This is a genomic window from Coleofasciculus sp. H7-2, assembly GCF_042747725.1.
Classification (GTDB): Bacteria; Cyanobacteriota; Cyanobacteriia; order Cyanobacteriales; family FACHB-T130; genus FACHB-T130.
Genome location: NZ_JBHZGO010000016.1, coordinates 1 through 43,632 on the forward strand (window position 1 = coordinate 1; position 43,632 = coordinate 43,632).

Below are 43,632 nucleotides of genomic sequence, written 5' to 3' on the forward strand. Positions count from 1 at the left end.
TCCAATGGCAACCGCAAATCAACCTATAGACCAATGGCGTGAGACTTTGGAGAAAATTCTCCAATATTATGCGGATCTGCCTTACCGTTATGGGGATGTGATCGCTTATGTGGTGGTTAGCCGCGATTCCTTCGGAAAGCTTCGCTAACGCAATCATTTTATGCTGATGCACGAAGGTTGGGAGAATGACCGCCGAGTGCATGGCTGTATGGTTCATGCCCAAATCCGCAATGACAAAATCTGGATTCACTATGATGGCATTGAGGATGGCATCACGGGTGAACTGGTGGCGGCTGGAGTGCCTAAAGGTCATATTGTGCTGGCGTTCCATCCGCCCCAAGTGCGAGAGCATACAGGATACGCGATCGCGTAGCATCTGCAAAGCAAACTGCGAACTGACTTTTTCCGCGCAACGCTTTCGCATAGCCCAGTTGGGCGATCGCCTATTTCTATAACAGGAAAAAAGGCGATTGCGCGTTCTTTCGGAAGGGGAAAAGGAGGAGCGATCACATTTGGGGAAATAGAGAGTGCAATCGCTTCTGTGACATCTACATCAATTTATTAAAGGTTGAACCTGTGTTTTTGCCAGCGATAAACCCCATTCAATTTCCTCAATACTGTTCAGGCATGGAGAAGGATAAAAGACATTCTCTGGGGGAGGAAAAGGGATTGCTGGAAATACAAGAAATCGCCTTCTGATATAAGCACAATTAACCCCAGTTGATACTAGAACTACGATTAACGCTGTAGCCCAACCATTCTAGCCGTTTATACATACCTTCAGTGATGTTTGGATCTAGACCTTTTAAATCCATGACACTGTTCATTCCCAAAGTTGCGTCAAATTGAGCTTCATCTAAACCTAGTGCATGACCAATTTCGTGCATAGTCAGACGAACTAATGAATTGCTGGACAATGTATTTATTATCTGGCTATTGAAATGAATACGCCCCTCTCCTAAGTAGTCACGAGTTAAGTCTAACCGAGATTTTTGCTGATTTTCCATAAAAGTGGTTTCAGCCCAGTGACCCCAAGTACCACCATTCATAGTTTTTGAACCTTGAGTTATTGCAATTCTGAGAACTCCACTAGATACCTTATCTCTCGTGATGATGTTTTCCCAATTTATGACGGCTTGTTGAATTAAGTTTCTTTGCAATAAAGTAAAATTTCCATAGAAATCAACTTGGATATCAATATCGGGATTACCAACTGGACGTCTCCAAGAAGGTTGTTCACCCCAATGAATCGCTTCAGTACGTCCATCATTGCGGTTGTAAGCAATGCGACCTCCTTGGAAGTCAGCGAAAATCGTGTCACCGTCAATGTACTCTCGACGAGTTGGCATTCCCAACCAGTGATAGGTTCCGCCCAAATTGGTGTAGAGAGAACCAATGCTTCCCCAAGTAGCGACTGAGCCAATCCCATCTAGGTAATGAATACGAGCTTTACCGTCGTTACCAGAAAAAGCTTGCCAGACCGCCCATTTGCCATCAGAACGAGAAATTTGATTTTCGTTAGAGCGAGGGTAGCCCAATTGTACCCACCGACCCTCTAAGTTCCGACCAACTGGACCACCCACAAATTCATATTCAGCTAGATTGCCGCCCTGCATCCAGTAAGCTGTATTGGCACCATCCTCCAACATCAGCTTTGTGCGGTTACCACTGCCGTCCCTGAACTCTTGTGTCCAGCCATTGCCCCAACGCTGTAAGGAACCAACAATCTGCGTACCTACATTGCGACGATCCCAGTAAGCATTTTTGAGCGCAATGATTTGATTTCTGGTAAGCCCTGCATGCACTGCATTCCAGAACAAGTCCCAACTCTTCGTGTTATTGTACTCTTCCCAAGAAAAGGCAAAGGCTCCTAGTCCAGGTGTGCGTATTATATAGCCGTTTGTAGTATTAATGATTTCCCAGTTACGGCCTTGTCCATCCCTCCAGAAGAACCGGGGCTGCAAGCTTGTAATACTCCCTATCCAGTTCTGGGTGCGGTCATACTCTGTCCTCCAGTCTGAGCCCATAGCGCTGGCTTTGCTTTGAGATGCTGCATCGGTTTCGCGTTCCACATTTACTGGTAGACGGTTGGGGTCAACTTGACCCTCCGGCAGAACTGTAGGTAATTCACCCGTTACAATCCCGGCACTGCTAGGATTATCAGCTGCACCCCAAATCTGACCTTGGCTGGAAACCGTACCCTGAAGAGTTGCCACACCCGTGCGTGGATTAATCGCTAGTTTCTGACCCTCGGCGGTCAAGGCTGTCAGCGCTCCATTCAGAAGTGCTAAACCATAAATATTAGAGAAGCCTAAATCACCAATCATCTTGGCATTGCCAGTGGTCACGTCTACAGCAACCAGGCGATCGCTCGTAGAACCCTTGACCGTTGCCAAAATCTGATTACGACCATTGAAAATGATATCTCCGCTACTTGGCCCACCTAAAGAACCCATTTCAACAGCTTGGGCAGTTTGAGGAGAAATTAGGAATAGCTTACCTGTCTCGCTGTCTGCTCCATAAAGCTTGCCATCAGGAGAGAATGTCAGGGCATTGATGCTTAGCCTTGAAGCAAATTGCCCAATGAAAGTCTCTTCTCCAGTAGCTGAGTTAATTTCAAACAAACCATTGAAAGTGGAGCCATAAAGCTTGCCGCTTGGAGCAACCGCAAGATCCGTAAATGCTCGACCTTGGAATACCTGACTTTGCTCACCCGTTTCTGTGTTGATCCGCAGAATTTGACCAAAACTGGTAGACACGTAGACAACGCCATTCTCTGCTTGAGTTGACCCCAGAACGGGTGTTTTGAGATCGGGCAGATTTATGGTTGAAGACTGTGTTAGTTTGGGTTTTGGTGTTGTGGATGCTGCCAGTTGAACCGCCAGATTCATATTTAGCAATCCAGCTCCTGTTCCTGCATCCCATCCAATTTGAGCAAGATCCGTTGCTGTTGCCTTGAGGATGTCTTTGATCTGGTGATAGCTGAGATCCGGGTTGGCAGCCCAGACTTGAGACGCAGCCCCAGTCACTCTTGCAGTAGCCACAGAAGTACCAAATCCCGTTCCAATGCCATCAGCCTTTGTTGAGACAATAGGATTGTCAGCATCACCGCCAAGAGCCATAACGTCTAGCCCAGCCCCAAAGCTGGAATAATCAGCATGGGCAGAAGAGTCTGAACCTACAGCACCAACTGCGATCACATTGTCGAATTCCAAAGAAGCTGTCCCTAAAGCCGACATCTCGCCGCCCTGGTTCCCAGCTGAGACAACGACTAAAACATTGTTATGACGAGCATATTCCAAGGCCCCACGTTCTGCTGCTGTCAGTTCTGTCCGAGTGGTGATACTGCCATCAGGATTAATTTGAGTCAGGTCAAAGCTGAGATTAACAACTGCATTTGGTTGCTGTGACTCCTTGGCAGCATCTACAAATTCAATTAGAGATTGTGACCATTGCCCAGAACCAGTTGCACGGCCTACCCAAATTGGTGCCTCATCATTGACGCCATTAATGCCAATACCATTGTCTTGAGTTGCCCCAATAATACCTAAAACGTGGGTTCCATGTTCGTTGCCTTCACCTGCTGACAGCAACGGGTTAGCATCCCCAGCCACTCTGTCTTGCCCCAAAATAATCCGGCTATAGTCAATATCGGGATTATTGGCACTGAAACCTGTATCAATCACGCCCACCAAAGGCTGATTCGCTTTGGCAAACTCAAACCGCTGCGGCTGAACCATGTTGGTTACGGGTACTTCTCCGACATGGGTATGTTCTTCTACAACTTCTGTATCATTAGCTGGATTTTCAGCAATGTCTTCAAAATCAGGAATTGTGTCAACAGCGATCGCTCCCCCATCATCCCCTGTGTCTTCTAAGTCGAGAATAGGATCGACAGCGATCGCTCCCCCATCATCCCCTGAGTCTTCTAAATCGGGAATTGTGTCAACAGCGATCGCTCCCCCATCATCAGCATCGGGTGTAACGTAGGGTTCGGCATAAGCGATTAATGCCTGACCCATATCTGTACTGCGCCAATCTTTACCGGAGTCAATTACATCATCCAGATGCACTGCTTCGGCTGTTGCACCCCGCACTTGGAAAACAACGTCGTTATAGTCTTTGTCTGTCCAGCCATCAACCCGCATATCTTCCATCACGAAAGTATTGCCATCGCCGGTGACATCGGCAATCTGTCCCATGTGGAAGGCATCATTCGGGTTGCTTGTCGTCATTGAGAACAGCGGACGCGCATAACCCTCAGCCGCGGGGTTGTCAAATAGCTGCTGTACAGTACCATGAGGCACTAGCATGACGCCAAAGGTGTCGCCGGGACGCATTGAGAAGGTTTTGACGCCTTGGTATTCGCCAGTGTTAAAGTTGCTTTCGTGGGGCAGTGCGCCATTAAATTTGGCTCCTTCAGCGGTGTCAGAAAGCGCTACATGACCTAACTCAGAATTACTCAAAGCGCGAGAAGCCGCTTCTTGGATAAACTCTTGCGAACCAGGCTCAAATTCATCCATTCCATCCAGGCTAAAAACGGCTAGTTCTCCCTGATACTGACCGCCGTCAAATAGGAAATCAATGCTAACTTCGCCGGTTTCGCCTACAGTGAAGACGCCAGATTCAAAGATGGGGCTGGGGTCTGAAATAGCCCCCAGTGGGTCATCTGCATCGCCGTAGAAGAAGTCAACGGGTTCGATGTCGTCATCTGGAATGTCAATGTCAGCGATCGCATCCATCCCATCCGTGTCCGGGATATCTGCATCAGCGATCGCATCCATCCCATCTGTGTCCGGGATATCTGCATCAGCGATCGCATCCGTACCCCAATCCATCACCATTGGATCGGGCGCACTATCTCCGCCGTCTAACAAACCACTCGGCGTCAGAATCGGTTCTAAAATGAACGTCTGCAACGGTGGCAACTGAGGGGATTCCTGAGGCTGGAATCTTTGAGCCGCAGCCTTTTTCGAGAAAAACTTGAACCGATTCATTCCCTGTACCCTGGTAGTTTAAAATACTTGGCGCAGCACCAGCTATCTTCAGTGATATTTCTCTGGCTTGAGTAAAATTTACACGACTTTTTTTCCAGATAAGGGGAGAGATATTACTGAACTTTTTAGTTTAGTTTGTGAATTTATGGTGAATTTTATCTAGATTTTTCGCGTCTTTTTATAGAGTTGTGATGAAGAAGTGGCGTAAACCTTTACAGAAAAACAATATTTAATATCCGTAGATATACATATATTTTTATAGTTTTAATTCATAATCAAATGGTTTTTAGATATTCGTCTAAATTTCTTTGTTTTTGTTCCTAAAACTGAAAATTTAAGATTATGCTGTTAGGGATGAATCTACTGTAAGTAGGACTTTCGCTAATGAATCTTGAGGGTGGATTCGCTGAGAACGAAAGTAGTAACTGGATCTGTCCCGACCTAACTGCTTATTGGAAACTGGGCAAGGTGCGGAATTCATCTGAATTCCTCTTGCAAGCGCTACAAGACAATCGACGCATCCGGTTTTCTGCCATAGAAGGCTATGCTCTAACATTTTTTACCGGGCGTTTTACCATCAGACAAGTCCAAAAGCGCTGTCAGCAAAAGTTGGGTGAAGCGATTTATTCCGATTTTGTATCTCAGCTACTACAGAAATTAATTGAATTAGAAATTCTGGCACTACCGGAAGACAGCAATATAGGGGAAGTATCGAGTGATAAAGCCCCGGAAAAATCGACAAATTTAGAACCAAATACTTCGTCTCTTCTGAAGTCTTGCGTACAGTGGATTCAGCACCCAGATGGATACTGGATATTACGAAATCCAGAGGATGTAACGTTTCTTCAGGTGGATGAGCGCAGTAAAGCAGCGATCGCGGATTTAGGACGGATGACACTAGGGGCGATCGCTCAAAAACACCACCTCACCCCCGACGAACTGCGGCAACTTCTGCAACTACTGGCGGCGACTGCCATGCTGGAAGGCACTAAACCGTCAAAACCACCTAAAGGCAAATTCACCCCCCTACAACTACTGTTTTTCAAAATTTCCCTGTTCAATCCCGATAAGTGGTTGACGCGGAATATTAACCCGTTGCGCTGGATTTGGACGCAGCAATTCGGTTTTTTTGTGTGTTTCCTTCTCGCTTGGTCTGGCGCTTTTGCTCTTTCCCAACAAGCTAAAATTTTCTTCACCGGACACCAACTGGTAGCCACTCAGGGAGCCGCCTTAGTGCTACCATTTGCCCTGCTATCCATGCTGGTTGTCACCCTCCACGAACTCGGTCATGCCTTCACGCTGAAATACTACGGCGGCATTGTCCCGGACGTGGGGCTAATGTTCATGTTTTTTATCCCCGCTGCCTATACCAACACCACTGATGCTTATTGCTTAGTGAAGCGTCGGCAAAGAGTCTTAGTTGTGGCAGCGGGAGTGGTTTGTCAACTGATAATTGCCGCAGGTGCTTTCTGGTTATGGCAGTCATCCGCCTCGTGGCTGCACACCACCAGCTACTTACTAATGGCAGCAGCTTTATTTACTGTCGCCTTGAATCTTAATCCCTTAAGCAAGTTTGATGGCTATTACCTGGCAGTCGCCCTGAGTGGCATCAACAACCTGCGTAGCCGCTCCTTCGGATTTTATGCCAACTTGCTGCAAGGACGCGCCAGCCGAGAAGAACCAAGCGACCAGAGGATTTTAGCTGCCTATGCCCCCTGTAGTCTTGCCTACACTCTACTTGTCTTTGGCAGCCTCTTGGGTTTTGTCACCAGTTGGACGCTCACCCATATCCCCATTACTGCCCTCACCCTGCTAGCACTTTGGGCGATTTATTTCTACTTTCCCGCCGATACCAGTAGTTCTACCCCCAAACCGCAACGTCCCCACCCCACTCCTGCATCTGCCACCATGCTTACCCCTAATTCTGCAAATCCTGCCAATAATTCCAGCCCCTCTCCCCAGCTAAAAGTGGTGCCACCCCCTACAACAGGGAAAAATGTGACACCGCAACCAACAGCGCCACACGCCGACGTACCCAATAAGACCCCCACTTCAGCCAAATCAACCAGCAAATGGCTAATACTCAGTGGTATTACCGTTGGTTTAGTCGGTATTGGATTCATCCCGATTGCAAACTCCGTCACGGGTAAAGCCACCATCGAACCAACCCCAGGCTCCAGAAAAGTTGTTACTATGACCGAGCCAGCCGTAGTGGAAAAAATCTACGTGCGTCCCAATAGTAAGATAGTTGCCGGACAACGCATTGCCCAACTTTCGAGTAATGAACTCGATGACAAGCTTGCCGACATCGATCAAAAATTCCAGGAAGCTTCATCAGCCCAGAAGTCAGCATCAGAACAGCAATCAACCGCCTCATCCAGACTGCAACACGTCCGTTTTTTAGCACAAACAGCGGCTCAAAGAGCTAACGAACTCCAGCAAGAGTTTGACCAAATGCTTAAAGGAAATCCGCCACCTCACGTCCTTGTTTTAGAAAGAACTAAGGAAGAACGTCACAAAGAACTGGATGGTTTGCAAAAGAGTTTAAGTTTGCTTCAGACTGAAATTCTCAGGGATGAGAAATTAGTTCAACAGGGCGTCTTGCCTAGCGTCAAGCTGGATGAACCCAAAAGAGCAAGAGCCGTTTTAGAGGGAGAAATCGCCGCCAAAACCCAGCAAATTACTACCACAGAAGCTCAAATTGATGCCGCTAAGAAGGAAATACGTCTAGAGTTGAACCGGCGCAAAGATGAAGCTGGGGAAAAGAATATGGCAGTGCAGTCTGCCGAACAAGAAGTGAAAGTTGCCGCCGCCGAAGTGCAAAAGTGGGAGAAACAAATTCTCCTGTTGCAAGCAGAACAAGAAAAATTGCAGGACAGAAGCAACCAGCTAACTGTATTAGCAACGATGTCAGGAACGGTAATTACTCAGGATATAGACCAATGGGAAGGTCAAAAACTCCCAGAAGGCAAAGAACTTTTACAAATCGTTGACTTGAGTCAGCTCACGGCTGTTGTGGAGATTCAGCAAGAAGATGCTGAGTTAATTAAACAGGGAATGTCTGTGAGATTTCGCCCACCGGGAATCGATTTCCGCGCTTACGACGCGAAGGTAGAAGAAATTTTACCAGTAGCGCCATCCGAGCCATCTCAACAAAAGCCAATAGTAAAGGTGCGGATCTCGTTTGAAAATCCAGATGTTCCCTTATTTTTAGGCACAACTGGGTATGCTCACATCCAACCGGGAAAGATTCCAATTTATCAAAAGATCAAGCAAGAATTTCTCAAGCTAGTGCCGCTGGGAGGATGGTTCTAGGCAGTAGAGCCATGAAAATTTAAACGCAAAGGAAGCGCAGAGTAACGCAGAGAATTTATCATCCCTTGGCGTAACTTGGCGAAATCCTTTGCGAGCTTTGCGTTAAAAACCTTTAATTTTCTATCGCGGCTTTGTTTTCACACTTGTCGGGCCATTTACAAGAGTTTGACAAGCTAAGCGATAGGTTTCTGGCTTTTTCTTCAGTTTGCGATTTTCCACCTCAGTGCGAGGCGAAAGATTTTCCATACCTTCGACAATTTCCACAATGCAGGTGCCGCATTGACCATATCCCCCGCAGTTCATCATCTTTCCCCTAAAGGTATAGATATCAATGCCATTCTGTAGGGCTTTTTCTCTTAAGTTAGCCCCATCTGCTGCGATCGCTTCTTGATTTTCGTTGACAAATGTAATATTAGCCATCCGCCTTTTTAACTCACCTCGCTTCTATTAAGAAATCTTAAAAAATTATCCAAATTTAGCAAAGCCGATCTTTACTGAAACGCCAGTGGTGTTTTGAGACACCGTAGGATCGATTCGCTTCCATCGCCCTATTGGGGTTGATCGGAAAGTTGACTATCCGGGAGATTGCTAATCGCCCGTTCGAGAGCTGCCAGGGAGCGATTGTAGTCGAGAACAGCTGTAAGACGGTTGACTCTAGCACGAGTTAGCTCGGTTTGAGCGCTAATTACATCTGTCTGAGTGCCGACGCCGGATCTAAATCGTAACTCTGCCAGACGCAAGCTTTCTTCTGCCTGGGTGACGGCAAAAAAGGCAGTTTGAATGTTCTCGGCATTCGACCTTAAGTTGTAATAAGCTTGTTCCACCTCCAAGCGGATTTGGTTGCGCTGATCGGCAAATTGAGTTTCAGCGATCGCTATATTGGTTTTCTCCTGATTTGCTCTGGCTCTGGCGGCTCCCCCATCGTAAAAATCCCATCGGAATTGCGCCCCCAAGGTTAAACCATCGGCTGGCCCCACATCATCATTTAATACCCCTAAAACGCTGTAGTTGGCAACTAGGTTGATTTGCGGTCTGGTTGCCGCCAGGGCAATACGCCTTTGCTGTTCGCTGATGTTCCGTCGAGCCAAAAGCTGTTCTAGCTCGGCTCGGTTCTTCACGGCGAGAATAATACTCTGTTCTAGTGTTAGATTCCAGTCACCGGCAACCTCAATTTCGTCTGCTGCCGCCACTTCAACGGTTTGCCCTAGACTTAACAGCCGCGTTAATTGCCTGCGGGCAATGCTCTGCTGACTTCGGCTGCGAGTTAGATCCTGAACGGCATTTGCCAGCTGTACCTGCGCCCGGAGTACGTCAAATCGCGTCCCAAGTCCAGCCTGTTCTAGCAACTGAGCATCCCGGAGACTCCTCGCGGCATCTGTCACTGCTGCTTGGGAAATCTCAGTTTGGGAATCGGCTTCTTGCAGATCGTAGTAGGCATTGCTGACATCCAGGCGGAGTTGCTCGGACTGGCGTTCTACCTCTAACTGATCGAATCGCAACTGTTCTTCTGCCGCCCGGATACGTGCCCCGCGCCGCCCGGAGGTGTAGAGTTCGTAACTCACTTGCAGGCTGGTGTCAAAGGATGTCGAGACGGTATTATCGTCGTCATTCCCGAATAATGAGTTTAAGGAGGATGACTGTTGCTGATTTAGCTCAGCATTCGGAGAATCTGACCTGGAAAAATTTGATTCTACGCCGATTGATGGAAACTCAGCCGCCTGAAATTCTCGCACGGATGCCCGCGATCGCTCCAGGGTGAGAATTGCCACTTGTAAATCCCGATTGTTGCGCCGTGCCAGCTCCAGAGCTTGTTGTAGGGTAATCCGTTGGAAGGTTTGAATCTGCACTTCCTCAGATTTGGTGGGAAATTGGAGGGGATTGGCGCTGGGGTTGAGGTATTCAAGGGGTAGGCTTTCCAGAGAGGCGGGTGCCTGTGGCGGTTGTGGTGGAGCCGACTGGGAAACACCTGTCTTTCCTCCCGTTGAGTCGGGAGGGCTAGCTCCATCTCGGCTGACGGCTTCCTTTAGCGTCTGGGAAGATATTGCGGGAAGCGCTGGCGTAGGGGCAACCGACTGGGTTCCCTGACTTTCAAAAGCACTATTTGGCTGAGTAAGAGGAGGCGTTTCTTGTGCAACACTCAGTTTTGCACAGCTCATGGCGATCGCTGCACTCGCACCCACAGCCATGAGACCAGTTCTTACCCAGTGAAACGGATGACTAGAATTTGGCATAAGTTTTTGAATTTGGTCTGCGCTGTTAGAAAAACTTCTTTTCTTTAGCTCAAGCACCTTAAGAAGGATACTGGGTTGCTAATGTGCTTGGCAAACGAATTTTTGTGAATTGCGCCAAGAACCTGAAAATGCAGACCCCTAAGCTTGATATTGGTGCATTCTGCTAGAAATAATTGACTACTTTAGCCCTACAGATAGTCCTTGTATTTCTCTTGACATGGCGTTGCCATTGTTCGGTTGCAGGATTCGATGTCTCTCAAGTGGCGACGATTCTCGTCTCTACCTCGCTTTGCCCCGAACTTCCCAAAGAGGGTTCTGTTCGCTCAGATGCCAGTTGTTCGGTCAACCATTCGATTTCGCTTCGAATCACTACCATACATCTGCGCCAAACTTCTGCCTGGTAGGGATCTGCTGGCAGCGGTTCCCTTTCTTGGAGATCCTGGCGCAGCCGACAAACCATCAGGCGATGCTCCAGTAACTTAATCCGTTTTGCGGGTTCTAAGTTACCAAAAAAGAAAAACTTGATCGTGAAGCGAGAGCGAGCATTCACCCAGCTTTCATGGGGATATTCCATCATCTTGTGCATCCATCGCTCGCGCCCTCGATCCGTAATGCTGTAACTCTTGCGGAGCGAACCCGCTTCGCCTTCCTCCTCTACCAACACTGATATTGCACCCCGTTCTTCCAGGCGCTTCAAGAGCGGATAAATAGCTCCATAGTTGACGCTGATACAACCACTCATGAACAGCTCTAGTTGCTGTTTTAAGCGGTAGCCATGTAGCGGTTCGCGTTGTAGTAGACCTAAAGTAGCTAATTCCAGCATTTATATCAATCTGATACAATTAATTGTTGCATTTGATTTTAATATATGTAGATGTTATCTGCTGTCTCTCTGGCTCAATCATCGGACTGAGGTGGGGTGGCAATGACCGCAAGCCCATTAAGAAAACTATATAAGCCAATAGCGACGCTGTTGAAAGTCGTTTAATAAGTACCGCTGTTTAAGACTAAAGCGTGCTATCAAGCTAAGTAAAAGGAGAGGAAACGACAATGCCCGATCCTGAGTCCCCATCCCCAGTTTCAGTTGACAAAGAACAGATGGCGATCGCAGACGATCGTCAGGCTCTAGAATACGATGAGTATGAGGCAAATGAGCGGTATCAACCCCGGAAAAGACAGCGTTGGTCTGTGGCGCTGGGAATTATCCTTTTAATCGTCGGTGCAGGTTTTGGTTGGCGGTGGTGGCATAGCCGTGCCAGTGAAGCACCGAATGCGACTGCGGCGGCGGTGGGTAAACCTCAAGGAATTCCCGTCAAGCTAGCAACGATAGAGATAGGGACGATTCTGGAAAGTTCCGAGTTTGTCGGCGCTTTAGAAGCGCAACGTTCGGTGGTACTCAAGCCTGAAATTGACGGGCGAGTCAGTCAGATTTTTGTTGCTGAAGGCGATCGCGTTCCCGCTGGTAAGCCCTTAGCCCAGCTCAGCCGCGAAAAGAGACAAGCCGAATTAGCCAGCGTCCTCCAGGCTGTTAACGCCGCCCGCGCCACCCGTGCCAATGCCGTCTCGCAAATTAAAGCCTTACAAGCAGAACGGGTTTCTCGTGTCGCTGAAGTAGAACTACAAAAGGAAAACTTCCGCCGTACTTCCACCCTCGTACAGCAAGGCGCGTTGCCAAGAGCAGAACTAGACCAAGTTACCCGCGATATCCGCGCCGCCCAAGCCGCCTTAAATGCTAGCAGCGAAGGCATTCAGGCAGCTCAAGCCAGCCTTTCCGAAGCGCAAGCCGGGGTAAGGCAAGCTGAAGCCAACGCCAATCTTTCCAACGAACAACTGAAAGATGCCACAATTGTCGCCCCCATCGCTGGCGTTGTCGGACTTATTCCAGTCAAGTTAGGGGACTACGTTAAGAGTGGCGATACAATTGCCACGGTTACTCAAAACCAAGCGCTAGACCTGCGGTTATCTATCCCGCTAGAACGGGGGCCAGATTTACGCTTGGGGCAGAGAGTTGAAGGGAAGGATTCTCAAGGAAAATTGCTAGGTACAGGTCAAATTAGTTTCATTTCTCCTAGAGTAACTAGCAATTCTCAAAGCATTCAAGCAAAAGCTAGCTTTGACAATTCCCAAGGACAACTGCGGGATGGACAATTTATCAAAGCCAATCTGATTTGGCAAGAACGTCCGGGAGTTTTAATCCCAACTAGCGCTATTTCTCGCTTGGGTGGATCAACTTTTGTTTTTGTGGCGCAATCTCAACAATCTCAACCAGGACAAGCGCAACCAGGACAAGCCAAGCTTGTAGCTAAGCAAAAGCCAGTGAAGTTGGGCGATATCCAGAAAAATAATTATCAAGTGCTAGAAGGATTACAACCAGGCGAAAAAGTTATCGTCTCAGGTATTCAGAATTTATCTGATGGCGCTCCCATCATTCCTGAGTCTAAGTAATCAGTAATGGGTAATAGGTAATGAGTAAGGTAATGGAGAATTTTCTTCACCAATCCCTAATATCTAATACTTAATACCCACCAATTACCAATTACCAATTACCAAAACTATGTTTGTTGATTTCTTCATTAAGCGACCTGTATTCGCTACAGTCTGCTCTTTGGTAATCCTGCTAGTGGGAGCAATTAGCATTCCCACGCTACCAATTGCCCAGTACCCGGAAATCAGCCCAACCCAAATCACTGTTACTGCTAACTACAGCGGGGCTAGTGCTGAAGTTGTGGAAAGCGCGGTCACGACTATTTTAGAAAGGCAAATTAACGGGGTTGAGGGGCTAAGATACCTGACTTCGAGTAGCAGTAACGATGGCACCAGTCAGATTACAGCTACCTTTGACTCGTCGCGGAACAAAGATATTGCCGCTGTAGACGTACAAAATCGAGTTTCTGTCGCCCAACCACAGTTGCCTCAAGCGGTGCAGCGGACTGGCATCAGGGTGAATAAGCAGTCTACAAGCTTGCTTTTGGCAGTCGGTTTGTACGCCCAAAACAAAGAGTACGACAACATATTTTTAAGTAACTACGCTGACCTCTATTTGACCGATGCTCTGAAAAGATTAAAGGGCGTTGGTGATGTGCAAATTTTTGGCGAACGCCGATATTCTATGCGCGTATGGCTAGACCCTAATCGGCTTGCCAGTCGCGGTTTAGTCGATCGAGATGTTGTTAATGCGCTCAACGAACAGAACTTACAAGTTGGTGCTGGGCGAATTGGTCAGGAACCATCGCCGGAAGGGCAAATGTATCAAATTGACCTGCGGGCTGTTAGCAGACTGACAGAAACCTCTGAATTTGAAGACATTGTCTTGAAAACAGATACGGATGGGACGCTGGTTAAGCTGAAAGATGTGGGTCGGGTTGAACTTGGAGCAGAAAATTACACTTCGTTTCTGCGATTTCGAGGCAACGAAGCTGTCGGTTTAGGGATTTATCAACTTCCTGGCAGTAATGCATTGGATGTTGCCAAGGAAGTCAAAGCAGAAATGCAAAAGCTGCAAAAGATTTTTCCCCCTGGACTGAAATATCAGGTGGCGTTTGATACGACCCTGTTTGTGGAACAGTCGCTTTCGGAAGTACTCAAGACTCTCTTTGAAGCGATCGCGTTGGTTGTTTTGGTCATCTTTGTTTTCTTGCAGGACTGGCGAACCACGATCATTCCCACGATTACGATTCCGATCTCCTTAATTGGTACTTTTGCCTTTATCAAGATTTTTGGGTTTTCGATCAATAGTCTGACCTTGTTTGGTCTGACTTTGGCGACTGGATTGGTGGTTGATGACGCGATTATCGTGGTTGAGGATATCAGCCGCTTTATTCAGGAAAAGGGAATGAATCCCCGTCAGGCGGCTTCTGAGGCAATGGCAGAACTGTTCGGGGCAGTGATTGCAACTTCACTGGTGCTGATGGCTGTGTTTATCCCCGTGGCGTTCTTTCCCGGAACGACTGGGATACTTTACAAGCAATTTGCACTGACGATCGCGTTCTCAATTGCACTCTCTACTTTTAGCGCGCTGACCTTAACACCTGCTCTCTCAGCGTTGTTGCTGCGTCAGGGACAAAGACCTCCCAGATGGCTTGGTTGGTTTTTCGATCGGTTTAATGCCGGATTTGACTGGACGCGCCGGAAATACCAGCGATCGCTCACCGTCCTTTCCCGCTTCAAAGGAGTTGTCATCGGGCTATTTATCGTCTCTTTGGGACTGACTGCTTGGCTTTACCTGAAGGTGCCTACAGCATTTCTTCCTGAAGAAGATCAAGGCTATTTCATCACCGTCATCCAAGGACCAGAAGGGGTGTCGCTGAACTATACCAGCGAAGTGATGGCAAAGGTAGAAAAAGAAATTCTCAAAAATCCCTTAGTTGTGGGAACTTTTGCGGTAGGGGGCTTTGGTTTTAGCGGCAATACTGCCAACAACGGTCTCATTTTTACCACCCTCAAACCTTGGGAGGAACGCCACGGTGAGGGTGAGTCAGTGCAGGCAATTCTTGGCAAACTGCGCGGAACGCTTTCACAAATTACAGAAGCGAGAATTTTACCAGTGAATCCTCCGGCAATTCAGGGATTGGGCAGTTTTGGTGGCTTCCAGTTTGAGCTGCAAGACCAACGCGGTAATAATAACTTGGATTCTCTGGTTCAGACGATGGGACAGATGCTCGGTCGTGCCAATCAAACACCAGGATTACAAGCTGTTTTTAGCACATTTGCTGCGAACTCGCCTCAGCTACTGGTCGAAGTCAACCGCAATCGAGCGAAAGCGCTGCAAGTCTCGATAGACGATATTTTCAATACCCTGCAAACTTCCTTAGGGTCGCAATATGTAAACGACTTCAATCTACAGCAGCGAAATTATCGGGTGTACGTCCAAGCAGACAAACAATTTCGCTCTAACCCACAAGATATCGGTCAACTGTACGTGCGTTCCCAACAAAATCAAATGATTCCTCTGAGTAATCTAGTCACGATTACTCCCACAACAGGAGCGCCAACAATTAACCATTACAATCTGTTCCGTTCAGTGGAAATTACTGGATCTCCGGCTCCTGGTTCTAGTTCTGGAGATGCTATTAAAGCAATGGAAAAAATTGCTCAGCAGGTTTTGCCCACTGGTTTTAGTTATGAATGGTCGGGGACTTCACGAGAAGAAATCGAATCTGGAGGTTTAGCACCAATTATCTTTGGTTTAGGGCTGGTTTTCGTATTTTTGGTACTAGCTGCCCAGTACGAAAATTACATTGACCCTCTGATTATTTTGCTCTCTGTTCCTCTAGCTATTTTGGGGGCACTTTCGGCTCAGTCACTGCGCGGTTTATCCAATGATGTTTATTGCCAGATTGGTTTAGTGATGTTGATTGGTTTGGCAAGTAAAAATGCGATTCTAATTGTGGAATTTGCCAACCAACTGCGGGATAAAGGTCTTTCGATTACTAGAGCGGTAATTGAAGCGTCGCAGGAGCGTTTGCGACCGATTCTAATGACTGCTTTCTCGTTTATTTTAGGTATTGTACCGCTAGTAACAGCGGAAGGAGCAGGTGCAGGTAGCCGTCAATCTCTAGGAACGGCGGTGTTTGGCGGAATGCTCGTGGCTACTTTGTTGAGTTTGTTTGTGGTGCCAATTCTGTATATCGTGATTGGGACGCTGCGCGATCGCTTTAAATCTGGTGGGAAAAAATCCCGTAGCAAGTCTAAACAGACTAAAAAACTAGAACCGAGTCGAGAAGCTGATATCTTGCACCATCACTGAGCGCACAAATTTATAAGTCACTTGTGTGTACACGGTAGCCTTTTTAAGGGGGGAAAATCTTCTTGCGTCCCCCAATTTATCGGGGGATGCAAGGGGGATCTCTAACCCATAGCGTTTGAAAAAGCACTTTTCAAACATCCTCTAATGACCAAGGACTAATTACCTTTTTGATTGATTCTGAAGAAAATCGTCAACTACTGCTTGTGCTTTCGGCGGAATCTCAGTGACGAGGCGAATCGGGAAAGCATCTGTTGATGCCAACTGGGCATATTCTGGGGTGAGGAAAATCGCGGACTTGGCAGCATCATCTGTGAGTTGTGCTGCCATTGCCAGCGCGATCGCTTTCATGTAGCTGCGGATGGCAACCGCTTGTTCGCCGACGACTTCACCGCCCGTGTAAAGTGTATTCGGTTGTCTAGCTTGATCTTGGGTAGTGCTGGGATCTTTGACACTCAAATGGGTGCCTCCCACCACACCCACCAACCATTTTGGGGCGGGTATTTGAGAAAAGCCGATAATTTGTTCGGTTAAAGCCGGAGTTGTCTTATCGGCGGAAGCGGCTTCAATTAAAGTGGGGACTTGCACGGCGCTCAAACCCGTTTCGCCAAAGAGTAAAGAGGTGGTGGGATTGAAAGCGATCGCTGCTTTGACTCTGGGATCTCGCAGTTGATAGCGGTCTTCCGGAAGTCCGCTGGCAAAACACTGGGAAGCTTCCCCAAGATTAAAGGAAATCACGTTACCTTTACAGCGCTCTTTTAAAGACGCTAATTGCAACTCGGCACCAGCAATAGATAAAGCTGTACTACCGCCCAAAGAATACCCGATTACCATGACGCGATCGGGTGCCAGTTTACCCTGAAGTTCCCCTGCCTTTTGGTTCAGCTTTTCTAGTTCGTCGATAACAAAACTGATATCCTTAGGACGATCCAAAAACTCCTGAGCATCCAACAGAGGAGCCTTGCCTCTGACTACCTGCTTCACATGACTTTCGTTACTCCCAGGATGTTCTAAGGCTGCCACCACATAGCCATAGGATGCCAAATGCTCTGCCAAGTAGCGCATATCGGTGCGAACCGAACCTAACCCATGCGATAGAACAATAATAGGTTTAGCCGGAGAAGCTGCTTCCGACCAGTAAACATCAACGGGAATTTCACGGCGGCGCTGGGTATCATTTAGTTTCAAGTTCAGCACCTGCACGGATGCAGTTCCTGGTAGCGTCGGATCAAAGGGTAAATTAAGTTGGGGGCGCTTGACAGTCAGTTGGGGGGCAATCTCCGCCATAAACCACTGAGTTTGCCAAAAAGCGCTGTTAAAATTTTCGACGACTTTAAACGCCCGATTTAAGTCTATATAAAGCGTTTGACGGGGATAAGCTTCGATAAAGCTGAGCAAAGAGAGTCCTTCTGGTGCCCTAGCCCCCAATACCAGTCCCGATCGCACATCTAGCACCCCGACGTTATCCTGACGCGATGTTGTGCTAGCCAAAGCAGATGCGATCGCGCTGCCAATCTCAGTATCAAGTAAGCGACTCACTTGCAGAACATCAATATCAAATTTTGCCCTCAGTGCTGATAAAATTTGGCTTCGTTGTTGAGAAGACAGGTTTCTTGCGAAACTTCTCAGAGACGATGGGGCAGTTCCCGTTTCCGCAAGCTGGCGGAGATCCGCGATCTCAATGGATTCAGTAGAGAAGCCTTTCCGAACCACGATGGTTTGAGCGGCTTGTACAGAAGGGGTCGCGCCGCTGATGCTGTAGGCGCAACCACCGATGAAGCTGATAACTGACAACAGCCATCTCAAACGCGATCGCATGAATATATCTCCTTTTTTATGCTTTTTCGCTATCTGCTTGCAATTATTGTAGGGGCGCACGGCTCTACGCCCCTACAGATATATACCGTGCAATTTATTCTCCACAGGCACAAAGCGTATGACGTTAGGCTATAGCCTTTGTCTGTGTAGCGGCGACTTTTTCACTTCCGCATCTCTGACGAAGAATCGGCGCGGGATTGACGCGATACCAACACAAACCCCCGCGTCTTACCGGAATCAGGATCTAGTGTCGCCATTGCCTTCCAGAGGTCTTCTGCTTTCACCCAGACTGGGGGATACAGCACTTTTGAAGCTAGTGAGGTACGAGGATCGCCTAAAACCTTTGATTTTGGAAGCTTGACTGTACCTCATCCAGAAAGAAAACGCTGTATTTGTAGCGGGAGACATCTAAAATCAAAAAGCGATCTGTCTTTTCGTTGTAAGCAGCAACTGGGGAGATATGTCCTCCCTTTTCCTGACCGATTGCTTTAAGCAAGTAGTTGACTAAGACAAAATTTCCGGGTTCTTGCAAATTCTTAACTACCAGGCTGCGAAAAGCGTCTGCGCCAGCAGTCCCCCACTTGTAAGGCAAAGCCATAAAATAAAACCTCTTAAAGGTACACCGATAACTTTGAGTAAACTATTTCGATACGTGCTGGAGTTCATGGCTTTTTCTGCAAGCTTTCCTGAGGTAGCCGCCTAGGTTTTTCTAACCTTAGACAGATGTTTGTCAATTATATAAGAAGCTCATCCCGATGAATTAGGAATAGCCGCCGCCGAATCTATTGGCATCGGCATTGTGCAATTAGTCGTGGAGAGAAGAGCGAGAACTCTTAACAAAGCTAGGCGGTTACTTGAGCAAGCGAGACAAGGAATTGAAGATGAAGAAACTAGGCAAAAGTTTAGAATAAAAGCGAAGCATCCTCTGGCCCCCCTTCTTCCGAAGGGGGGTTGGGGGGTTGGCATTGATAGAGACGATCCTGTTGTACAAGTTTACCCAATTGAGTCGTGAGGAATTAGCACAAATGTTGGGAATCGACGATGAATTTAGACAGACAAGGATGTATCAATCTATTAAGCAGGAAGGCAAGTTAGAGGGCAAGTTAGAGGGCAAGTTAGAGGGCAAGTTAGAATCAGTGCCTCAATTGTTGGCAATGGGATTGAGTATAGAACAGGTAGCACAGGGATTGGGATTAACCATAGAGCAAGTGCAGCAAGCAGCTCAAAAGCAGCAGGACAATTGAGAACAATTTGGTCTTGCCAGTGTAATTTGTTTAAGACAGCAAGCACCAACAGAAGCAGGGTTGAGGAGCGATCGCTTGTGACTGAAAAGAAAAGTTTTATTGAGAGCGATCGCGTCTGGCTTTGTGTTCTTTCTGTTCCCAGCTAAGCTTTTAGATACTCTGCCATCAATAACCCAAGCAAATGCCTCAGATTCAACACATGGTTCTGCTCAAATTTAAACCAGAAATAACGCCGGAAAAGATTGCAGATTTGTTAAGCCAACTGGGTGAACTTCAGCAATTAATTCCAGGCATTACCTACTATGCTGGGGGAGCCTATTCTAGCCACGAGGGGTTGAACCAGGGCTACAACCACGGATTTTTGATGACATTTGAGAGCGCAGACGCCCGCGATGCCTATTTGCCGCATCCCGAACACGAACGAGTTAAGTCGGCGATATTGGAATGCTTAGACGATGCGATCATCTTTGATTTTGAAGCTTAATGGTCTTTTGTAAGATTGGGAAGATAGGAGAGCGATCGCGCGATTATTTCCTCCCGCCTCTGTTTCACTTTCCGACGCCCGTAACTGAGCCGCAATTCTTGTAATACCCAAAAATTTTGAAGGCGCACAATTCCTTGTGCGCCTCTAGCGCTAGAGAGCGATCGCGCGAGTTACTGCTTGTCTTTATCGCTGGATTTCGGCTTGTATGTCGAAGCGACGTGCAATTCCTTCAACTGCTTGGCATCGACACCAGAGGGGGCATCGGTCAATAAACAACGAGCCTGCTGCGTCTTCGGGAAGGCAATCACATCCCGAATCGATTCTTCACCCGCTAAGAGCATCACCAAGCGGTCTAAGCCGTAGGCAATCCCCCCGTGCGGCGGCGTGCCATATTCAAACGCCTCTAGCAAAAATCCAAACTTGCTATAAGCTTCCTCTTTAGACAAGCCAATGGCTTCAAACACCTGCTCTTGAACCTCGCGCTGGTAAATCCGCCGACTTCCACCGCCAACTTCCACGCCATTGAGAATGAGGTCATAAGCTTGCGCCCGTGCCGTCTTCAGGTCGTGCAAATCATCGGGATGGGGGGCAGTAAACGGATGATGCAGCGCCTCTAAGCGCTTCTCATCAGCATTCCACTCAAACATGGGAAAGTCTGTCACCCAAAGCAAGTTGTTTTTGTCAGGATCGATGAGTCCCAGTTCGCCACCAATCACCTGGCGCAATCTGTCTAGGGTTTTATTAACCGTATTCGTATCGCCAGCACCAAATAGCAAAAGATGACCGGCTTTTGCACCTGTGCGACTCAGCAATTCTTGCTTTTGCGCTTCGGTGAGGTTGTCTTTGATCGCGCCAATGGTATCGAGTTCGCCGTCATCTCGCACGCGAATATAGGCAAGACCCTTAGCACCGGCAACGCTAGCTTCTTTAAACAGGTCGCCGCCTTGTTTGATCCGCACGTTGGATAAGGCGTCGTTTCCGCCGGGAATGGGCAATACTTTGACGATGCCGCCAGAGGCTACAGCGCCGGAAAATACCTTAAACCCAGAATCTTTGAGCAAATCGGAAACGTTGACAAGTTCTAAGCCAAAGCGGGTGTCTGGTTTATCGCACCCGTAGCGATCCATCGCTTCTGCATAAGTCAGGCGCGGGAAGGGACGGGGTAGGTCGATGTCTTTTACGGTTTTGAAGATATGGCAAACTAAACTTTCGTTGAGCTGGAGAATCTCTTCAACAGACATGAAGCTCATCTCCATGTCTAACTGAGTAAATTCTGGCTGTCTGTCGGCGCGTAAATCTTCATCCCGGAAGCAACGAGCAATCTGGTAATAGCGGTCATAGCCGGATACCATCAGCAGTTGCTTAAATAACTGCGGCGACTGAGGTAGAGCATACCACTCGCTGGGATTGACGCGGCTGGGTACGAGGTAATCCCGTGCGCCTTCGGGAGTGGATTTGGTGAGAATCGGCGTTTCTATTTCGATGAAGTTTTCGATATCTTCTAGGTAGCGACGGATGGCTTTGACGACTTGGTGACGCAACTGGAGGTTGCGAGTCATGCGATCGCGTCTTAAGTCTAAATAGCGATACTTCAGCCGCAAGTCTTCGCGCAGGGATTCTGTGTCTCCCGCCCCTACTTGGAAGGGCAGCTGCTTGTATACCTGATTGAGCAGTTCAATTTTATCTGCGTAAATTTCAATCTCGCCCGTCGGTAGGCGGGGATTGAGTGAGTCTTCGGGACGTTTGCTGACTCGACCTGTAATTCTGAGGACGTATTCGTGGCGCTGGGAAGCCGCCTCTTCGTAAGATTCAGGCGTGCGTACAGGGTCGCTGACAATTTGAACGATGCCGGTGCGATCGCGCAAATCTAAGAATATGACACCCCCGTGGTCGCGGCGACGGTCTACCCATCCACACAAGGTGACAGTTTGTTCAATATGTTCGCTTCTAACTTCGCCGCAGTAATGGGTTCGCATGGTTGCCGATCGAATGCTTGCTGAAAGATTGGGATTTAAAGGTAACAAAATGTGAAAGCTTTGCCCATTATCCTGCATTCTTTGTAATTCTGTTCAAACTGCCAGAAGCTGAACCTACCAAACCCCTAACGATTCCTGACATTGGCACCAAAATAACTAAAGCTCAACCAACAGTCGGTTGAGCCATATTTTTGCATTTTTAGCTTGGTTTTTGCGGAAGCCCCGCGCTATATCCTTTTATCGCTATTATCGGCTGCTTTTTCCTTATGCTCTAGGATTGACATCCTTTGCCATTTCCCGAAAGTCGTCTGGATTGCTATGGGCTTCTGGTGAGGATTTCATCTCTGTTGGCTGGGGCATTTTCTTGGCAGCACCTGTTGCGGCTTCAGCAGCTTGGGCACCAGCACCACTCCGGTCAACTTCACTCACGCTAAGCTCTTTTGATGCTGCGTAGTCAGCGTCGAAATCGACACTTTGCGTTGCTTCTTCACCCGCAACCATGCGTTCGGCTGCTAGTTGGGCATCTTGGGTTGTCGCTTGTTGCGGATCGGGTTTCACTTCTTCAGTCATAAGTAACTCCTATTTATTTAGACTTTTTTATCGGCAATTTAGATTTTAAGGGAGCGATCCCCGTTCCTTTGACCCTCTTGAGATAGATCCTCACCCAACTCTCAGTCTGCGAAACCGAGTTAGTCAAACTCTCTCTCTTGGAGGGCGATTTTAACCCGCAAAGTTTGTAACTTTTGGAAATATGAACCTCACTGTTGGATAAAATTTATGACTGCAAACCAAAAATCTCAAGCTCTTTCCAATGAAACTCAAAAAGTGGTTGAGGCTTTTGAAGCGTTGAACACGGATGACAAACTGGCATGGTTTTATTATGTTTATGAAAAGATGGGAGACTCGATTACTCCCGCTGCCCCAACTGCAACCGATCCAGAACTGGCTCCGAAGCTGTTAGGAGAATTCTTTGATTTGGATGACGATCGCCAGTTGGCAATTATGCGAGAAATTGTCAACCGCGAAAATACAGAATATTCCCATGCCTATGGGTCGCTGAAAGAGAATAATCAGTTAATGGTTTGGTACGCCTGGGCGCAGGGTATGGGTGATACGGTAGTAGACGTGCCCTCAGACTACCAAGCAAATAACCCAGTTAACGACCTGATGAGCCAAATTGAAGGTCTTGACTTTGAGGGACAAATTTCTATGTTCCGGACAATCGTTAGCAACATGGGCTATACGGACGTAAAGCCAATTCCCTCTCAAGCTGAAACTGGTAAGACTGCCAGTCTCTAAATCATTCCATTTTGCTATCGCAGGGGCGCATAGAATAAAGCGCCCCGCGATTTGAGCCGAAATGCCATTAAAAAAAGAGCGTTCTTGGGATTGAACGCTCTTTTTTTGAAATTAAGAAACGGCAACTTTACCAATATCTCCTGGGGTGAGATGGGAATGCAGCACTTGTCCATCGCGGAACCAGACGATGCGTTGGGTGAGACGAGCGACTTCGGGTTCGTGAGTTACCATGACAACGGTGATGCCACTGGTGTTCAGTTCTGTGAAGATATCCATCACTTCTTGGGTCGTTTTGGAATCCAGTGCGCCGGTGGGTTCGTCGGCAAGCAGTAAGACGGGTTTGTTGACAATGGCACGAGCGATCGCTACCCGCTGCTGTTGTCCCCCAGACAGTTGATTTGGTCGGTTATTCAGTCGATGCTCTAAACCGACGCGAGTCAGAGCAACTGTTGCTCGCTGGCGTCTTTCAGCACTAGGAATACCCGCATAAACCATCGGTAGCATGACATTTTCTAGCGCTGTTAGTTGTGGCAAGAGATGGAATTGTTGAAACACAAAACCAATCTTACGATTGCGAATTCCCGCTAAGTCAGCGTCTTCTAGAGAGGACACATCCACGTTATCTAGGTAATATCTTCCGTCGGTGGGTCGGTCGAGACAACCGATAATATTCATCGCAGTAGATTTGCCCGATCCAGACGCCCCCATAATCGCGCAATATTCGCCTTCCTCTACAATTAAGCTCACACCAGCAAGGGCGCGAACTTCTGTATCGCCAATCCCATAAACCTTGGTGACATCCTCCATGCGAATGACGACAGGTTTTTGAACAGGACTGAAGATTGAGGACTGAGGACTGAGTTGTTGATTGCTCATTGGTAATTGAAGGATTGAAGGATTGTTCAAAAGCTCTTAGCTATGAACGATGAACCATGAACCATGAACATTGCGAAGTGCATTTTAAGCGCTCCGCAAAGCTACAATTGGGTCGAGTTTAGCGGCTCGTCGCGCCGGGACGACGCCAAAGAATAGCCCAATACCGCCGGAAACACTGACGGCTAGGATAATTGCCGCTGGAGAAATGCCAGCTTTCAGAGGGGTGACGGCGCTGATGAGCGAGATTCCGCCGACGCCAATCAGAGTCCCTAGTAAGCCACCCGCCGCTGAGAGAAACACCGCTTCGATGATGAATTGAATCAGGATATCTTGCTCTCGTGCGCCAATCGCCTTGCGGAGTCCGATTTCTTGGGTGCGTTCGGTGACGGAGACGAGCATAATGTTCATCACGCCAATGCCGCCGACAAATAGGGAAATCGCCGCGATCGCCGCTAACATGAATGTCAAGCCGCTGGTGATCGTGTTAACAATGGTCAAAAGGTCTTTTTGACTGCGAACCGTAAAGTCATCCTCACCGTTGATTTTGTGCCGCAACCGCAGCAGATTTGCCACTTGAAACTGAGCGGCTCCAATGCTAGCTTCATCTTTGGCGGAGATAGAAATGGCTGTCACCTCAAGACCATAGGGAGACGTATTTCCCACAATCCGATTAGCTAGGGTGGTGATGGGTACATAAGCAGCTTCATCCGGATTGTCTCCCAGGGCCGAACCTTTGGGTTTCATCACGCCAACCACTTGAAAGCTGATATTTTTAATTCGTAGTTGTTGTCCGATGGGATCTTGATTGTCAAACAATTTATCTGCCAACTCTGATCCCAGGATGACAATTTGGTTACTCCGCTTAATATCGAGATCGGTAATAAATCGTCCTCGCTCCACATCAAAACTTCTAGCTGAGAGATACTCTGGCGTTGTACCGAGAATTGAGGTAGTAGTATTTTTACTGCGATAGGTGACTAATTGTCTGGAGTTGATTTGGGGAGCGACATCTTGGACGGAAGGCACCTGAGTTGCGATCGCTCTCGCATCTTCCAGAACCAGCGTTTTCGGCACCTCAAATGTCGTATTGCGAGTTTTCTGAGAACCGGGAACCACAAATAGCACATTTGGTCCCAGCGACTCAAACTGCTCCGCTGCTAGCCTTTGCGCTCCCTGTCCGATGCCCACCATCGCAATCACCGAGGCATTGCCAATCATAATGCCCAGCATGGTGAGACTGCTACGCAGTTTGTTTGCCACCAGGGTAGTGGCAGCCATTTTGACGCTTTCTACAATATCCATATTCGGTAATGGGTAATCGGGAATGGGTAATGGGTAATCGGGAATGGGTAATGAGAAGCGTGACCAATGACAATTACCCATTACCAACTGTCTTTACTCCTCTTGCTTGGGTTTGCGATCTTTGGGTAAATCAATGAATACGCGATCGCCTTCTTTGATGCCATCTAAAATCTGTGTTTGGTTTTCAATCGATGGGCCAATGGTCACAGGTTTAAACTGGGGTTTATTCTCCTCATCAGGCACTAACACACCCGTCTTTCCTTTCTCCGTGACAATTGCCACCGTGGGAACGACCAAGGCATTATTCGCAGGTTTACCCAAAAAAATCAGGTCAACATTCATTCCCGATCGCAGTTGCTCCTTGCCAGTTTCTAGGACTACCCGCACCTGAAAAGACGTGACATTTTGCTCAATGACCGCTTCCGGCGCAATCAGCTTCACCTTGCCTTTAAACACCTGGTCAGGATAGGCATCTGCCACAATCTCAACCGGCTGTCCCTGGGTAATCTGTCCAATATCAACCTCTGGGACTTTCGCCAGAATTTCTAAATCTCTGGCAATCGCAACAATCGATGTTGAGGTGGCGGAAGCCGTACTGGAAGCAGAAGTCGTGGGAGTGACGAAAGCGCCTTCTGTGGCGTATTTCTGCGTCACAATCCCAGAAAACGGAGCGACGATTACCGTGTCAGAGAGCTGGACTTGCACCGCCTGCATAGAAGCTCTGGCGGCGTCAGCTGCTGCTTTTAGCTGGGCAATCTCCTCTTGGCGCGTCCCATTTTCTAACTGTCGCAGAGCAGCCTGCGCTTCTGCAACATCCGCTTCGCGCTGGGAAATTTCCTCGCTTCGACCGCCCTTTTGGCTTTGCTGCAAGGCAGATCGCGCTTCTGCTACCGCCGCTTGACGCTGCTGAATTTCTTGGCGGGTGCTGTTTTTGAGTTGCTCTAGCCGTCGTTGGGCTTCTCTAAGGTTGGCGCTGGCATTGCGGTACTCTGTCAGCACCTCATCCAACTGGTCTTTAGAAATGGCTCCTTGAGAAGCCAGCTGTTGATTGCGATTGGCTCGTTTTTGCGCTAAATCCACCCGCGCTTCGGCGGCAGAGATTTGAGCTTCGGTCTGGGCAATTTCTTCGGGACGACCAATTTGCACCGATGCTAAATTCGCTTCGGCTTGATCCAGACGGGCTTTGAATTGGGCGATTTCTTCGGGACGACCCACCCGCGCCGCTGCTAAACGGGCTTTAGCTTGCTCTAGACGGGCTTTTGACTGATTGATTTCTTCGGGACGGCTCCCGGCTTGAGCTTGTTGCAGTTTGGCTTGAGCTTGCGCCAGATTGGCTTTGGCTTGAAAGAATTGAGCCTGAAGTTGGGAATTCTCCATTTGGGCGATTTTTTGCCCTTGCTGCACTCGGTCTCCCTGCTCGACGTATAATTTTGCCAAACGCCCAGATGTTGGAGGGCTGAGATTGACGCTTTGAACTGGCACGACAGTACCGCTAGCGGTAATCCGTACTTTCAAGGTTTGCGATTTAACGGGTACGGTCAGATTCTCGATGTCTAGTTTGGGTGTTGCCCGACCGATGATGAAATAAGTCGTACCAACTACCAAGATGCTAGATGCTATCAGCCCAATGACCCAGCGAGAAGGGTTCTTGACTTTGCTTATTAGTGGAAGTTGCATTCGTGTAGTCTTCAAGTCCGGTAGTACGAATCAACAGGCTGCTTGCGGGAGGGTGATTTTAATGACGATGGGATTCAGCTTTAGCACCAAGGAGTCACACTCAACTGTATCTATCTACAGCAAGTTGCTTATTCTTTCCCTATGTTAACGAGTTTGAACTTGCTGACGGATTGAACCATACAGAAAGTGTTTCCCGCCAATCCGTTACAGCGATCCCCAAATTGACGTGTGGCTTTGCTCTCGATTTCTGCTAGGGTCAGTTAAATTATTGGTAAGGTTGCTGAACATTCCTTCGCATTATTTCTTTGAGGCTGCACCGTGCCTAAGCGTCTTTCTATATTCCCGCTTCTCGTTTTCCTTGGTTTAGGGAGCGTTGCTCTCCCCGCCTCTGGGCAGGCACTTGTGCCCTATACGCTACAAATGGATTCAAAAGAGCTAGAGCAGCAGGGCTTGAACCTGGCACAAGATGCGGCTCAGCTAGCGCGATTCCAACAATACGATCTGGCACTGCCTAGAGCGCGACTGGCGACTCAGCTGGCTCCTAACAGTTATCAAACCTGGTTTTTACTGGGGAGTTTGTTTTTGCAAGCGCAGGAGGTAAATAAGGCGATTGATGCCTTGCAACGAGCTAGAACCCTTCAACCTAATGAGCCGGGGATTCTATTTGCTCTGGGAAGTGGGCATTTTCAGCAGGAAAAGTATCAGGAAGCTGTTAGTGCTTTGCAAGCTGGGTTAAAGATCAAACCCGATGTCCCGGAAGCTTTGTTTGATTTAGGCAATGCTTACTACAAACTGAAACGGTTTCCAGATGCGATCGCTCAGTACCAAAAGGCGGTCGCTAAGGAAAAGAAATTCTGGCCTGCGATTAATAATATTGGGCTAGTTAAGTACGAAATGGGCGATGTGGATGGAGCGCTCGGTCAGTGGCGTTCCGCTAGCTCTTTCGATAAGGAGGCGGCAGAACCCCGGTTGGCGATGGCGGTGGCGCTGTATGCGAAGGGCGATCGCGAACAGGGTTTGTCTTTGGGAGAGGCAGCGATTCGGTTAGACAGTCGCTACGCCGATGTAAAATTTCTCCAAGAAAATCTTTGGGGCGATCGCTTGCTCGCAGAAACGAAAAAGTTCCTGCAAATTCCCAGAATTCAGGAAACAATTGCCCAAAATGAAAACGAACCTCCACAACAGCAAAACGCCCCTGAGTGAAGCATGAATAATAAAGGATGAAGGATAAAATTTTATCCTTTATTCTTTATTTTTTTGCGGGTAGTTTTAAAAGTAAGGGCATACAAGCTCAGGACAAACCCACAGACACTAGATAGGGTGTAGGGTCTACGCCAGATGCGATGCTCAACGGCTGAGTTTTAATGTTCGATCGCTGTTTTACTTCCACAGTGCGATCGCTCCAGCAGCGCGATCGCTCCCAGGCGCGATCGCTTTAGCCTATGCACTAAATCCAGTTAACCTTCCGCAGCCAGGGCCAAACGCCCGTCTGCCTTCTCAAAATGACACCTTCACTATGTTCTTTAACAACATCCTTCAATTCTTCAGTGGTCAAGGCGTAGCCTAATTCACGAGCAACTTTTACAAATTCCTCTGGACTGGCTACTTCTTGGAACTTTTCGCGTAAAGCTGGATCGTAGGTAGCAGCTTCCAAAAATTGACACGCACTTTCTTTAGACATCTTGACAATTCCCCTACTGTAATATGTCTTTTTTAGCTCATGCACTACAGCAATTTCAAGCGTTATACTGCTGAAATTCTTTTTTATCCTATGTTACACATGACCGCATCTACCAACCTGAATATTTTTTTAGAAAACCTCCTATTCCTGGTAATTGTTACGTCTTTTCTTGTGTTTGCGGGTTGGCTTTGGAGACATTCACCTCCTTTCTCGATTCCTCAACCACTTCCGCCTTGGTTTAAAGCGTGGTTATTTGTTGTACTGCTAGTGGGAGTGGCGCTTCCCCTGGTAGCAATGGTTCTGTGGGGCGTATGGTGGAATCATCCCAGCGTGTTGCAGTCACTGGTGCCGTACTTTGTCATTTTGGGGTTACAAATCTTATCCGAAATCGTGACAGGGAGAAGGTTTCAATCCTGCACGTTCGTGATGGTTCCTTGCTTATACCTTCCTTATCGCGTTTGGCAATTGTATGGTGGATTGACGCTTCTGAATTTTGAGAGTGGGACAATATGGGTACAGAGATTATTACTGCTAGAAATTGTTCTTTGGATTTTTAATTACGGCGTACACTTGTCGCAAATTCCACGGCTTCTTAGTTGGGAAGTAAAACCTCAAAGCGATTGAATTTTAGCGGCGGTTGTTGGAAGATAAAAGGATGCGAATAGCTGAATCATCCCAGTATATAACAATCCTATTTGAGTTGTGAGCCAGCGTCTCAGCTCCACGACTTCGTAAGAGTTGCCCTAGGATCTCGCCTTCACGAATCATTTAGGACTGCTATAGACAATCTCAAAATATCAACTTATCATTTTTATACTAGAGATTTTTAAGTAAGAAAAATATATTCTAAAATTTTATAAAATTCTCCGAATATTTCAGAATTGTATATTTTTAGAATAAAAGCGCAGGGAAATAATAAAAGAAGCAATAATCAAGTAATAGAAATTCTCAATCAGCGGCGCTGTTTACATTAGGGCAGAAATTTCATCTACAACCTTCAGCCGGTTCTTGCGGACAGCGTAAAGTAGTCGGTCGATTGCTCGCTGGTCTTCTTCGTTGATTGAATCTTGCAACAGTGCAGCCATCAGTCCATATCGGTCAGCGAGAGTAATGCTACCAGAGTGAGTAGCTTGAGCAAAGAGTTCAGCGATCGCAGATTCGAGAGGGCAGATTTGAACAGGCATCGTTACGGGTATTAACTCGATACTTCTAATATCCAGCTTTTGTCCGTCTTACTGAGTGATTAAACACTTAGAAAAATGTGACAATACCCTGAACAATCGTGCGATCGCAGGTTTAGGTAAAGGTGATGAGCGCCCGATCGCTGAGTGATATAAATCACACGACTAGCCAATCGGCTGAGACGGCTCTGGATGCGATTCTACCTTGGGCTGAACCACAACCGAAAGATACTCGCGGTAACGACAAATCTTGTCGCCGCGAACATCGAAAGAGATTGCCCCTCGGTTCTGATAAGGCTTCCCCCGCAGATGCCCCTGAGAGCGAATCTCAAATACAACTGTCGTCTCGTTACTGGTGACGCCATCTAGCGTCACCGCCAGCTCATTGTTGAAAGCTTCAGACGCATACTCAAAGAAAGCAGCTGCCCGTGCTTTACCGACATTCTCCCCCTGGTATTGCCCCACTGGAAACCAGAAGCTAAAGTCTTCCGCAAGCATCTCCAGGAACGGTTCCCACTCGCCGGTTCCCATACCATGAATAAAGTGCCCAAATGCACGCTGGGCAGTTTCCATCGTGCTTTGTTGTGTTTGTGCCATGTTTGTAAGCTGCTGCAACTAAATCAATTGTGGCAAACACAAGGGCAGATAAGCAGTAGAAATCTCATAGGAACCGCCGGATGCGCTGCTTGCACGCTTCGGATGCTGCTACCAGCTACTAGCACCCTCGGCGTATTGTCCAACCGATAATTAGTGCTGAGGAACTTTCAAAAATGCGGCAAAATTAAGATGCGAATCTTCGGAGACAAGCAGCGATGAATGGCAACCAAAATGAGGGGCAGGCTTCGATTCTGCCTTTGCCTGAAGATAGTGACACGATGCGGATACGACCTTGGGGCACAGTCACCGTCTTAGAAGAAGGGCAACGCTACCGGATTAATCGCATTGAACTCAACCCAGGTCATCACATTAGTACCCAAATGCACTATCACCGCAGCGAACACTGGATCGTTGTATCTGGCACCGCCAAAGTGATTTGTGATGGTATAGAGACAACCTTAATTCAAAAACAGTCAACCTACGTGCCGATGTCTACACCTCACCGAGTTGAAAATCCAGGGTGTATTCCTCTAGTGATGATTGAAGTCCAAAATGGAGAATACCTTGGAGAGGATGACATTATCCGTTTCGACGACGCGGAAACCTAACATCTCAAAATCAAAGGATATAGTGGTTCTCAGTTGACTCAAATACAAGATCGAACCCCTAGCCCATTCCTTTGTAGAGAATGGGATAGGGGTTTTATACAAAAGCGGAAAAATGAAAATAATTCTTGAAGATCATCAAAATTGACGAAGAATTCGGATAAATATCAGCCTTGCAATTGTAGTTTCTCCCAAACTATCGCCACTTTGTATGAAGACACCCTGCTTTCCTGCAAGGGAAGGCGGTTGGGGGTTAGGTTTTTTGGCGATAGGCGGAGGATGCGATCGCACCCGAAAAACGCAGATTATACGAAAAGGCGATCGCTCCCATCGCACCTCATCCAACCTCTACCAAAAATTGCTATACTCAACCATAGTCTGTAGAGTGCGTCAGATAGTCAAATTAATTATCTCATCGATAACTTTTTGGGGTTGATGAAAACTATGAGATAAGCGATCGCACTATTTATTTTTTTCTTTATGGTATTTGTCTTGGTCTTTTTTCCCCTTCGTTTAAGGATATTTGAGTCCAGCTACCATCATTTTTATTTAAAACATAAGCAGCTAAATTCTGATTGTTATTGTCACGAACCACCATCTTTACTTTCCCATTTTCTTCGATCACATGATGATGTACATTTTTAATATTTCCAGATAATGGTGTTACGATAACTCCCTCTTTGTGGTCTTCTATCTTCACAGAAATTTGCTCGCCAGTAGGCATTGTATATCCAACTATGGTTTCCTTAATTTTCTGACCAGTGTTACTATTCATCCACTGTATAGCATCACTTACTGAAGTCATGGGGATTGGTGGCAGTTCCCGACCAGAAGCTGTCTCTCTGATAAGCAGTAGTCCCCTATGTGTGTCCCACATAAAATCATACGTTCCCGGCTTACATCCAGGTATTTTCTGAAGAATTGGACTATTTGCGGTAATATTACGAGTAATCCAACGATCTTTCATGGTTTTTGTGATAAATAAAGTAGATATTTTACACTTGAGATCAAATCTAAAAGTCAAGATTAGCCCTCAAGAAGCAATTCAAGAAGCATAATAGCTAACTCTTCCATTTCTTCTTCTGTTAGTATATTTTCTAGCAATGTTCCTGGATTTTCTCTTAATTTCAGAAGAATCCGATCGCGGATGGATAAAGATTCAAGACGTTCTCTTTTTTCTTGTTCTGCAAGTTGCTCTCGTTGAATGCTATTTAATTCTTCTCGCTGTTGCTGAATAAGTCGTTTTTCGTACTCATCTAGGAATTTTTTGGACTGCTGCCGCTTAACCTCTCGCCGAATTTTATCTTTAGCTTCTTTTGGATTTATTTTTCTATGTCTGTATTGATGAGAGTTTTTTATTTCTGGTAGTCTAACTCCTCCAATTCCTAGAACAAAGCCGACGACCAAAAAAGCAAACCCGAAACCTATAACTAAATAAGTTAAAATTGGAAATAACAACCAGTACCAACCCGGATATTCAGTATTACGTCCCCGAATAGAATCTAGTCCTAGACCGAACAGACCAGATAAACAAACCACAATGGGCATTGCTATTAATGCTCCAACTTCTATGGTTTGTCCTAAACTTAAAGCTATGATAGTTCCGACTAATGCTAAAATTAACCCCAAGCTAATCCAACTGTAAAATACTCTTGCTCCAAAACTGAACCTTTCAGTCATGGGACCTGGAGTCACAAAAGTAAGAATTTTGTCAAACATAAATAATCATGCTGTCTTTTAATTGACTGTCGAAAATGAAATACTTTTACTTTATTCTTATAAGAGTTTAAATCGTCTTGTCTGATTACTGCCACCTGAAAATACTTGATTTTCTTCCCTTTTTTGTTTCAAAATATAACATAAACCCTTTATAACCCTTGATAATCTTGTCTGAGACTAAGCTATAATGGCTAAAAGTCATACTAAGTCTAGTTCCTATGACTGTAACAGAAGTTTTACAATTGGTGGATCAGCTGGTCTTCAAGCACACAGGAAACCACCTCAATAACTTACAAAAGAATGTAGTTGAAGGAATTTGGCAAGGTAAAACTTACGGCGAAATTGCAAAAGAGTTTGGTTATAATAATGAAAATCATATCGGCAATGTTAGCCGTGAGTTATATAAAATTTTATCTGAACAGTCAGGAGAAGATGTTAATAAGTCTAATTTTTGTTGGACACTAGAAAGATTAGCTAATTCTTTTAATCCATCTAATTCATCACAACAGCAAGTAGGTTTAATTAATAGCCATATTAATCTTTGTTCCAATAGTCATAAACATGATTCTAAAAATACTGAATCAAGTTATTCCAAAAAATCTTATCAAGATTTAACCCTAGCCCCAAAAATCACTTATTTTTGCGATCGCATAACCGAACTTCAAACCTTGTCTCATTGGTTAACTCATCAAAACACTCGATTAATCTCAGTTTTAGGATTAAGTGGAATTGGTAAAACAACCCTAGTTAAACAGTTTATTGATCTAAATTTACAACAATTTGATGTAATCATCTGGAAAAGCATCAAATTATCTCCTTTAGATGGCATTATTACTGAAATTTTAACAGTTGTTAATACCGATACTATTGAGTCAAACAATAAATTAACTCAAGTTTTCCATCTTTTACGTCAGAAAAGATGTTTAATTATCTTTGATGATCTGCAAGAATTATTTACCAGTGGACAATTTGCAGGACAGTACAAAACTGAATACAAAGACTATAAGAATTTTTTCACAATGATGACAGAAATTGAGCATCAAAGTAGTTTGATTTTAATTAGCCAAGAACAATGCCAAGAAATGATCTGCTTAGATGAAGAATTGTATCCTGTTAAATGCTTAGAGGTACAGGGTTTAGATAATACCGAAATCCTTAAAAAGCTGGGATTAAAAGATGAGGAAAGCTGGTTAACACTGATTAATTTATATGAAGGAAATCCAGTTTATTTAAAAGATATCGCTAGTTTAATAAAAAATATTTTTTTGGGTAAAGTGTCTGAGTTTTTAAGTGAAAATACCTTGCTTTTGACGGAAGATATTAAATTTCGGTTCAATGAATTATTCGACCAATTATCAGCAATAGAGCAACAAATTGTTTTAAACTTAAGTAAATCTAATCAACCTATGTCCAGAGAAGATTTAAGACAAGGTTTATCATTATCGTCAATGGATTTGATTAATGGATTACAATCTTTGAAAAAACGCTATTTACTCAGAACAACAGAGGAAGAGAAAATTTTGTTTAATTTATCTCCCATTTTTCGAGAATATATTAATACTTTAAGTATTGGATAAGAATCGGCTGAAATTTTACGATTCTGTAATTTGTTCTCGTACCCAAGTTCTAAAAGCTCTCATTGTCTTATTCCTACCAACAGTCTTTACCTGACTTAAATATTGAGGAATCACCTCAATAAGTGGTAAATTAGGAAAATTTAGACTAAAGGCTGACTTGATATACTTTCTATCTTGTAATACATTAATTTGTAACTTCCCTTTTTCAAATCGCCAAAGCTCAGGCACTCCTAAAGCTTCATAAATCATTGGATGAGTGCGAGAAGTTATATCTATCTCTAAGACTAAATCTGGAGGTGGATCGATGGATAAGTCTAATCTTTCTTTTCCTCTTACTGCTGCTTCATTTTGAATATAGAAACAGTTATCAGGTTCTATCCCTTTCAGCATATCCTGGTTTTTAAAAGTAGTAGAACCAAGAGGATAAAAATCAATATCTAGTTCTTCTAGAAGAATTTCCACAAAATTGGTGATAAACAGTTTGCTGATTTCATGCTCTGGCAAGGGTGTCATGATTTCTAATATTCCATTGTCATAAGCTACTCTTGAGGCACGATGTTCTCCTAACTCTTCTAAAATGGTTTCAAATTCTTGCCAGGTTATATCCTCTAGAAAAACTTTATGACCAGGCGGGATATTAAATCGCTTTAATTCCAACAGCATCTTTAAACCTCATTTTCATTGTCAGAAATTTCAGGCACCATCACAGTTTTGCCTCTCCATTGTAGGGTAATGTCCATTTGAATTTATCAATCTAAAAAACTATATTTCAAAGTTTCTTCGGGAGTAAAAGGTGATTCTTTAGGTAAATAATTTAATTTAATCCCTGTTTCATCGGATGCTTTCAGACGAGCTTTTTGATAACAATCATCAAACACTTCTGAAATTAGAGGTTGCAAACTGGGACTGTCTTCTAGTAATCCTTCAATACAAATACGCTGTTCGGTGATGGTGCTGCGCCAACTTTCGCTCCGTTTCTCAGGCTGATATTGCCATTTAAGCAGGTGCATTAAAAGAACAATTAAACAATTTTTTAACTCTCTTTTTTCACTTCTGCCTATACTTTCAATTTCTTCAATTAAACTAATAATATCTATATCCTTGATTTTACCTTCTTTTAACTGTTGAGCAGTGGTTTTTATCCACAGATAAAAGTCTTGTTCGTAGAGACTATTTGAGGTGGAAAGCGATGGGCTTATCATAACCTAATCTCCTTTTATTCATTAGTTGATTAAGGTGGGCAAAGCCCACCCTACAGTTATTCTACCGTAATGCACCTGATGGAATACCCAAAATATCCTCAATATTGGGCATATCTTCCAAGGAAATCACGCGACCTTCATCCTCAAAATTAGCGATTTGATCGAAGTTGAGATAGCGATATAAATCACTAGCAAAAGGATGAATCTTCTTCGCCACAATGTCCATGTATTCTTGCACTGTGGGAATGCGACCTAACATCGCACAAACTGCTGCTAATTCAGCAGAACCGAGATAAACTCGCGCATCTTTGCCCATGCGATTATTGAAGTTGCGAGTGGAAGTAGAAAACACGGTTGTACCGTCATCCACACGCGCCTGATTTCCCATACAGAGACTGCATCCCGGCATTTCTGTTCTGGCACCTGCTGCATCAAATACACCATAAACACCTTCTTCTTTTAGTTGGTGTTCATCCATCCGGGTTGGGGGACAAATCCAGAGGCGGGTTTTAACTGCTGCTTCGCCTTCCAGCACCTTCGCGGTGGCGCGATAATGACCAATATTCGTCATACAAGAACCGACGAATACTTCCTGCACCGGATCGTTAGCAACTTCAGACAGCAACTTAACATTATCTGGGTCATTGGGTGCGGCGACGATTGGTTCCTTGATTTCGTTCAAGTCAATCTCAATAATTTCCGCATACTCTGCATCTGAATCGGCTTCCATTAATACGGGATTTGCCAACCATTCTTCCATTTTTGCCACGCGACGCATGATGGTACGGGCATCTTGATAACCCCGCGCTACCAGATTTTTCAATAGCGCTACGTTGGAACGCAGATATTCGGAAACTGTGTCGATACTTAACTTAATTGTGCAGCCTGCACAAGAACGTTCGGCGCTGGCATCGGTGAGTTCAAAAGCTTGCTCAACTTTTAAATTTGGCAAGCCTTCAATTTCCATGATTCGCCCGGAGAAGATGTTTTTCTTGTTCTGCTTCTCTGCTGTTAGCAGACCTTTTTGAATGGCAATATATGGAATCGCGTTCACGATATCCCGCAGCGTCACACCGGGTTGCAACTCGCCTTTGAACCGCACTAAGACCGACTCTGGCATATCCAAAGGCATCACGCCCAAAGCTGCTGCAAAGGCAACTAAGCCGGAACCTGCGGGGAAGGAAATTCCCAAGGGGAAGCGGGTGTGGGAGTCGCCACCAGTTCCCACGGTATCGGGTAGCAGCATCCGGTTCAGCCAAGAATGGATAATGCCATCGCCGGGACGCAAGGCGACGCCGCTGCGAGAGGCAAAGAAATCGGGCAGTTCGTGGTGGGTTTTGATGTCAACTGGCTTCGGATAAGCGGCGGTGTGGCAGAAACTCTGCATCACCAAATCTGCACTAAAGCCGAGACAGGCGAGTTCTTTCAACTCGTCGCGGGTCATGGGGCCGGTGGTATCTTGAGAACCAACAGTTGTCATCATCGGTTCGCAGGAAGTGCCGGGACGCACACCATTTAGTCCGCAGGCTTTGCCTACCATCTTCTGCGCTAGGGTAAATCCTTTGCCGGTATCAATGGGGGGTCGAGGACGGATGAAGATTGGACTTGGTTCGACTAATCCGAGTGCAATTCTGGTTTTATCGGTGAGGGTGCGTCCAATCAGGAGGGGAATGCGTCCGCCTGCGCGGACTTCGTCGGTGATGGTGTCGGGTTTGAGGCTGAAGGTGGATATTACCTCGCCAGTTTCGTTGGTAATTTCACCTTTGTAAGGATAAATGGTAATTACCATGCCGGTTTCCATCTGGGTGACATCGCACTGGATGGGTAATGCACCGGCATCTTCAGCGGTGTTGAAGAAAATCGGCGCGATCGCATTCCCTAATATATATCCCCCAGCCCGTTTATTCGGTACGAAGGGTATATCGTGCCCAATGTGCCACAACACGGAGTTTATCGCCGATTTCCGGGAAGAACCCGTTCCCACGACATCCCCTACATACGCCACGGGATGTCCTTTTTTCTTTAACTCGACAATCGTTTCCAAACTTCCCGGTTGCCGAGATTCCAGCATCGCCAAGGCGTGCAAGGGAATATCCGGGCGGGTTGTGGCGTGCTGTGCAGGGGATAAATCGTCGGTGTTTGTCTCTCCGGGCACCTTGAAAACGGTGACGGTAATGGCTTCTGGCAGGGTGGGGCGACTGGTAAACCACTCCGCCGCCGCCCAAGCGTCAATGACTTGCTTGGCGTAGGAATTAGTCTGGGATAATTCCAAGACATCGTGGAAGGCATCATACACCAGCATGATTTTGCTGAGGGCAGTTGCTGCTGAGGCAGCCAATTTTTCATCGTCAGATTTGAGCAAATCTATCAACGATTGCACGTTGTAACCACCTACCATTGTTCCCAGCAGTTCTACTGCATAGATGGGGGTAACTAGAGGGCTAATGGTGTCGCCTTTGGCTACAGCGGTGAGAAAGCCAGCTTTGACGTAAGCAGCCGGATCGACGCCTGGGGGAATGCGATGCGCTAAGAGCGCTACCGCTTCGCTACCGCGCAGCAATTCCAACAACGTCTCTTCTTCACCCGCTGGAGGATTTTTCAGCAATTCGCACAATTGAGAAGTCTGTTGGGCATCCAACGGCAGTGGCCCAATTCCGAGTGCCGCCCTTTCAGCGACGTGTTGACGATAAGATTCAAGCATTTTCAAGTCTCCTAATCTCAGCAAAATTTGGCGGCGGTAGCGCTTTTGTGTTCTCAATCGGGAGGATGCGATTCACACGCTTTTTGCCCTCGATAGTTAAAAGTCAACACAAGGCATGGCGCTACTGCTTAAGTCGCAGAGCCACTTTATTAATTATTGTGAAAAAATGGAATAAAATTTGTAGGATTCGCTGCAACTACCCTTACCTGTAACGGTTTATCTGGCTGAATACATTGCCATAAAAAAAAGGGCGATCGCTCTCTATCGCCCACGTAGCTTTATAAACCAGGAATCCGTCGTCTTCAGCTATGAAGATTTCGTGCTTAGATAAAATTTTACACCTTAAGGGGGATGAGTGCGATCTTTGACGCTTTGCGGATTCTGGCTGCAATTACTCCTGGCTCAAACGCTAGCGCCACCAGACTTACGGAAACTCCTAGAGGCACAATGTCAGTTGCTTCGACTCTGCTTCCAGAAGGCGAATTAGATTTTCGTCACCTTTAGCTTTAGCGACCTGTAGCCGATGTTCCAGGCTGCGGTGGATATTGGCTAGGTGACTTTTAGCCGCGTTATCCAACACTTTTTGACGATTTGTATCGGTTGGCAATTTCCGATCGCTTAGAGGTGCCATCCCTTCAGATAAGAAATTTTGCCTCTGTAGAGCATCCCTAGTGGTTCCGGTTTTGCCGATGAAGTAGGGGACTCCCCGATAGTTCAAGTTAACAATCGCATCGGGAACTACAATATGTCTGGGATATGCAATGTTGTAAGTCTGTCCCCGATACTTACCCACAATCTCGCTTTCGGTTACTTCCAGCGTGGGTGAAGTTTTTTCGTAGCTGACGCCGCGATAAGAGAGTTTCATAAGTTTCGCCTCCGATTGAGTTTCCTGAGTATTTGTTACTAAGCAAGGCACGTTCCTTTGGGATCGCGCTCTACTTCTATTCCCCAGAGCCACTGACGGCTATGAATACTCAGTCAGTGGTGAACAAGTTAAATTATTTCTGTATCTATTTTTACATTTTTCTCTTTAAAGTGTCAATTTTTAAGAGATTTTAAGAAAATCTTTTGAGCGATCGCGGGGAAATCGTCCAACTTCCTCCACAGGCTGCTGATGCCAATTGCTTTGCCTGATTCAGTTGCCGGGAGAAGCGACAAGCGGCTATAAAAATAAGGAAACAATCAATGGATATTTAACGACACTAAAAACAGTCAATAACCCTCTATCGGAAGTATTAAACCTCGTCTACTTCCTAAGAAGGATAAACAACTCGGTTTTAGTGGTGCCAGGAAAAATTATGAAACCCAAAAGCTTTTCTGTGTTACAAATTGTAATCAAAAGAACCGCCATGCTGCTAATTGCGGCTTTCGTACTGGTTGTGGTTTTTGTGAATCGGGCGAATGCAAACGGGGCAGAGTTTCTGGTAAGTAACGGCAATAATTTTGATGTCAATGCAATTCAATTTAAGCGGGTTGAATATGTTGGGCAATGTCCGGGAACCGCGATGAATCCGGGCACAAGAAAAGCTCAGTTTGTTTCCAAATCAACTCCACCCGCACCTAAAAGGAAAGTGACAATTCGCAATGTGACTCAGGGTATGAAGAGTAATCCTTATCCATACACAACCAGAGGTTACAGTGAAGGGCAATATTCTCAAGGCGTTGATTTAAGCTTGGGAAATAGCCATGAAACTCGAACTTTTGCAGTTTTAGAAGGCGAAAATAAGTTTGAGTATGAAATTAAAGAAGGAGAAAATATGCTCGAACAAGGCACTTTTACTGCGGAAGTTTCTGTAAAAGATGTCGGAGTTTTTCCCCGCGATACCATTTGTGAGGAAAAATTAGAATGTCGCAATGATGGAGACTGTTACGACAGAAATGGAAAGAAGAGAGGAAGTCGCCAAAGATGCTATACAACTAATACCTGCCATTGTCCTGGCTGATGAGACTTATGCAGCTGGCAAGTCACGGAGGAAATAGAAGCGATCGCTTCCCCAATCCTTCCCCTTAATTCGCCCCAAATATCCCGTCAATGGTGAGGAAAGCTCAATCAAAATATCGTGCATTTCCTCAGTTTTTAATGGCTGAGGCGGATTAGAACTAAAATATGCGCCATGTAAAGCTTCGACTCCAGCATTATCTAAACCTGTGTTTTGCAGGTAATTTTTTACAAGCTGGACTAGATGCGATCGCAATCTAATCTCTTTTTCAACTTGAGCAATGTATTTCTCAACTTCATCATCAGATTGTCCCGGCTTCAGATAATCTTTCAGCTTAAACAAGTCTACTGAGTTACGATGCTTACTTTGCAGTTTTACCAGTTTCTCAAGTGTTTCAGGGTTAATAATCGCCATACCTTGTATTATTGCGGCATCATTGAGTTGGGTAGTTGGTTCGCCGGGACCAATGATTAATTTAGCAGCTTGCTGAAATAGTTCTTTGCTTTGCAGGCGTAGCATTCCCAAATTCAACAGTTGCACTGCGGTTGGGTTGGGAATCTTTCTCCCGGCTTTACATTCCCCAACCAAAGGATAGGGTTGCGAACAGAAGACATCTACACCACCAGCGCCGCCTTTGTGGAAATAGTCAACTGTAAAGCCTAAAAATTCAAGGCTGTTACGGACTACAATCTCAAAATCAGTTCCAGCTTGATAGTTACTTGTGCCTTCATTTTCTTTACTACGATTGCCTAAGTCAGCAATTGTGTTTATCCAATCTAAATCGGGATCGGATTGTCGTAGGTGTAAGGATTCAGTCCAACCCAGAAAAATTTTGATGTCTCGATCTAGTTCTTTACCGGTTAGGTTGTTGATAGATAACTGCGCGATCGCATTCTGCAACTCTTCCAATTCGGGATGCGGTGGCGGTAGTCGATGTTCTAGCTGGTGGCGTTGTTGAGTGAAGACGCGATCGCTCAAAACTGGTTTATCTTCAAAAACAGCTTGTAAAGGTGAAAAATGTACAAACTGCCCTTTAGAATCTACTGGAGCTTCAATCGGCTGAGTTAGAGGATAAACGCGCAAATAAGTCAGAAAAATATAAGGACGTTTCGAGAGAATTTGCTGCAATGCTTCTGTTGTCCAAATTGTCAACTGCGACAAAGCTCCTAACGCTTCAGAATTATCTATAATTTGGCACAATTCGCACTTAGCCCAAGCTTTAATTGTGACTGTTTCAGAATTTAACTGAGCAAATGCAGTTTGAGCAATAGACAAAAAATTGGAGCGATAATATTGCTCAGTTGGTAGCAAGTTAATCGAAGCATCCGTAGGATAAAGAGCAAATTTTCGCCCCGGATCAATGAATGTCCGAGGCATCGCTGCGATCGCTCTTCCTTGAATTAATGCTTCAATGTCTGGCGCAGGTAGTTTTAGGGCAGTATCAAGATTGACAGAATTGGCTAGCAGCATACTTCATCTTACGGTTGAAATTGAGTTAATAACCAAGCCACAACTTGAGAATGTGCCATTTGACGACTGCGCCGCAAAGTCTCTTCTAATACTGCCATCTCTAACCCTGGTAATATTTGAGATTGAGTAATTCTTCTACTACCACCACTAGAGATTATTTCAAAAGCGATTATTTCGGCTTGTTGCACATCAACTATCCAGTATTCCGCTACTTTTATATCTTCATAAAGCAAGCGTTTTTCGCCTTTGTCATCAGCTAGGGTACTATCAGAAATTTCAATAGCTATATCTGGCGGTGGAGTAATGTCAAGATTAGCGATCGCTGTTCCTGTTGGTACCATTTGCGCCCGTTCTCCGATGTAGTAAGATACATCGGGTTGGCACTCTCGAACACCTGTTTTGCGGTAGCTACAGTTATCCAAGCAATTCAGTGGGATGCCTTTGAGAGCGGCGAATAAGGTGACAGCAATAGCAATAATCCCATTATCTTTTGCATGATCGGGACCTACTGACATAGTTTCAATCCTCATTCGTCCATTGTAGTAGTAGCCTTTAGCTTTTTGATAAGCTGGGTCTTCAATGGTTTGGATAAATTCATCCCATGTAGCTACAACCCAAGTATCAGTCGGTAGTTTTGTCCGTATGGTACTCATAGATTTGTCCGCAGCGATATTGTGTGGATTTATGCAACACTATCTTCATCAACTAAGCCACTAGGAACTTCACCAGAAGGATCGCTTAAAATCTCATTAACAAGGTAATTCTCAGATGCTAATTTTTTATGGACAATGAAGTCAAAAATTTGCTCTTCTGTCAGTTCGTAATCGTCACGACCCTCATAGACAAATAGAATAGCTAAAAGAGGCTTGATATTGTCACCTGTAAGCTTCACCCATTCGCCGCCTAACATCGGAGATAGAAGTTGGCTCAAATATTCTTGAGCTTTAGTTGCAGTGGAGCTAATTTCTTTAGCTCGAACCAGGCAACCACGAGTCAGGTTGAACTTTTTGTACTCGATTAGACGCTTCAATCCTGCTTGTACTCCAATACCGCTAGCTTGCTGAATAACTCCCACCCCAATTTTGACCGTTTTTCCGTTTTCATTACCTATGATTTTGAAGTCAATGTAACCTCTGTCTGCGCCTTTAGCTTCAACTTCTACAATGTCCTCAACTTTGACTTTCTCTATAGTCTGTCCAATCACGGTGTCGAAGCCCAACCGCAGAGCCTTAGCAAGTGTAGTCTTATCTTCCAGTAAGGCTGCTATACACCCATCTAGCGCTGCAAGCTCTTTATTAAAGGCAGCTTCAACCGGATGAGTCGGAGGTGTTTCTATGCCTGTAGATCCATTTTTCTCATTTACCTCAAAATGCCCTGCACACCATTGGAGAACTTTCCGAACAGGCGGCTTTTCTTTACTTAATTCTCTCAGTTGGCTTTCGACAAATGGATAGACAGGATGCGGGGGGACTAAATTTATCGATTCATAAAACTCTTTGAGCCATAGGGTTACTAGCTCAACAATAGAATCACTATCCATAGGTTGTAACTCGATTGGCTCTTTCGTCGTTGTTGAAACCCGATAAGGTATGCCACCCGGAAGCGGCTTAATTTTTATTTTCCAGATATCGGGAATCATAACGGTTAGAATAACAACTCCCCGGCTACCACTGGCTAAATTAAGACTTTCAAACAAATTGCTAACTAATTCAGATGCAACTACTTGTGCTTTTGTATAACCCCCTTCGTTGAATTCAACTCCCTCTAGCTGGTCAAAACAAATGGTCAGCGCACTATAATCGCTGATCAAACTTAAGATTTGCAATACGGTATCAAAGGCATTGGCTTCTCGATCTTCTTTATCAATGTTAGAGGATGTTTTAAAAGTCAGAGAGAGCTAAAAATTATGCAAGCCGTCGAATCATGATCCGAATCATGGCAACATAGATGAATGTTTCTGAAGTTTCGGGTAGTCGTTCATAATCCTTACTTAAACG

At 45.8% G+C, this 43,632-nt stretch carries 34 protein-coding genes and 3 pseudogenes; 13 read left to right on the forward strand and 24 right to left on the reverse strand.

The features are described 5' to 3' along the window. The first annotated feature begins 4 nt into the window (after window positions 1–4). Window positions 5–373: pseudogene (locus tag ACFW2W_RS02655) on the forward strand (XisI protein). A gap of 337 nt (window positions 374–710) precedes the next feature. Here the strand turns inward: ACFW2W_RS02655 and ACFW2W_RS02660 are convergent. Then, a complete protein-coding gene (locus ACFW2W_RS02660; protein WP_378172975.1) occupies window positions 711–4,997 on the reverse strand; it encodes a S8 family serine peptidase in 4,287 nt (1,428 codons plus the stop codon). Between the two features lie 384 nt (window positions 4,998–5,381). Here ACFW2W_RS02660 and ACFW2W_RS02665 point away from each other — a divergent pair, with 384 nt between their 5' ends. Further along, entirely contained in the window at window positions 5,382–8,312 is a 2,931-nt protein-coding gene (locus ACFW2W_RS02665) for an efflux RND transporter periplasmic adaptor subunit (protein WP_378172978.1), read from the forward strand. Window positions 8,313–8,432: 120 nt separating this feature from the next. Here the strand turns inward: ACFW2W_RS02665 and ACFW2W_RS02670 are convergent, their stop codons facing one another. The 3 genes from ACFW2W_RS02670 to ACFW2W_RS02680 form a co-directional block, all read right to left on the reverse strand. Continuing rightward, window positions 8,433–8,732 carry a 2Fe-2S iron-sulfur cluster-binding protein gene (locus ACFW2W_RS02670; protein ID WP_190414681.1) on the reverse strand — a complete coding sequence of 100 codons (300 nt, stop codon included), beginning with the start codon at window positions 8,730–8,732 and terminating at the stop codon, window positions 8,433–8,435. 128 nt (window positions 8,733–8,860) lie between these two features. Continuing rightward, on the reverse strand, window positions 8,861–10,543 hold the full coding sequence (locus tag ACFW2W_RS02675; protein ID WP_378172982.1) for a TolC family protein: 1,683 nt from the start codon (window positions 10,541–10,543) through the stop codon (window positions 8,861–8,863). A gap of 256 nt (window positions 10,544–10,799) precedes the next feature. Beyond that, entirely contained in the window at window positions 10,800–11,366 is a 567-nt protein-coding gene (locus ACFW2W_RS02680) for a PadR family transcriptional regulator (RefSeq protein ID WP_378172985.1), read from the reverse strand. Window positions 11,367–11,593: 227 nt separating this feature from the next. Here ACFW2W_RS02680 and ACFW2W_RS02685 point away from each other — a divergent pair, with 227 nt between their 5' ends. Together ACFW2W_RS02685 and ACFW2W_RS02690 are read left to right on the forward strand one after the other, a co-directional pair. Further along, window positions 11,594–12,988 carry an efflux RND transporter periplasmic adaptor subunit gene (locus ACFW2W_RS02685; RefSeq protein ID WP_378172988.1) on the forward strand — a complete coding sequence of 465 codons (1,395 nt, stop codon included), beginning with the start codon at window positions 11,594–11,596 and terminating at the stop codon, window positions 12,986–12,988. A gap of 109 nt (window positions 12,989–13,097) precedes the next feature. Next, window positions 13,098–16,289: an efflux RND transporter permease subunit gene (locus tag ACFW2W_RS02690; protein ID WP_378172990.1), complete on the forward strand. Its 3,192-nt coding sequence runs from the start codon at window positions 13,098–13,100 to the stop codon at window positions 16,287–16,289. A 159-nt stretch (window positions 16,290–16,448) separates the two neighbouring features. Here the strand turns inward: ACFW2W_RS02690 and ACFW2W_RS02695 are convergent, their stop codons facing one another. Further along, window positions 16,449–18,104 (reverse strand): alpha/beta hydrolase, encoded by a 1,656-nt coding sequence (locus tag ACFW2W_RS02695; RefSeq protein ID WP_378172993.1) that lies wholly within the window; start codon window positions 18,102–18,104, stop codon window positions 16,449–16,451. Between the two features lie 161 nt (window positions 18,105–18,265). Then, window positions 18,266–18,690 (reverse strand): annotated as a pseudogene (locus ACFW2W_RS02700) (phytochelatin synthase family protein); the annotation flags it as partial. 225 nt (window positions 18,691–18,915) lie between these two features. On the opposite strand from ACFW2W_RS02700, the gene ACFW2W_RS02705 reads away from it, so the two are divergent. The 3 genes from ACFW2W_RS02705 (at window position 18,916) to ACFW2W_RS02715 (ending at window position 19,832) form a co-directional block, all read left to right on the forward strand. Next, window positions 18,916–19,116 carry a hypothetical protein gene (locus ACFW2W_RS02705; protein ID WP_378173059.1) on the forward strand — a complete coding sequence of 67 codons (201 nt, stop codon included), beginning with the start codon at window positions 18,916–18,918 and terminating at the stop codon, window positions 19,114–19,116. After that, window positions 19,064–19,348 (forward strand): Rpn family recombination-promoting nuclease/putative transposase, encoded by a 285-nt coding sequence (locus ACFW2W_RS02710; RefSeq protein WP_378172996.1) that lies wholly within the window; start codon window positions 19,064–19,066, stop codon window positions 19,346–19,348. The genes ACFW2W_RS02705 and ACFW2W_RS02710 overlap by 53 nt, the downstream gene beginning before the upstream one ends. 181 nt (window positions 19,349–19,529) lie before the next feature. After that, a complete protein-coding gene (locus tag ACFW2W_RS02715) occupies window positions 19,530–19,832 on the forward strand; it encodes a Dabb family protein (RefSeq protein WP_378172999.1) in 303 nt (100 codons plus the stop codon). A gap of 170 nt (window positions 19,833–20,002) precedes the next feature. On the opposite strand, the gene aspS is transcribed toward ACFW2W_RS02715, so the two are convergent. Next, the gene (gene aspS, locus ACFW2W_RS02720) at window positions 20,003–21,808 is read right to left on the reverse strand and encodes an aspartate--tRNA ligase (RefSeq protein ID WP_378173001.1); all 1,806 of its coding nucleotides are present in this window, start codon (window positions 21,806–21,808) and stop codon (window positions 20,003–20,005) included. A 264-nt stretch (window positions 21,809–22,072) separates the two neighbouring features. Beyond that, window positions 22,073–22,378, reverse strand: coding sequence for a hypothetical protein (locus ACFW2W_RS02725; protein WP_378173004.1), 306 nt, complete (start codon window positions 22,376–22,378; stop codon window positions 22,073–22,075). Window positions 22,379–22,585: 207 nt separating this feature from the next. Between ACFW2W_RS02725 and ACFW2W_RS02730 the strand changes: the two genes are divergently transcribed. After that, window positions 22,586–23,107: an orange carotenoid protein N-terminal domain-containing protein gene (locus tag ACFW2W_RS02730; protein WP_378173007.1), complete on the forward strand. Its 522-nt coding sequence runs from the start codon at window positions 22,586–22,588 to the stop codon at window positions 23,105–23,107. A 111-nt stretch (window positions 23,108–23,218) separates the two neighbouring features. Here ACFW2W_RS02730 and ACFW2W_RS02735 read toward each other — a convergent pair whose 3' ends face one another. The 3 genes from ACFW2W_RS02735 to ACFW2W_RS02745 form a co-directional block, all read right to left on the reverse strand. Then, complete coding sequence (locus tag ACFW2W_RS02735; protein WP_378173010.1) at window positions 23,219–23,983, reverse strand: ABC transporter ATP-binding protein; 765 nt, start codon at window positions 23,981–23,983, stop codon at window positions 23,219–23,221. Window positions 23,984–24,067: 84 nt separating this feature from the next. Then, window positions 24,068–25,285 (reverse strand): ABC transporter permease, encoded by a 1,218-nt coding sequence (locus ACFW2W_RS02740; RefSeq protein WP_378173061.1) that lies wholly within the window; start codon window positions 25,283–25,285, stop codon window positions 24,068–24,070. Between the two features lie 93 nt (window positions 25,286–25,378). After that, window positions 25,379–26,962, reverse strand: coding sequence for an efflux RND transporter periplasmic adaptor subunit (locus ACFW2W_RS02745; protein WP_378173013.1), 1,584 nt, complete (start codon window positions 26,960–26,962; stop codon window positions 25,379–25,381). A 318-nt stretch (window positions 26,963–27,280) separates the two neighbouring features. Between ACFW2W_RS02745 and ACFW2W_RS02750 the strand changes: the two genes are divergently transcribed. Next, window positions 27,281–28,165, forward strand: a complete 885-nt coding sequence (locus ACFW2W_RS02750; RefSeq protein WP_378173016.1) for a tetratricopeptide repeat protein — start codon at window positions 27,281–27,283, stop codon at window positions 28,163–28,165. Between the two features lie 244 nt (window positions 28,166–28,409). On the opposite strand, the gene ACFW2W_RS02755 is transcribed toward ACFW2W_RS02750, so the two are convergent. Further along, the gene (locus tag ACFW2W_RS02755; RefSeq protein ID WP_378173019.1) at window positions 28,410–28,643 is read right to left on the reverse strand and encodes a Nif11-like leader peptide family natural product precursor; all 234 of its coding nucleotides are present in this window, start codon (window positions 28,641–28,643) and stop codon (window positions 28,410–28,412) included. Window positions 28,644–28,733: 90 nt separating this feature from the next. Here ACFW2W_RS02755 and ACFW2W_RS02760 point away from each other — a divergent pair, with 90 nt between their 5' ends. Beyond that, the gene (locus ACFW2W_RS02760; protein WP_378173021.1) at window positions 28,734–29,267 is read left to right on the forward strand and encodes a hypothetical protein; all 534 of its coding nucleotides are present in this window, start codon (window positions 28,734–28,736) and stop codon (window positions 29,265–29,267) included. 341 nt (window positions 29,268–29,608) lie between these two features. On the opposite strand, the gene ACFW2W_RS02765 is transcribed toward ACFW2W_RS02760, so the two are convergent. Then, window positions 29,609–29,827 carry a hypothetical protein gene (locus ACFW2W_RS02765; protein ID WP_378173024.1) on the reverse strand — a complete coding sequence of 73 codons (219 nt, stop codon included), beginning with the start codon at window positions 29,825–29,827 and terminating at the stop codon, window positions 29,609–29,611. 162 nt (window positions 29,828–29,989) lie between these two features. Next, window positions 29,990–30,421 (reverse strand): nuclear transport factor 2 family protein, encoded by a 432-nt coding sequence (locus tag ACFW2W_RS02770; RefSeq protein ID WP_378173027.1) that lies wholly within the window; start codon window positions 30,419–30,421, stop codon window positions 29,990–29,992. Window positions 30,422–30,699: 278 nt separating this feature from the next. Between ACFW2W_RS02770 and ACFW2W_RS02775 the strand changes: the two genes are divergently transcribed. Then, window positions 30,700–31,029, forward strand: coding sequence for a phosphomannose isomerase type II C-terminal cupin domain (locus tag ACFW2W_RS02775; protein ID WP_378173064.1), 330 nt, complete (start codon window positions 30,700–30,702; stop codon window positions 31,027–31,029). A 475-nt stretch (window positions 31,030–31,504) separates the two neighbouring features. On the opposite strand, the gene ACFW2W_RS02780 is transcribed toward ACFW2W_RS02775, so the two are convergent. Both ACFW2W_RS02780 and ACFW2W_RS02785 read right to left on the reverse strand, forming a co-directional pair. After that, on the reverse strand, window positions 31,505–31,993 hold the full coding sequence (locus ACFW2W_RS02780; protein WP_378173029.1) for a hypothetical protein: 489 nt from the start codon (window positions 31,991–31,993) through the stop codon (window positions 31,505–31,507). Window positions 31,994–32,052: 59 nt separating this feature from the next. Then, window positions 32,053–32,745 carry a hypothetical protein gene (locus ACFW2W_RS02785; RefSeq protein ID WP_378173032.1) on the reverse strand — a complete coding sequence of 231 codons (693 nt, stop codon included), beginning with the start codon at window positions 32,743–32,745 and terminating at the stop codon, window positions 32,053–32,055. Between the two features lie 218 nt (window positions 32,746–32,963). Here ACFW2W_RS02785 and ACFW2W_RS02790 point away from each other — a divergent pair, with 218 nt between their 5' ends. Beyond that, on the forward strand, window positions 32,964–34,322 hold the full coding sequence (locus tag ACFW2W_RS02790) for an NB-ARC domain-containing protein (RefSeq protein WP_378173035.1): 1,359 nt from the start codon (window positions 32,964–32,966) through the stop codon (window positions 34,320–34,322). Between the two features lie 15 nt (window positions 34,323–34,337). On the opposite strand, the gene ACFW2W_RS02795 is transcribed toward ACFW2W_RS02790, so the two are convergent. The 4 genes from ACFW2W_RS02795 to ACFW2W_RS02810 form a co-directional block, all read right to left on the reverse strand. Beyond that, the gene (locus ACFW2W_RS02795) at window positions 34,338–34,985 is read right to left on the reverse strand and encodes a Uma2 family endonuclease (RefSeq protein ID WP_378173037.1); all 648 of its coding nucleotides are present in this window, start codon (window positions 34,983–34,985) and stop codon (window positions 34,338–34,340) included. 86 nt (window positions 34,986–35,071) lie between these two features. After that, a complete protein-coding gene (locus ACFW2W_RS02800; RefSeq protein ID WP_378173040.1) occupies window positions 35,072–35,524 on the reverse strand; it encodes a DUF29 domain-containing protein in 453 nt (150 codons plus the stop codon). Between the two features lie 61 nt (window positions 35,525–35,585). Beyond that, window positions 35,586–38,225, reverse strand: coding sequence for a bifunctional aconitate hydratase 2/2-methylisocitrate dehydratase (gene acnB, locus ACFW2W_RS02805; RefSeq protein WP_378173043.1), 2,640 nt, complete (start codon window positions 38,223–38,225; stop codon window positions 35,586–35,588). Window positions 38,226–38,661: 436 nt separating this feature from the next. Continuing rightward, entirely contained in the window at window positions 38,662–39,090 is a 429-nt protein-coding gene (locus ACFW2W_RS02810; RefSeq protein ID WP_378173045.1) for a DUF4278 domain-containing protein, read from the reverse strand. A 433-nt stretch (window positions 39,091–39,523) separates the two neighbouring features. On the opposite strand from ACFW2W_RS02810, the gene ACFW2W_RS02815 reads away from it, so the two are divergent. Further along, a complete protein-coding gene (locus ACFW2W_RS02815; RefSeq protein ID WP_378173048.1) occupies window positions 39,524–40,168 on the forward strand; it encodes a hypothetical protein in 645 nt (214 codons plus the stop codon). Between the two features lie 6 nt (window positions 40,169–40,174). On the opposite strand, the gene ACFW2W_RS02820 is transcribed toward ACFW2W_RS02815, so the two are convergent. The 4 genes and pseudogenes from ACFW2W_RS02820 to ACFW2W_RS02835 all read right to left on the reverse strand — a co-directional run. Further along, window positions 40,175–41,635 carry a DUF1802 family protein gene (locus ACFW2W_RS02820; RefSeq protein ID WP_378173051.1) on the reverse strand — a complete coding sequence of 487 codons (1,461 nt, stop codon included), beginning with the start codon at window positions 41,633–41,635 and terminating at the stop codon, window positions 40,175–40,177. Between the two features lie 8 nt (window positions 41,636–41,643). Continuing rightward, the gene (locus ACFW2W_RS02825; RefSeq protein ID WP_378173053.1) at window positions 41,644–42,288 is read right to left on the reverse strand and encodes a Uma2 family endonuclease; all 645 of its coding nucleotides are present in this window, start codon (window positions 42,286–42,288) and stop codon (window positions 41,644–41,646) included. Between the two features lie 29 nt (window positions 42,289–42,317). After that, the gene (locus ACFW2W_RS02830) at window positions 42,318–43,445 is read right to left on the reverse strand and encodes a hypothetical protein (RefSeq protein ID WP_378173056.1); all 1,128 of its coding nucleotides are present in this window, start codon (window positions 43,443–43,445) and stop codon (window positions 42,318–42,320) included. Between the two features lie 94 nt (window positions 43,446–43,539). Further along, window positions 43,540–43,632: pseudogene (locus ACFW2W_RS02835) on the reverse strand (IS5/IS1182 family transposase); the annotation flags it as partial.

Excerpts from the sequence above, each read along its gene's own strand:
- ACFW2W_RS02660 (WP_378172975.1), bottom strand. The coding sequence starts at position 4,997 with ATGAATCGGTTCAAGTTTTTCTCGAAAAAGGCTGCGGCTCAAAGATTC.
- ACFW2W_RS02665 (WP_378172978.1), top strand. The coding sequence starts at position 5,382 with ATGAATCTTGAGGGTGGATTCGCTGAGAACGAAAGTAGTAACTGGATC.
- ACFW2W_RS02670 (WP_190414681.1), bottom strand. The coding sequence starts at position 8,732 with ATGGCTAATATTACATTTGTCAACGAAAATCAAGAAGCGATCGCAGCA.
- ACFW2W_RS02675 (WP_378172982.1), bottom strand. The coding sequence starts at position 10,543 with ATGCCAAATTCTAGTCATCCGTTTCACTGGGTAAGAACTGGTCTCATG.
- ACFW2W_RS02680 (WP_378172985.1), bottom strand. The coding sequence starts at position 11,366 with ATGCTGGAATTAGCTACTTTAGGTCTACTACAACGCGAACCGCTACAT.
- ACFW2W_RS02685 (WP_378172988.1), top strand. The coding sequence starts at position 11,594 with ATGCCCGATCCTGAGTCCCCATCCCCAGTTTCAGTTGACAAAGAACAG.
- ACFW2W_RS02690 (WP_378172990.1), top strand. The coding sequence starts at position 13,098 with ATGTTTGTTGATTTCTTCATTAAGCGACCTGTATTCGCTACAGTCTGC.
- ACFW2W_RS02695 (WP_378172993.1), bottom strand. The coding sequence starts at position 18,104 with ATGCGATCGCGTTTGAGATGGCTGTTGTCAGTTATCAGCTTCATCGGT.
- ACFW2W_RS02715 (WP_378172999.1), top strand. The coding sequence starts at position 19,530 with ATGCCTCAGATTCAACACATGGTTCTGCTCAAATTTAAACCAGAAATA.
- aspS (WP_378173001.1), bottom strand. The coding sequence starts at position 21,808 with ATGCGAACCCATTACTGCGGCGAAGTTAGAAGCGAACATATTGAACAA.
- ACFW2W_RS02725 (WP_378173004.1), bottom strand. The coding sequence starts at position 22,378 with ATGACTGAAGAAGTGAAACCCGATCCGCAACAAGCGACAACCCAAGAT.
- ACFW2W_RS02730 (WP_378173007.1), top strand. The coding sequence starts at position 22,586 with ATGACTGCAAACCAAAAATCTCAAGCTCTTTCCAATGAAACTCAAAAA.
- ACFW2W_RS02735 (WP_378173010.1), bottom strand. The coding sequence starts at position 23,983 with ATGAGCAATCAACAACTCAGTCCTCAGTCCTCAATCTTCAGTCCTGTT.
- ACFW2W_RS02740 (WP_378173061.1), bottom strand. The coding sequence starts at position 25,285 with ATGGATATTGTAGAAAGCGTCAAAATGGCTGCCACTACCCTGGTGGCA.
- ACFW2W_RS02745 (WP_378173013.1), bottom strand. The coding sequence starts at position 26,962 with ATGCAACTTCCACTAATAAGCAAAGTCAAGAACCCTTCTCGCTGGGTC.
- ACFW2W_RS02755 (WP_378173019.1), bottom strand. The coding sequence starts at position 28,643 with ATGTCTAAAGAAAGTGCGTGTCAATTTTTGGAAGCTGCTACCTACGAT.
- ACFW2W_RS02760 (WP_378173021.1), top strand. The coding sequence starts at position 28,734 with ATGTTACACATGACCGCATCTACCAACCTGAATATTTTTTTAGAAAAC.
- ACFW2W_RS02765 (WP_378173024.1), bottom strand. The coding sequence starts at position 29,827 with ATGCCTGTTCAAATCTGCCCTCTCGAATCTGCGATCGCTGAACTCTTT.
- ACFW2W_RS02770 (WP_378173027.1), bottom strand. The coding sequence starts at position 30,421 with ATGGCACAAACACAACAAAGCACGATGGAAACTGCCCAGCGTGCATTT.
- ACFW2W_RS02775 (WP_378173064.1), top strand. The coding sequence starts at position 30,700 with ATGCGGATACGACCTTGGGGCACAGTCACCGTCTTAGAAGAAGGGCAA.
- ACFW2W_RS02780 (WP_378173029.1), bottom strand. The coding sequence starts at position 31,993 with ATGAAAGATCGTTGGATTACTCGTAATATTACCGCAAATAGTCCAATT.
- ACFW2W_RS02785 (WP_378173032.1), bottom strand. The coding sequence starts at position 32,745 with ATGTTTGACAAAATTCTTACTTTTGTGACTCCAGGTCCCATGACTGAA.
- ACFW2W_RS02790 (WP_378173035.1), top strand. The coding sequence starts at position 32,964 with ATGACTGTAACAGAAGTTTTACAATTGGTGGATCAGCTGGTCTTCAAG.
- ACFW2W_RS02795 (WP_378173037.1), bottom strand. The coding sequence starts at position 34,985 with ATGCTGTTGGAATTAAAGCGATTTAATATCCCGCCTGGTCATAAAGTT.
- ACFW2W_RS02800 (WP_378173040.1), bottom strand. The coding sequence starts at position 35,524 with ATGATAAGCCCATCGCTTTCCACCTCAAATAGTCTCTACGAACAAGAC.
- acnB (WP_378173043.1), bottom strand. The coding sequence starts at position 38,225 with ATGCTTGAATCTTATCGTCAACACGTCGCTGAAAGGGCGGCACTCGGA.
- ACFW2W_RS02810 (WP_378173045.1), bottom strand. The coding sequence starts at position 39,090 with ATGAAACTCTCTTATCGCGGCGTCAGCTACGAAAAAACTTCACCCACG.
- ACFW2W_RS02815 (WP_378173048.1), top strand. The coding sequence starts at position 39,524 with ATGAAACCCAAAAGCTTTTCTGTGTTACAAATTGTAATCAAAAGAACC.
- ACFW2W_RS02820 (WP_378173051.1), bottom strand. The coding sequence starts at position 41,635 with ATGCTGCTAGCCAATTCTGTCAATCTTGATACTGCCCTAAAACTACCT.
- ACFW2W_RS02825 (WP_378173053.1), bottom strand. The coding sequence starts at position 42,288 with ATGAGTACCATACGGACAAAACTACCGACTGATACTTGGGTTGTAGCT.